Annotated in this window: 49 protein-coding genes, 1 pseudogene and 1 riboswitch (2 of these 51 cut by a window edge); of the genes and pseudogenes, 19 read left to right on the forward strand and 31 right to left on the reverse strand. The window is 36.5% G+C overall.

Annotated features, from left to right (window positions below):
• The 3 genes in view from ACZZZC_RS13105 to ACZZZC_RS13115 are tightly spaced (each overlapping or abutting the next) and all read left to right on the forward strand, a layout consistent with a single transcriptional unit that may run on beyond the window.
• Positions 1 to 1,382, forward strand: partial view of a T9SS type B sorting domain-containing protein gene (locus ACZZZC_RS13105; protein WP_463482436.1) — the 3' portion only. Its footprint begins 1,030 nt before the window's first position; only the last 1,382 of its 2,412 coding nucleotides appear in the window; its start codon lies off the left edge, out of view; its stop codon occupies positions 1,380 to 1,382.
• Positions 1,382 to 2,377: a PorP/SprF family type IX secretion system membrane protein gene (locus tag ACZZZC_RS13110; RefSeq protein WP_463487387.1), complete on the forward strand. Its 996-nt coding sequence runs from the start codon at positions 1,382 to 1,384 to the stop codon at positions 2,375 to 2,377. Before ACZZZC_RS13105 ends, ACZZZC_RS13110 begins: the two co-directional genes overlap by 1 nt.
• Positions 2,378 to 2,821: a hypothetical protein gene (locus ACZZZC_RS13115; RefSeq protein ID WP_463482438.1), complete on the forward strand. Its 444-nt coding sequence runs from the start codon at positions 2,378 to 2,380 to the stop codon at positions 2,819 to 2,821.
• Here the strand turns inward: ACZZZC_RS13115 and ACZZZC_RS13120 are convergent.
• Positions 2,818 to 4,992, reverse strand: a complete 2,175-nt coding sequence (locus tag ACZZZC_RS13120) for an FUSC family protein (protein WP_463482439.1) — start codon at positions 4,990 to 4,992, stop codon at positions 2,818 to 2,820. The two genes, ACZZZC_RS13115 and ACZZZC_RS13120, sit on opposite strands and share 4 nt — an antisense overlap.
• A 737-nt stretch (positions 4,993 to 5,729) precedes the next feature.
• On the opposite strand from ACZZZC_RS13120, the gene ACZZZC_RS13125 reads away from it, so the two are divergent.
• Positions 5,730 to 7,082, forward strand: coding sequence for a PhoH family protein (locus ACZZZC_RS13125; protein ID WP_463482440.1), 1,353 nt, complete (start codon positions 5,730 to 5,732; stop codon positions 7,080 to 7,082).
• 16 nt (positions 7,083 to 7,098) lie between these two features.
• Positions 7,099 to 7,863, forward strand: coding sequence for a hypothetical protein (locus ACZZZC_RS13130; RefSeq protein WP_463482441.1), 765 nt, complete (start codon positions 7,099 to 7,101; stop codon positions 7,861 to 7,863).
• Here ACZZZC_RS13130 and ACZZZC_RS13135 read toward each other — a convergent pair.
• Complete coding sequence (locus ACZZZC_RS13135) at positions 7,860 to 9,071, reverse strand: TCR/Tet family MFS transporter (RefSeq protein ID WP_265798845.1); 1,212 nt, start codon at positions 9,069 to 9,071, stop codon at positions 7,860 to 7,862. The two genes, ACZZZC_RS13130 and ACZZZC_RS13135, sit on opposite strands and share 4 nt — an antisense overlap.
• Before the next feature lie 310 nt (positions 9,072 to 9,381).
• Here ACZZZC_RS13135 and gyrA point away from each other — a divergent pair, with 310 nt between their 5' ends.
• The 3 genes from gyrA (at position 9,382) to ACZZZC_RS13150 (ending at position 14,340) form a co-directional block, all read left to right on the forward strand.
• Positions 9,382 to 11,973 (forward strand): DNA gyrase subunit A, encoded by a 2,592-nt coding sequence (gene gyrA / locus ACZZZC_RS13140; protein ID WP_463482442.1) that lies wholly within the window; start codon positions 9,382 to 9,384, stop codon positions 11,971 to 11,973.
• Positions 11,974 to 11,998: 25 nt separating this feature from the next.
• Positions 11,999 to 13,087, forward strand: a complete 1,089-nt coding sequence (locus ACZZZC_RS13145) for a tetratricopeptide repeat protein (protein ID WP_463482443.1) — start codon at positions 11,999 to 12,001, stop codon at positions 13,085 to 13,087.
• Positions 13,088 to 13,194: 107 nt separating this feature from the next.
• Positions 13,195 to 14,340, forward strand: coding sequence for a tetratricopeptide repeat protein (locus ACZZZC_RS13150; protein WP_463487388.1), 1,146 nt, complete (start codon positions 13,195 to 13,197; stop codon positions 14,338 to 14,340).
• A 265-nt stretch (positions 14,341 to 14,605) separates the two neighbouring features.
• On the opposite strand, the gene ACZZZC_RS13155 is transcribed toward ACZZZC_RS13150, so the two are convergent.
• The 6 genes from ACZZZC_RS13155 to ACZZZC_RS13180 all read right to left on the reverse strand — a co-directional run bounded on the left by ACZZZC_RS13155 (position 14,606) and on the right by ACZZZC_RS13180 (position 20,871).
• Positions 14,606 to 15,430, reverse strand: coding sequence for a universal stress protein (locus ACZZZC_RS13155; protein ID WP_463487389.1), 825 nt, complete (start codon positions 15,428 to 15,430; stop codon positions 14,606 to 14,608).
• A gap of 42 nt (positions 15,431 to 15,472) precedes the next feature.
• Positions 15,473 to 16,888 (reverse strand): inorganic phosphate transporter, encoded by a 1,416-nt coding sequence (locus ACZZZC_RS13160; protein ID WP_463487390.1) that lies wholly within the window; start codon positions 16,886 to 16,888, stop codon positions 15,473 to 15,475.
• A gap of 50 nt (positions 16,889 to 16,938) precedes the next feature.
• Complete coding sequence (locus ACZZZC_RS13165; RefSeq protein ID WP_463487391.1) at positions 16,939 to 18,168, reverse strand: porin; 1,230 nt, start codon at positions 18,166 to 18,168, stop codon at positions 16,939 to 16,941.
• A 142-nt stretch (positions 18,169 to 18,310) separates the two neighbouring features.
• Entirely contained in the window at positions 18,311 to 19,204 is an 894-nt protein-coding gene (gene hemF / locus ACZZZC_RS13170; protein ID WP_463482448.1) for an oxygen-dependent coproporphyrinogen oxidase, read from the reverse strand.
• A 122-nt stretch (positions 19,205 to 19,326) separates the two neighbouring features.
• Positions 19,327 to 20,556: an MFS transporter gene (locus ACZZZC_RS13175; protein WP_463482449.1), complete on the reverse strand. Its 1,230-nt coding sequence runs from the start codon at positions 20,554 to 20,556 to the stop codon at positions 19,327 to 19,329.
• 99 nt (positions 20,557 to 20,655) lie between these two features.
• Complete coding sequence (locus ACZZZC_RS13180) at positions 20,656 to 20,871, reverse strand: coproporphyrinogen III oxidase (RefSeq protein ID WP_463482450.1); 216 nt, start codon at positions 20,869 to 20,871, stop codon at positions 20,656 to 20,658.
• A 379-nt stretch (positions 20,872 to 21,250) separates the two neighbouring features.
• On the opposite strand from ACZZZC_RS13180, the gene ACZZZC_RS13185 reads away from it, so the two are divergent.
• The 3 genes from ACZZZC_RS13185 to ACZZZC_RS13195 all read left to right on the forward strand — a co-directional run bounded on the left by ACZZZC_RS13185 (position 21,251) and on the right by ACZZZC_RS13195 (position 23,864).
• Positions 21,251 to 21,736, forward strand: coding sequence for a PaaI family thioesterase (locus ACZZZC_RS13185; RefSeq protein ID WP_265798851.1), 486 nt, complete (start codon positions 21,251 to 21,253; stop codon positions 21,734 to 21,736).
• A gap of 8 nt (positions 21,737 to 21,744) precedes the next feature.
• Complete coding sequence (locus ACZZZC_RS13190; protein ID WP_463482451.1) at positions 21,745 to 22,371, forward strand: RNA-binding domain-containing protein; 627 nt, start codon at positions 21,745 to 21,747, stop codon at positions 22,369 to 22,371.
• A gap of 137 nt (positions 22,372 to 22,508) precedes the next feature.
• The gene (locus ACZZZC_RS13195) at positions 22,509 to 23,864 is read left to right on the forward strand and encodes an MATE family efflux transporter (RefSeq protein ID WP_463482452.1); all 1,356 of its coding nucleotides are present in this window, start codon (positions 22,509 to 22,511) and stop codon (positions 23,862 to 23,864) included.
• 66 nt (positions 23,865 to 23,930) lie between these two features.
• Here ACZZZC_RS13195 and ACZZZC_RS13200 read toward each other — a convergent pair whose 3' ends face one another.
• The 8 genes from ACZZZC_RS13200 to ACZZZC_RS13235 all read right to left on the reverse strand — a co-directional run bounded on the left by ACZZZC_RS13200 (position 23,931) and on the right by ACZZZC_RS13235 (position 30,175).
• Entirely contained in the window at positions 23,931 to 24,665 is a 735-nt protein-coding gene (locus ACZZZC_RS13200) for a hypothetical protein (RefSeq protein ID WP_463482453.1), read from the reverse strand.
• Between the two features lie 38 nt (positions 24,666 to 24,703).
• Entirely contained in the window at positions 24,704 to 25,387 is a 684-nt protein-coding gene (locus ACZZZC_RS13205; RefSeq protein WP_463482454.1) for a pseudouridine synthase, read from the reverse strand.
• Positions 25,388 to 25,410: 23 nt separating this feature from the next.
• On the reverse strand, positions 25,411 to 26,313 hold the full coding sequence (locus tag ACZZZC_RS13210) for a histone deacetylase family protein (RefSeq protein WP_463482455.1): 903 nt from the start codon (positions 26,311 to 26,313) through the stop codon (positions 25,411 to 25,413).
• The gene (locus ACZZZC_RS13215) at positions 26,313 to 27,173 is read right to left on the reverse strand and encodes a bestrophin family protein (RefSeq protein WP_463487392.1); all 861 of its coding nucleotides are present in this window, start codon (positions 27,171 to 27,173) and stop codon (positions 26,313 to 26,315) included. Before ACZZZC_RS13215 ends, ACZZZC_RS13210 begins: the two co-directional genes overlap by 1 nt.
• Before the next feature lie 3 nt (positions 27,174 to 27,176).
• Entirely contained in the window at positions 27,177 to 28,472 is a 1,296-nt protein-coding gene (gene kynU, locus ACZZZC_RS13220; protein WP_463482457.1) for a kynureninase, read from the reverse strand.
• Between the two features lie 65 nt (positions 28,473 to 28,537).
• Positions 28,538 to 29,026, reverse strand: coding sequence for a pyridoxamine 5'-phosphate oxidase family protein (locus tag ACZZZC_RS13225; protein WP_463482458.1), 489 nt, complete (start codon positions 29,024 to 29,026; stop codon positions 28,538 to 28,540).
• 53 nt (positions 29,027 to 29,079) lie between these two features.
• Positions 29,080 to 29,685 (reverse strand): DNA-3-methyladenine glycosylase, encoded by a 606-nt coding sequence (locus ACZZZC_RS13230; protein WP_463487393.1) that lies wholly within the window; start codon positions 29,683 to 29,685, stop codon positions 29,080 to 29,082.
• 10 nt (positions 29,686 to 29,695) lie between these two features.
• A complete protein-coding gene (locus ACZZZC_RS13235) occupies positions 29,696 to 30,175 on the reverse strand; it encodes a GAF domain-containing protein (RefSeq protein WP_463482460.1) in 480 nt (159 codons plus the stop codon).
• Positions 30,176 to 30,289: 114 nt separating this feature from the next.
• Here ACZZZC_RS13235 and ACZZZC_RS13240 point away from each other — a divergent pair, with 114 nt between their 5' ends.
• Positions 30,290 to 30,991: a DUF3291 domain-containing protein gene (locus ACZZZC_RS13240; protein WP_463487394.1), complete on the forward strand. Its 702-nt coding sequence runs from the start codon at positions 30,290 to 30,292 to the stop codon at positions 30,989 to 30,991.
• A gap of 2 nt (positions 30,992 to 30,993) precedes the next feature.
• The gene (locus ACZZZC_RS13245; protein ID WP_463482462.1) at positions 30,994 to 31,245 is read left to right on the forward strand and encodes a hypothetical protein; all 252 of its coding nucleotides are present in this window, start codon (positions 30,994 to 30,996) and stop codon (positions 31,243 to 31,245) included.
• 336 nt (positions 31,246 to 31,581) lie between these two features.
• Here the strand turns inward: ACZZZC_RS13245 and ACZZZC_RS13250 are convergent, their stop codons facing one another.
• The 7 genes from ACZZZC_RS13250 to ACZZZC_RS13280 form a co-directional block, all read right to left on the reverse strand.
• Complete coding sequence (locus ACZZZC_RS13250) at positions 31,582 to 31,920, reverse strand: Dabb family protein (protein ID WP_463482463.1); 339 nt, start codon at positions 31,918 to 31,920, stop codon at positions 31,582 to 31,584.
• Between the two features lie 87 nt (positions 31,921 to 32,007).
• Positions 32,008 to 32,505: a YMGG-like glycine zipper-containing protein gene (locus ACZZZC_RS13255; protein ID WP_463482464.1), complete on the reverse strand. Its 498-nt coding sequence runs from the start codon at positions 32,503 to 32,505 to the stop codon at positions 32,008 to 32,010.
• Positions 32,506 to 32,633: 128 nt separating this feature from the next.
• Positions 32,634 to 33,359 (reverse strand): Dph6-related ATP pyrophosphatase, encoded by a 726-nt coding sequence (locus tag ACZZZC_RS13260; RefSeq protein WP_463482465.1) that lies wholly within the window; start codon positions 33,357 to 33,359, stop codon positions 32,634 to 32,636.
• Positions 33,352 to 34,035, reverse strand: coding sequence for an SIR2 family NAD-dependent protein deacylase (locus ACZZZC_RS13265; protein WP_463482466.1), 684 nt, complete (start codon positions 34,033 to 34,035; stop codon positions 33,352 to 33,354). Before ACZZZC_RS13265 ends, ACZZZC_RS13260 begins: the two co-directional genes overlap by 8 nt.
• Before the next feature lie 94 nt (positions 34,036 to 34,129).
• Positions 34,130 to 35,074 (reverse strand): ABC transporter substrate-binding protein, encoded by a 945-nt coding sequence (locus ACZZZC_RS13270; protein ID WP_463487395.1) that lies wholly within the window; start codon positions 35,072 to 35,074, stop codon positions 34,130 to 34,132.
• A 134-nt stretch (positions 35,075 to 35,208) separates the two neighbouring features.
• Entirely contained in the window at positions 35,209 to 35,799 is a 591-nt protein-coding gene (locus tag ACZZZC_RS13275) for a DUF6580 family putative transport protein (protein WP_463482468.1), read from the reverse strand.
• Positions 35,800 to 35,894: 95 nt separating this feature from the next.
• Positions 35,895 to 37,778, reverse strand: a complete 1,884-nt coding sequence (locus ACZZZC_RS13280; protein WP_463487396.1) for a TonB-dependent receptor plug domain-containing protein — start codon at positions 37,776 to 37,778, stop codon at positions 35,895 to 35,897.
• A gap of 97 nt (positions 37,779 to 37,875) precedes the next feature.
• Positions 37,876 to 38,063: riboswitch (cobalamin riboswitch) on the reverse strand.
• 133 nt (positions 38,064 to 38,196) lie between these two features.
• Here ACZZZC_RS13280 and ACZZZC_RS13285 point away from each other — a divergent pair.
• Positions 38,197 to 39,393 carry a serine hydrolase gene (locus ACZZZC_RS13285; RefSeq protein WP_463482470.1) on the forward strand — a complete coding sequence of 399 codons (1,197 nt, stop codon included), beginning with the start codon at positions 38,197 to 38,199 and terminating at the stop codon, positions 39,391 to 39,393.
• A 108-nt stretch (positions 39,394 to 39,501) separates the two neighbouring features.
• Here ACZZZC_RS13285 and ACZZZC_RS13290 read toward each other — a convergent pair whose 3' ends face one another.
• Complete coding sequence (locus tag ACZZZC_RS13290) at positions 39,502 to 40,380, reverse strand: polyphosphate kinase 2 family protein (protein ID WP_463482471.1); 879 nt, start codon at positions 40,378 to 40,380, stop codon at positions 39,502 to 39,504.
• A gap of 219 nt (positions 40,381 to 40,599) precedes the next feature.
• On the opposite strand from ACZZZC_RS13290, the gene ACZZZC_RS13295 reads away from it, so the two are divergent.
• The 3 genes from ACZZZC_RS13295 to bla all read left to right on the forward strand — a co-directional run bounded on the left by ACZZZC_RS13295 (position 40,600) and on the right by bla (position 47,267).
• Positions 40,600 to 43,053 (forward strand): transglycosylase domain-containing protein, encoded by a 2,454-nt coding sequence (locus ACZZZC_RS13295; RefSeq protein ID WP_463482472.1) that lies wholly within the window; start codon positions 40,600 to 40,602, stop codon positions 43,051 to 43,053.
• A 139-nt stretch (positions 43,054 to 43,192) separates the two neighbouring features.
• Positions 43,193 to 46,366: a TolB family protein gene (locus ACZZZC_RS13300; protein WP_463482473.1), complete on the forward strand. Its 3,174-nt coding sequence runs from the start codon at positions 43,193 to 43,195 to the stop codon at positions 46,364 to 46,366.
• Positions 46,367 to 46,397: 31 nt separating this feature from the next.
• Positions 46,398 to 47,267: a subclass B3 metallo-beta-lactamase gene (gene bla / locus ACZZZC_RS13305; RefSeq protein ID WP_463487397.1), complete on the forward strand. Its 870-nt coding sequence runs from the start codon at positions 46,398 to 46,400 to the stop codon at positions 47,265 to 47,267.
• A 54-nt stretch (positions 47,268 to 47,321) separates the two neighbouring features.
• Here bla and ACZZZC_RS13310 read toward each other — a convergent pair whose 3' ends face one another.
• The gene (locus ACZZZC_RS13310) at positions 47,322 to 47,672 is read right to left on the reverse strand and encodes a GIY-YIG nuclease family protein (protein WP_056849298.1); all 351 of its coding nucleotides are present in this window, start codon (positions 47,670 to 47,672) and stop codon (positions 47,322 to 47,324) included.
• Between the two features lie 133 nt (positions 47,673 to 47,805).
• Between ACZZZC_RS13310 and ACZZZC_RS13315 the strand changes: the two are divergent.
• Positions 47,806 to 48,583 (forward strand): annotated as a pseudogene (locus tag ACZZZC_RS13315) (helix-turn-helix domain-containing protein).
• Between the two features lie 79 nt (positions 48,584 to 48,662).
• Positions 48,663 to 49,112 carry a hypothetical protein gene (locus ACZZZC_RS13320; RefSeq protein WP_463482475.1) on the forward strand — a complete coding sequence of 150 codons (450 nt, stop codon included), beginning with the start codon at positions 48,663 to 48,665 and terminating at the stop codon, positions 49,110 to 49,112.
• An 83-nt stretch (positions 49,113 to 49,195) separates the two neighbouring features.
• Here ACZZZC_RS13320 and ACZZZC_RS13325 read toward each other — a convergent pair whose 3' ends face one another.
• The 6 genes from ACZZZC_RS13325 to ACZZZC_RS13350 form a co-directional block, all read right to left on the reverse strand.
• Positions 49,196 to 49,888, reverse strand: a complete 693-nt coding sequence (locus tag ACZZZC_RS13325; RefSeq protein ID WP_463482476.1) for a GDSL-type esterase/lipase family protein — start codon at positions 49,886 to 49,888, stop codon at positions 49,196 to 49,198.
• A 26-nt stretch (positions 49,889 to 49,914) separates the two neighbouring features.
• Entirely contained in the window at positions 49,915 to 50,820 is a 906-nt protein-coding gene (locus ACZZZC_RS13330; protein WP_463487398.1) for a glycerophosphodiester phosphodiesterase family protein, read from the reverse strand.
• Positions 50,821 to 50,861: 41 nt separating this feature from the next.
• Positions 50,862 to 52,274, reverse strand: a complete 1,413-nt coding sequence (locus ACZZZC_RS13335) for a calcineurin-like phosphoesterase C-terminal domain-containing protein (RefSeq protein WP_463487399.1) — start codon at positions 52,272 to 52,274, stop codon at positions 50,862 to 50,864.
• Positions 52,275 to 52,416: 142 nt separating this feature from the next.
• Positions 52,417 to 53,982 carry a DUF5689 domain-containing protein gene (locus ACZZZC_RS13340; RefSeq protein ID WP_463482479.1) on the reverse strand — a complete coding sequence of 522 codons (1,566 nt, stop codon included), beginning with the start codon at positions 53,980 to 53,982 and terminating at the stop codon, positions 52,417 to 52,419.
• A gap of 24 nt (positions 53,983 to 54,006) precedes the next feature.
• The gene (locus ACZZZC_RS13345) at positions 54,007 to 55,578 is read right to left on the reverse strand and encodes a SusD/RagB family nutrient-binding outer membrane lipoprotein (RefSeq protein WP_463487400.1); all 1,572 of its coding nucleotides are present in this window, start codon (positions 55,576 to 55,578) and stop codon (positions 54,007 to 54,009) included.
• 11 nt (positions 55,579 to 55,589) lie between these two features.
• Positions 55,590 to 57,671 carry the 3' portion of a SusC/RagA family TonB-linked outer membrane protein gene (locus ACZZZC_RS13350; RefSeq protein ID WP_463487401.1) on the reverse strand. It continues 1,242 nt past the right edge of the window, so 2,082 of the gene's 3,324 nt are visible here — the last part of the coding sequence; the start codon falls outside the window, past its right edge — the gene reads right to left on this strand; its stop codon occupies positions 55,590 to 55,592.

Consider the following 57,671-nt stretch of genomic DNA (forward strand, 5'->3'; position numbering starts at 1 on the left):
TGGTTTATCAGGATAAGGATTTAACACAACAAGTTACTGGCTTGGTTAAGATAACACAAAACAGTAAATATTTCATTAAGGCCACTAATTATAAAGGCTGTGAAAGCTTTGCGACAATTGAGGTTGCTGTATTCGATATTGCAAATATCACAGTGAAAAATCCTCCGGCAGTTTGTTATAACGAAACCGTTGATATTACAAACAATCTCCTGTATTCAAAGCTAGATGGTATTTCTAGAACTTACTTTCAAGATGAAAAAGCCACTAAAGTTTTGCCAAATCCTAATGCAGTAAACGCCTCTGGCATTTATTATGTTAATTTTTCTAATAATTCCGGTTGCAACAAAATTCTCCCGATTAAAGTTGAAATCAGTCCAAAACCTATATTAAAGATTAGTAATCCCACTGCGGTATGTTTTCCAAATAAGGTTAACATATCATCTCCAAGTATTTTTGCTGGTAGCGATGATTCCTTCCAGTACAAGTTTTTCGAAGATGCAGCGCTAACAATCCCCCTTACTAATCCAGAAAACGTAGCTAAAACCGGAACTTACTACGTAACTGCTACTAATGCACAAGGTTGTTCGGTAAACAACAAAATTGATGTTATGATTAATGATCTGCCGGTTTTGGTTGTTAAAGACCCATCTGAAGTGTGTTATCCCGAAAAAATTGATTTAACTAACCCCAATCTTTTTGAAGGAAGTTCTGAGCAATTAAGTTATTCGTTCTATACAAACGAGGGGTTGACTGAGAAACTGTTGAATCCAAAAACGGTATCTAAATCGGGGATTTACTTTGTTAAGGCTACAAACCCATCTGGTTGCTTCGTTTATAGTAAACTAAAAGTAACCGTTGATCCATTGCCAACCATCGTTCTCAATAAACCAAGACCTATTTTTGATAACGATTTTATTGATCTTACTTCGGCAGAAATTATAAAGGGAAGCAAAGATTACGTCAAGGTTGGCTATTTTTATGATGCATCATTAAGTCGGCCAATTGTTGATCCTACGAGAATTAATAAAGCTGGCATTTATTATATCTCCCTTCAAAATGACAAGGGATGTTCAGTTTCGGCATCGATAGAACTTAACATTTTACCTCAGCCTAAAATTGTTGTTCCAACAGCGTTTACACCAAATAAGGATACAAATAACCGATTGTATCCATTTTTGGTAAGTATTCAAAAGTTGACAAGTTTCAAGGTTTTCAATAAATGGGGAATTCTCGTTTTTCAGACTGATTTAGCCGCAAATGGTTGGGATGGTCAATTTAAAAGCAAAATGCAACCATTAGAAACATTTTCATGGTTTGCAGAAGGGATTGACACCTTTGGCGGAAAATTTCAAACTACAGGTAAAACCATATTGATATTATAATGTACAAATCGCTTCTCCTTTCATTTTTGTGCTTGGTTACATTATGTTGTTCTGCACAGGATCCAAAGTTTTCACAATACTTTGCGGCTCCTCTGTCTCTGAACCCAGCTTTTACAGGTTTTTTTGATGGCGAGTATCGCCTTGCGGTAAACACACGCCAGCAATGGGGAAATTTAGGCGATCCTTACAATACTTATAGTGTTTCTGGCGATGTTAAGCTTGTGGAAGACGAAAATTTCACCAACAGCGTATTCAGTTTAGGTTTAAGCGGTTTATTTGATGAATCGTTTAACAAAGCGCTAAAGTCGCAGTATATCAGTGCAAGCATGTCTTATTATCAATATCTTGATGTGGATCACCGGTTCAAGTTCGGTTTGGCGCCACAAGTGTCTTATGTTTCTAGATTTTTAGATTATAACAAACTAACTTTTGCATCGCAATATACTGATGGAGGGTTCGACAATTCACTACCGAATTACCTGGATTTGAAGAACGATAAAACATCATACTTCGATGTAAATATTGGCGGTAATTTTTCAGCTACTTTTGATCATGTTAGTTTCGTTTTGGGATATTCGCATTATCACCTCTCAAAACCTCAGGAAACACTCCTGAATAACACAAACCAATATGTTCCTTCCAGGCAAACGGTAAATTTTGGGATGCTTTATTTGCTTAGTAATTATCTCGATTTAAATGTAACTGGCGTTTATAATGTTCAGCGAAATAATAAAGACACTATCTTGGGTACTGTCGTGGGATTAAAACCCAATGATGAAACTCGATTGAAATTAAACTTCGGAATGTGGTTCAAGTTTAACGAGGCCTCATTTTATCCTTACTTGGGCGTTACAATGGGCGATGTGAGCGCTGGCTTAAATTACACCGTTTACGGAAACAAATTGATGAGTGCAACGCCACGCACTTATGAATTGTCGCTCATTTACCGACATAATAATTTTAAAGGCTTCAAAGTCCCTTGTCCAAAATTTTAAATGATGAAAAAAATCTTTTTAATGTTTGCTTTTATTTTAATAGGCGAATGGGCCTATAGCCAACAAAACAAGCGTATAATAGACTATCAATATTTTCGGAACGAGAATAGTTATTACGCTTATGAATTATTTAAAAACAATGATAATTCAAACAATAGTCAACTGATGATTAATTTTTCTGTCAATGTTACTTATAAAAAAGTCGATAAAATCTACATTAAATCAAAAGAGGTTGAGTTTAAATTAAAATTTAAAGAAAGAGAAGAAACTGTCAAAACGGATAATCCAGAACAGAAATTTTTCCCAATTATTTTCAATGGAGATGATCTGGCGGCTATGAAGTTATCCTGTGAAACGCAAATCATTTTTAAACTCGACAACGGACTTCAATATACATTGCCTTTAAATACTTGTAATATCATCGAGCTTATGAAAAAGAATTAGATTTTGACTTTTAAAGTTAGTTTATAAATATCATAAGCCACTTTTTGTATCAAATCAAATTGTTCGGGAACTAGATCTTTACCTTCGTTAATCGTTACGCCGGTATCAGCCAACCTAATTAACGGAACGTTTCCTATCGCGTCATTTCCCTCAACTAAATTATTTATTGAAGTATCGAGCAAATAATTAGTGTTTTGTGCCATTGGTTTTAATGCATCGAAATTCTCAAATATAAATTCATGCTCTTTATTATACAAAGAAAGCGTAGCTACATACGAAGACAATAAATGACTTAATGCAGTAAATTGATGCACTTCTTTTATGTAAAGCTGCTTGCTCTTTGGCTCAGAAAACATTCTTTGAAATAAGGAAGCTAGATTAGCTGTGGCTACATACACTTCTTTTCTGGCCAATTTATAATCCGTTCTGTTATATACCTTTTCAAAATACAATTTTACCACTTGCTCATAGTAGGCTTTGTTAGCTTTTATGATATCAGTCATGGCTTCTTTTAATTTTTCATGTTCCCATGTGGGAAACAAAGAGTAGCTAGCCAACAATGCAATGCCTGATCCAATGAAAGTATCATAAATCCTTTCTCGAGCCAATGCAATAGAACCCATACCCAGAAAATCGAAAAGGATAAGAATATAAGGAGTCATAAAGAGCACGCTAACTACGTAATTTTTACGTTGAAAACTATAACTGCCAATCATGCAGATGAGCAAAATAGTAAATAAGGCGTTTTTATCATGAATATAACTGACGACAGCCATCCCTATAAAAGCGCCTACCGTAGTTCCGATTAAGCGTTGATAGTTACGCTCTTTAGTTAAGCTAAAACCGGGCTTTGAAATCACCAGTATGGTTAATAAAATCCAATAGCTATGGGAAAAATCAAGTATTTGCGAAACGATAAATCCTAACGTCATTACAACAGTAACCCGTAAGGAGTGCCTAAAAGTAGAAGAACTGTACGTTAAGTTTTCTTTAAATAGATCAAAATCAAATTTCTGGCGCTTAATAAACTTCTCTGTATCAACTTCCGCTCTTCTAAGATCTTTGTTGGTACGTACTTTGAAATAACTAAATATCGTTTTCACTCTTGCCAGAATATTCTCAATATTCACTTCAATGTTCTTCAAAGCGATGATGCCAATAGTACTATATTCCTGATTGACATTATTTTTTTCCAGATTGTTGATTTTAATTTTTAAACGCTCAATTTCTATTAATAACCTTTTGGAGATTACGGGCTTGCCACCACTTTTTAAGGCGAAAGCAATATCGTCAAGGGCGTAAGAAATCCGTTTAATGGCCATCTCGTAGTCTGATAGAATTCCTGCCTTGTCAAATTGATCGTGCAACTGTTGATAATTGTAATAGGTAGACATTACCTGCTCAAATAAATCAACCATATCTACAAAAACCAGTAAAAGGAAACGCCCCTCCGGACTAGAGTCCCTTACAATTTCCCTGGTTCTGAAAAGTAATTCCCTTACTGCATCTTGTTTTTCATGAACAGAAACCTGGAGCTGCAGTAAATCCGCATAAGTTTTATCATAATTATTATTCTGATGATAGAATTTAGCCTTCTCTCTTAAAAACTCCGCTACTTCTAAAATTGAATCGCTTAACGATTGCTGTACAAGCCTGAAGGGGCGAAGGCGGTACACAAAATAACTTAAGCCCGTGTACCATAAACTGCCGGCCAAAACCATTAATGCGTGAATAATCACATCCTGCCATGGGCGAACATCATCAATACTCAACACCATGATTAATAAAACCGCAGTTCCAACCGACGCCGCTCTAACGCCATAGATATAAAACATGGAGAATATGAAACTCGAAATAGCCAGTAAAAAGCCGATAAAATAGTGGCTTTTGTTTGTTAAGCCGGTAATAATGGAAAAAAGAAATATCAGTACGGTAGTAACCAACATGGCGTTTCGCCTGTGAACCATTGGCCCCGGACTATCGACTACGCTTACGCACAAAGCGCCAAGGGAAAGCGTCATGCCGTAAGTTAACAGGCCAAATTGTGCCAGAATAAGCGAGGGGAGAAGCACGCCAATGGTAATGCGTAAACCATCAGCAAAATAGGTACTCAATAAAAAGTCTTGAATATTTCTGATGGGTTGCCTAATCTGCATGTACAAAAATAACATAATACAGAGGTTTTTTGTTGCCTGTAAAATTAAGTTTTTACAAAAAAATTAATTATTAAGCAGAATTTACTTAGCCCGCTGGTTCTCAAATATTTGCCTAGTGTTGATAAACTAGATTTTTATAAATGTTCATAAATCTTCTAATCGTCGTTATTATAGGTAAAATCGCCAATTTATTTAGCTAAACATGTTGATAAACAGCTATATCACGTTGATAATTTTGTTGATAATTTATTTCAGATTTCTCTTGACAAGAATGTGTTTTCCTGCTAAATTAGATGATATCAAATACGAAGTACTTTGAATTCTGAGAAAACAATCCAAAAGAGATAAGGAACTGAAAAGGGAATTGTTTCGGATACGTTTACAGGGAAAACAATTAATTTCAGAAAGGGTTAAACTGAGTATGAATATAGAATAGCCTCCATCGAAAGATCGCTATTATGAAAATTGCACAGGCCCAAACAGAGCTTATTGAAAACTAAGAAGTTTACGGACAGAATAGTTGGAAATAAATTTTCACGAATCGTAAAAGTTGCAAAACCTAGCGAAAACGGAAAAATCAGAGTAACAAGAATTAGATGCTTTAAACACAACTACGGTTGATTTTAAGGTTAAAACGGGGAACTGAATCGAAAGAAGAAGGACCCCGTTTTTATTTGGCTTCATTTTTAAAATCATTTAAAAAGAATGATCAATCTTTCGGCTATTATTTGCTAAAACAGTAAATTTACCAAATGGCCACAAAAGGTAAATTAACTTCTGACCCCAAGAAAAAGATTTTTGTTTTAGATACATCAGTCATTTTATATGATCATGATGCAATCAATAACTTTCACGAACACGACGTGGCTATTCCTATCCAAGTTTTAGAAGAACTCGATAATTTTAAAAGTGGTAACGATACTAGAAATTTCGAAGCCCGAAGTTTTATCCGATTGATCGATCAAACATCCAAGGAAAAACTGATTAGCGATTGGGTGGCACTGAAGGCGCAAAACGCAGGCAAGTTCAAAGTAATATTAAACGAACAGCCGCTAAAAGTAAATGCCGAGGAAATTTTTGGAAAAGGTAAAACCGACCATAAAATCTTGAATGCTGCTTTAAGCTTACGCGAAGAAAATCCGGAGAAAAAAGTAGTATTGGTTTCGAAAGATATCTGCTTACGTTTAAAAGCAAAAGCTCTTGATTTATTTGCTGAGGACTACGAAACAGGTAAAATCAAGAATGTAGATGAGCTTTATGCTGGTAAAACAGAGCTTCTTAACTTCGATGAATCAATAATTGAATCCGTAAAAAAAGATAAAATCTTAGGATCAGCAAATATTGGCCTGCCAGCTAAAGAAGGAAATCATTTCTTCGTTTTAAAAAATAAAAGAAAAACCGCCAACGTTTTTTTTAACCATAATAATCAAACCATTTCTTTAGTTTCTACAGATCCGATTTTTAAAATAAAGCCCAAAAACATCGAACAGGCATTTGCCATTCACGCTTTATTAGATGAAAATATTAAGCTCGTTAGCATCCAGGGGAATGCCGGCACAGGAAAAACACTTTTAGCGCTTGCCAGTGCACTTGAACAGCGCAGAGATTTTAGACAAATTTATATTACCCGACCCATTGTATCTCTTAGTAATAAAGATATTGGCTTTTTACCTGGAGATGCAAAATCGAAAACAGACCCGTTCATGGCCCCAATTTGGGACAACCTACGCTTTATTAAAGATCAGTTTGTTGGCGATGATAAAATGTCGGCGAAAATTGATGAACTGATCACGACAGAGAAGATTGCCATAGCACCACTAGCGTTTATTAGAGGGAGAACGCTAACCAAAATCTTCTTCATTATTGATGAGGCCCAGAACTTAACGCCTCATGAAGTTAAAACCATTATTTCGAGAGCTGGCGAAAATACAAAAATCGTCTTTACAGGCGATATCTATCAAATAGACACGCCTTACCTGGACTCAGAAAGTAATGGATTATCCTACCTCATCGAGAATGCAAAAAACCATCCTCTTTATGCGCATATTACGCTACAAAAGGGCGAACGCAGTGAATTGGCAAACTTAGCAAACGTGTTACTCTAACTTAACTAAAACAACAATGTTCTCCATCTTCGTTCTCTTTTTTGGTATCCAGTGGTTAAATAGATACCTTGATAGTGATTCTAATAAACTAACTATCCCCGAAAATCCTGGAATAGAAAATAATCCAATTCAGAACTATTACCCGCTATTTTTTCACTCTGTGATTATTCTATTAATCCTAATATCCTTTTTCTCCCCAACTGTTTTAGATCAAGAGAAAGTGCATATCTTGATCTCAGATGGTATTTTCCAGTTTGTTAGTACCGTTCTAATTTTGATTATCACCATCATAAATCCCTTTGTAAATTTATCGCCTGAATTAAAAATGAAGATTGAAGATGGGGCAGAAGCCACGAAAGCACCCTGGTTATTTTGGCTCACAAAAGGAAAAAACTGGCAGCTGCTTAAGGCACTCGCCTGTATACTCATTGTTGCCTATTTTATTTATCAAGACTATTTGGTTATTCCTAATTTCAACCAAGGCACAGTTTCGGGTGTCGCTGTAATCTTGATTTTATTTTTCGTGTTCGGAAATATTTTTGAGTTGATCAAAGATCCGGTGCTTTTTAAAAAGAAGACCGTTTTCAGGTTATCAATGCTCTATCGGTCCATCAAATTATCGTTTTTCATATCAATTGTGTTAATCATTCTCGGACTAATCATTTCATCAGCCTTTAACAAAGCGCTTGAAAAAGTAGCTAACATCGAAGCTGTTGTACTGCTGATATATAACGTTGTGATGGTGGTAAACGAATTTAAAGTGATACAGGCTCGTAACTAATGATATTTCTGTAAAGACCGAAGTGCAATGAAAAATCCAATTAGGGTAAGCACTGCACTTAAAATGAATGGCGCACCAGGAAAATATACCGGAGCATTTCCTTCAATAAAATAAGCAAAAATATGGGTCATCACCCACGGAGCTATAATGGCAGCCAAACTTTGTAATCCAGTTAAAACACCTTGCATTTCTCCCTGAGCGTTTCCCGCAACCTGATTGGAAATAATTCCCTGCATTGCCGGTCCGCCAATCCCTGCCAATCCGTACGGAAGCATAAAAGCAAACATCATCCAACCTTTAGAGGCGAATGCAAAAGCCGTAAATCCGACTACGTAAAGTAACAGACCTATATAAACTGCCCGCTTTTCACCAATTTTCGGAAGGATAATTCGAATCAGGCCACCCTGAACAATACCGATGACAAGACCAACAAAGCCCAGTGAGTAGCCAACCCAGGCGGCATCCCAATTAAATTTCTCCATCGTATAAAATGTCCAGTTCGATTGAACTGAATGACTAGAAAAATACAACAGGAATAATGTAACCATCAAACCGAGTAAGGCCGGATATTTCCCAATGCTGATGAGAGACCCAACTGGGTTCGCTCTTTTCCATTCAAACGGCCTTCTTTTATCCACTGGCAACGATTCTGGTAAGATGAAATATCCATAAAGCCAATTAATGAGCGACAAACCTGCCGCAATCATGAATGGAACACGTGTTCCAAAATGACTAAAGATACCACCTAAAACAGGTCCCAGAATAAAGCCAACGCCGAAAGCTGCACCTACCAAACCAAAATTCTGAGCTCTTTTTTCAGGTGACGAGATGTCTGCAATGTAAGCTTGGGCAGTGGTAAAACTCGCACCGGTGATCCCAGCGATAATTCTTCCAACAAATAACCAAACAATTGATGGTGCAAAGGCCAGAAAAATATAGTCAATCCCTAACCCGAATAACGAACTTAATAAAATTGGCCTTCTACCAAAACGATCACTCAATGCCCCAATAATAGGAGAGGATATGAACTGTACCGAAGCATATGCGAGTGTAAGCCATCCACCATATTCTGCTGCTAGACCATAGCCACCGCCTGTAAAATCCTGGATTAATTTTGGCAGAACGGGAATAATTATTCCAAAACCCGTAAAATCAATGAGTAAGGTAATCATGATAAAACTCATTGCAGATTTTCTTTCCTTGGCCATATCGAGATTGATTTGCCACAAAAATATAATTTTGAACGCAGTATCTCCGCTTAAAATTAAGTTAAAACCTACAGGGCACGTTAAATGAATGAGCTGTTGAGATTATCTGTAGATAATACAATTGATTTAATCAAAGACAAATCAATTTAAACTACGCTTAAAAGAATTAAAAACATTTAATGACTTGATGAGCCGAACTAACGGCCAAAACTTTTCCACAATGCCTTATTTCGGCATATTTTTGCTAAATTCGCAAGGTTATAACAATAGCTTTTTTAAATATCGTTTTTGATAACGAGAATAATAATTTATGGCAGAAGATTTAGAGAATCAACAAAACGACAAAATCATCCAAATTAATATAGAGGAGCAGATGAAATCTGCCTACATTGACTATTCAATGTCGGTAATCGTATCAAGGGCTTTGCCTGATGTACGTGATGGATTAAAACCGGTTCACCGCAGGGTGCTTTACGGTATGCTCGATCTTGGTGTAACCAGTAATAAACCACATAAAAAATCTGCCCGTATTGTGGGTGAGGTTTTGGGTAAGTATCACCCACATGGTGATGCATCTGTATATTTTACTATGGTTCGTATGGCTCAAGATTGGAGCTTACGTTATCCGATGGTAGATGGACAAGGAAACTTTGGCCACATCGATGGAGATTCACCTGCGGCAATGCGTTATACGGAGGCACGTTTTTCAAAAATTGCCGAAGAAATGCTTGCTGATATCAACAAAGATACGGTAGATTTTCAGTTGAACTTTGATGATACGTTACAAGAGCCAACAGTTTTACCAGCAAAAATCCCTAACCTTTTGGTTAACGGATCTAGTGGTATTGCGGTGGGTATGGCCACTAACATGGCGCCACATAACTTAACCGAATGTATTGAAGGTATTGTAAACTATATTGATAACAGAGATATTACCATTGAGGAATTAATGAAGTTTGTAAAAGCTCCAGATTTCCCGACAGGTGGTATTATTTATGGCTACACTGGTGTTAAAGAGGCTTTTGAAACCGGTCGTGGACGTATTGTAATGCGTGCTAAAGCTGAGATTGAGAACCTTCGAGACCGAGAAGTAATTATTGTTACCGAAATTCCTTACCAGGTTAATAAGGCCCAAATGATTGAGCGGACAGCTGAATTAGTGGGTGAGAAAAAATTGGAAGGTATTTCAAACATTAAAGATGAATCTAACAAAGATGGTATCCGGATCGTTTACGAGATAAAACGCGATGCAAATGCATCGATTGTTTTGAACAATCTATATAAGTACACCGCTTTACAAACATCTTTCAGTGTAAATAATATTGCTTTGGTAAAAGGTCGTCCGCAGATGCTCAATCTGAAAGACCTGATTGTACATTTTGTAGATCACCGCCATGATGTTGTTGTTCGCCGTACGCGATATGAACTAGCGGAAGCTGAAAAACGTGCCCATATCTTAGAAGGTTATTTAATTGCTTTAGACCATTTAGATGAAGTAATTAAATTAATTCGTGCATCAGAAACTCCGGAAGAAGCCCGTGTAGGTTTAATGGAGAAATTTGGCTTAAGCGATATTCAAGCCCGTGCTATTCTGGATATGACATTGCGTCGTTTAACAGGACTAGAACGTGATAAGATTAAAGAGGAGTATGCGGAATTGATGAAAACCATCGAATATTTGCAATCTATTTTAGCTGATGAAGGTTTGCGTATGCAAATTATCAAGGATGAATTAGAAGAAGTAAAACAGAAATTTGGTGATGAACGTAAAACGACCATTGTTCACTCTGCGGAGGATATGAGCATGGAAGATTTCATCGATGATGAGGAAGTAGTGATTACAATCTCTCATGAGGGTTATGTTAAACGTACACCAGCAACCGAATTTAGAGCGCAGGGTAGAGGTGGAAAAGGATCAAAAGGCAGTACCTCTAGAAATGAAGATTTCATTGAGCACATGCTGGTCGCTACCAACCACAACTATATGTTATTCTTTACCGAAGCCGGAAGATGTTTCTGGCTGAGGGTTTACGAAATTCCTGAAGGCTCAAGAACCAGTAAAGGAAGAGCCATTCAAAACATCATCAATATTCCAAAAGATGAAAAAATTAAGGCTTACATTAAAGTTAAGAACCTTAAAGATCAGGAATACCTAGAGAATAACTTCATCATCATGTGTACTAAAAAAGGTACCATTAAGAAAACTTCTCTTGAGGCATATTCTCGTCCGCGTGTTAATGGTATTAATGCAATAAACATTAACGAAGGTGATGTTTTACTAGAAGCATGTTTAACCAACGGACAAAGCGAAATTGTTATGGCTTTACGTTCAGGAAGAGCCATTCGCTTTAACGAAAGTACTGTTCGTCCGATGGGTAGAACGGCAACCGGTGTACGCGGTGTTAGATTAGCTCACGACAAAGATGAAGTTGTTGGCATGATTGCTGTAAACAATCCAGAGGTTACGGTGTTAGTAGTATCAGAAAAAGGATACGGAAAACGGACCGATATTGAAGATTATCGTGTAACTAACCGTGGCGGTAAAGGAGTAAAAACCATTAACGTTACTGAAAAAACAGGACAATTAGTATCAATTAAAGACGTTACTGATAGCGAAGATTTAATGATTATCAACAGATCTGGAATAGTAATCAGAATTCCTGTTTCTGCATTGAGGGTGATGGGTAGAGCTACTCAAGGTGTTCGTTTAATTTCACTGAAAGGTGATGATGAAATAGCATCTGTAACAAAAATCGACCACGAAGAAGATGAGGAAGAAACAGTTGATTTAGCTGATGTAGTGGTTACTGACGGTGAAGAAATAGAGCCAGATACTACCGAAGCTGAAGAAACTGATGAAGATGAAACAGACTCAGAGGAAGAAACGGAAGAAGAAAATTAACTAAATAAAGATTAGAATAAATATTATGAAAAGAGTATTTCTAGGTATAATTTTAGCAGGAGCAGTAAGCTCTGCATTTGCTCAGAAAAGCGAAGTTAACGAAGCAAAAAAGAAGTGGGGTATTTTCCAGTTAACCTCGCAGGGAGCTAGCACGCCACTACCAAAAAAGATGGAAGCGATTAAGGCTGGTTTAGCGCATACAGATAAAGCGATAGCCGACGAAAAGTCTAAAATAATGCCGGAAGCTTGGTCTTACCGTGCCTTATTTGCTTCATCTGCAGCGATTATCGATACTGTTGATGCTGCTAACGCAGATGCTAATCTAAAGATAGCTCAAGATGCTATTGTTGAAGGTAAGAAGATCGATACTAAAGGTGCTGAGAAAGACAATTTTGCTTTGGCAGAAACCAACATCGCTAATGCAGTTAGAAATGCAGGCGTGATGGCTTATAACAAAAAAGATTATAAAACTGCATACACTAAATTTGTTCAAGCTACAGAAATCAATCCACAGGATACAGCAATGTATTTAAATGCTGGTATTGCAGCAAGAAATACTGAAAACTGGCCTGCGACAATTCAACAATTTAAGAAAGTAATTTCATTAAATTCGCCACAATCATCAGACTTGTATAACGAATTGGTTGACATTACTTTACGTAAGCAAAAAGATACCACTGCTGCTTTAGCAATAATTAAAGAAGCAGCTGCCAAATATCCTGAAAACGTAGAGCTGATTAAAACTGAAACTCAAATCTATATTGATAGGGGTGATGCAGCAAAATCTGAGCAAATGTTAAATTCTTTAGCCTCGAAAGAGCCAAATAATGCAAGCTATCAGGTTTTATTAGGAAACATTTATTTCTCGCAAGCCTTGAAACTTCAAAACGATAGAAATAAAATTGATGCTAAAAAAGTAAAAGAATTTAATGAGGTAACTGCCAAAATGAACGGTTTGTTAGATAAGTCGTTACCATATTACAAAAAAGCTTTAGAAATTGATTCCAAAAATGTTGGTGCTTTGGAAACCTTAAAAACCATCTATGGATTTAGAAACGATACCAAAAATTATGAGGATATCAAGAAACGTTTAGATGCGCTTCCGAAACAATAAAGATCTCATAATTCTAAAAAAGAGTCCCGATTTTATCGGGACTCTTTTTTTTGTTTATTTTTACAGCGTTAGCAGTTTTTAATCAATAATTATACAACAATTATCTTATGCAAAGCGGTTCAAAGTTATTATTAGTATTCTTAATTTTCACTTCAATTAATGCTTTAGCTCAGAAAAGTCAAATATTAATCGCCAGGAATTCTGTTGGAAAATTGCAGGCTTCAATTGCAAATAAAGAAGACGAAAAAAAACAACTGGCCATAATTACAGAGGGATTAAAATCAATAGAATCTGCAGAAAAAGACAATAAAACAAAAAACTGGGCAGAAACCTGGGCAATAAAATCTTATCTCACATCTTACGCATCGTTAATTGACACAGATAAAGCAAATGCTGATAAATTTTACGATGCTGCCAATAGCGCAATCAAGCAGGCTAGGGGCTTGGATAAGTATGAAGACAATTCAGGCTTAATAAAAGCATCACATCATAATATTTTAATTAAAAAACAAGAGAAAGCTAATGCATCTTTTTTTAACAATGATTTTACCGAAGCCTATACGGATTTGAAGGAAGTAAGCGATGCTTTTCCCGCTGACACCACCTTAGCGTTAAACACCGGGATTTGTGCTTTGAATATCCAGAATTATGATGAAGCTATCAACTACTTCAAAAGAGCTAAAGAAAACGGAATTCAAAATGCAGCCATGTTTCAAAAACTTGCGCAACTTTATGTAGGCAAATACGATAACGAAACTGCCATTAAAACTTTAGAAGATGGTTTAGTAAAAAATCCTTTTCAAAGAAATTTAACCAACGATTACATCAATCTTTTACTAGATACCGAAAATTACACCAGAGCTGCAGCGCTTATTGAAGGTAATTTGAAAGTTGAAAAAGGAAACAAACTTTTATACTTTCTTTACGGTTATTTGCAACAAATAGGTGGGAATAACTCTACTGCAATTTTAGCTTACGACAAAGCCCTTGATACAGATCAAAATTATTTTGATGCTTTGTATCAGATGAGTTTAGCATACATTAATAGTGCAAATGAAACATTAAGCAAGAACGAGGCAGATAAAGCTGCAAAATATAATAACTTAATTAACCGAGCACAGTTTGCTTTGCAACGTGCTAATGAAATAAATCCTAACGATAAAAAGACGGTTCAGCTTTTGGTTGATATCTATACCAAAAAGAATGCAACCGATAAAGTTCAGGAACTAAATCGTAAACTTCAAGAACTTTAATTTCCTGATCAGATGCATAGAGGAGTAGGATGTTCATTACCGTCAACTTAACATAATATTAATTATAAGACAAATATTAATCTCTTTAAATGTTCATATCTGGCAGACAATTTTTGCTGGAAAGCATTTACTTATCATATTGAATGTGCATCAATTATATTAAGGTGTTAGATTGTGTATGATCATTATAGTGATGAACAAAAAAAATACCATAAAAAAAGCAGTCAGATATATTTGACTGCTTTCTAAACATATTTTTAATAAACTATTCGTGTAAAACTAGAACAGCTTTTACACCTTTGTTAACCACTTTATTTACAGTGCTGCTGGTAAATAATCTGTAAATAATATTGTGTTGTCGTTTGACCAAGCACAAAATATCGGTCTCATTTTTTGCAACAAAATCTACAATGCCATCTGCCGCATCATCATCTTCTATATAATTAAAGAGTAAATCAGAATTAGGTAATATACCTTTTAACTTCTTCTCTCCCTTTTGGATAAAAGTTTCTTCTTCTTTTGTCTCTTCGATATATAGTATTTGAATTTTTGCAGCTTCAGATTCTTTGACGATCTTATTTAAGATTTTAACATCTTTAGATCCTAATTTAGATTGATAATCGGTTGCAAAAGTAATAATCGGTGATGGTGGAAAAACACTATCCAATGGAATAATCAGTGTAGGAATTCGCATTTTGGCAATAACCATACTGGCATTACTTCCTACAATACCTAAGATACCAGTTGAACCCGTAATACCCATAACCAACAATGCTACAGCATTATTTTTAGCATGTCTTTCTAAAACTGTTCTTAAAAAACCAACATCACAAATTGATTTTACAATAACATCATCAAAGCCACCGGATTGCACAATATTATTGGTCCAGTCTTTTAAAGCTTCTCTTTTTTTATCATAATATGTTTCAATAAAAAAAGCATTGTAGGTATTATTGTTAATCCCTTCTGTTGGGTGAATAGCGTTGATGGCAACGACTTCCTTCTTTAAAACTCTGGCTAAAGAAAGTGCATAGGTAAGCGCATTACTTGCGCTGTTGGAGAAATCGCTAGCGACTAATATTTGTTTCATATTATTTATGAATTAAAATAACGGTTTAATAAAACCTTTTGATTAGACAAAAAGATGAAAAAGTGCAAATAACAATGCTGCAATCGTGATTGATACTGGTAGTGTTAATACCCAGGCCATCCCAATGCTTTTTAGCGTACCGCTGTTTAAATTACTTTTACCACCAGAGGCCACCATAGATCCTGCAATACCGCTTGATAAAACATGAGTTGTACTTACCGGTAAACCTAAAATTGTACTAATACCAATGGTTGAAGCGGCTACAATTTCACTTGAAGCACCTTGCGCATAATTTAAGTGTTCATTTCCTATTTTCTCTCCAATGGTTACCGCTATACGTTTCCAGCCAATCATGGTACCTAAACCTAATGATATAGAAATGATTGCAATTACCCAAATCGGTGCGAAATTAATTGATTTCTCTATGTCAACAGAAGCTGATTTTAAATCTTGAATTAATTTCTGATCACTTTTTATTGCCTTATTTTCAACAACACCCTTAATTGATTTGACTAATCCTTCAATCTGTTTCCTAAACTTATAAGTTGCGGCTTTATCTTTCTCGTTTTTTATATCAACATGTGATTTTATAGCTGCAATATTGGCTCTAATAGCAGTGAATTCTACAGTATTGGCAGGGTTAGTCTTGGCAATGGCGACAATTAGATTTTCAGTGTTATTTAGTGTTGCAATAACTTTATCATTAGGAATGCTATGATCTACTGCAAACTTGGCGGGTAAAAATGCAATCAATATCAACATCAATAAACCAACACCTTTTTGTCCGTCGTTACTGCCGTGGAAAAAACTTACCAACGTACAAGTGACAATCAAAAGTATTCTAATCATCATCGGCGGACGATCATTTTCGCCTTTAGGAATTTGAAAAAGCGCCGGATATCTGACCACATATTTTAAAAAATACATCAGTAATATGGCTAAACCAAAACCAATAATGGGTGATAAAATGAGTGACAATCCGATTTCTTCGGCTTTTCCCCAATTAACTCCCTTACCGCCGTAATACCATGAAAATGCCAACCCGGCTCCGATTAGTGAGCCAATAAGTGTATGAGAACTAGAACATGGAATACCAAAATACCAAGTACCTAAATTCCATATTATTGATGATATAAGTACCGCTAAAACGAAGCATGCACCAATAGATACTGGTAGTCCCATCAGTGAATCGAGAGGAACTAATTTTAAAATTCCCATAGCAACAGCTATACCGCCAGCAAATACACCAAGAAAATTCCAAATTCCCGACCATGGTATGGCGTACATTGGTTTTAGTGCTTTGGTATAAATTACGGTTGCAACAGCATTAGCTGTATCATGAAAGCCGTTTACAAACTCGAATCCGGCAACGGCGAGTAAGCATAATACAAATACAATAATTAAGGGGACCGTTAAATCTGTATTGGCAAAAAAAGATTGAATAGAGCAAATTTGCATACTGTTTATTTTAATGTACTTTTTAGATTAATTTGTGAGAAATTGAATTATTACCAACGATATTGAAGACGCGTAGTGAGGACGTCGTCTTTTACATCATCACTAAAATCACTTAAACTGGTGATTTCGTTTTTAATGTGTTCATTGTATAGGGTTACTTTGAGCCTTGAATTAATTTGATAAGCCAGCCCGTAGCCGAGCGTGTTATATTTCACATCGCCTGCGTTGGTAAAGTTGCTGGCGATCCCTATCTGTTGATTACTAACTTTTGTATTTGGATCATAAACATCGTAAGCAATTAAGGCAGTTAAATTTCTTTTGGCAATGGTATGTGTAAACCAAATATAGTAACCGTTAAAGTTTCGTTGATATAAGTTAGTGGTGGGTTGAGTACCAAAGCTCATACTCGCACTAGGGCCTTTTTTCCCATCGCCGGCAATACCTGGCTGTAAGCCTGCTACATATTCGCCTTTTAGCGTTGTTTTGCCTAAATTACTATCATAACCTAGCTGCAAATTTGCACCAAAGTAATTTCTATCCAGATAACTACCTACATCATCATAGTTTCTAAGCTCAAAACCGCTTTTGGTATCTATATATGAAGTTTTAGTATTGTTTCTAACAGCACCAAAATAACCAGATACACCCAGGCCAATTTGGATTTTCTTGTTAGCAAGGCTGTCAATATTCAGTGAAAGGTTAGCTATTAAATCCTTTCTACCATCAAAGTCTGTTGCATTTTTTCCGCTACCATTTACTACAGCGAGTTCAAAAGCTAACGTAGTATTGCGTTTTTGAGGATAAAAACCAATCATAGCACCCAAATCTCGTTCGCGGGGCATCAAAGTTTGGAAAACTCTGGCCCGCTCGGGAAAATCGCGGTAGCCTGAAGAATAAACTATAGAGTAACCAAAAGGCCGATTAAATAAACCGGCCGTGAGTTTTAAAGTTTTAAAAGTTGGTTCACGCAATTGTATGAATGCGTCCATTAGCTGTACCCCTGTCTGGGTTGCATCAATTTGGAAAACGATACTCGAAAATTTATCAACCCTATCAATTTTTAGACGCCCTCTTCGAATCATGAAACGATTATCAGAATTGGTATCGAAATCTCCACCAGAAAAAGATGACATTCCCGGAGATTGCGCTTTTTGATATTGAGTTTGAAGATATCCGGTTATTTTAATATCATGAATTTCATAACTGGATGGTGAATTATTATTTTTTTGGCCAAAAGCGTATAAAGGAAAACACAATGCAAATAAGAGTCGTTGTTTCATATAATCTGCGGCAAAATTAAAGTCCGAAGATTAAGAAGGTATTAACCTAGTATTACCATTACAACTTTTAGGAATAATAATAAACAAGCGATATTATCTTAAAGGAAAGCTATCAAAAAAAAGTGGTGAAATAGCATTCGAATTAAATCCAGTGAATGCCCTTTTTTAGAAATTGCTGTGTTTTATATTCATCTGAATCTACCTCGGGTTGAACATTGTAACCCCAGTTAGCCTGTGGTGGCAAACTCATCAGTATCGATTCTATTCTACCATTGGTCTCTAAACCGAATTTAGTTCCCGAATCGTAAACCAGGTTAAATTCAACATAACGGCTTCGACGCTGATATTGCCAGTTTTTCTGTGCTTCTGTAAAATCCTTGTCCCGATTTCTATCAATTAATTCAGTATAGATCGGCAAAAAATTTTCACCCACATTAGCAGAGAAATCCAAAATTTCATCCCATGATAAATTTGTGTTTTCTGGCTTTAAACGATCGTAAAAAATACCACCTATACCGCGTGTTTCTTCTCGATGTTTGATAAAGAAATAATCATCAGCATGATTTTTAAATTTTGGATAAAAATCCGTGCTAAACTCGTCGCAGGCCTGTTTTAGTTTATGGTGAAAAAAACGGGCGTCATTTTCGAAAACATAATGAGGCGTTAAATCTATCCCTCCACCAAACCAACGTGTTTCTTCATTAAGCTCAAAATAGCGAATATTCATGTGAATAATCGGTACTAAAGGATGATTTGGGTGGATCACGATTGAAACCCCGGTAGCAAAAAAATCATCTTCTGTAACTTGGAAGGCTTTTTTAACTGCTTCAGGAAGTTTTCCGTAAACGGCCGAAAAATTAACACCACCTTTTTCGATAATAGCGCCATTTTGCATAATTCGGGTGCGGCCACCTCCCCCACCATTTCTTTCCCAAAGCTCTTCTGCAAATTTCCCTTTGCCATCGGCAATTTCCAAACCTCTACAAATCTCATCCTGTATTTGCTTATAACGTTCTGCTACTTCTTCTTTAAACATGGTGGAATTATTAAATACACACAAATTTAACCCTATTGAAATAGCTAAAGGGATTTATGTTTAGATAGTACATTTTCTTGACATTAACTATTAGAAGCGCTCCGATCGGCTACTTTAAAGATTTACTCTTCCAGGTAATCCAAATCTTTGCTGAAACTCTCTTTCAACTGACTTAAGCCAAAAACTGCTATAATGGTCAAGATAGCCATCACCAAATATCCAGCAGTGATTAAGCTGTATCTTTTGGCTAAAAATTCAAACAGAAAAGTGATTGGAATAAGTGCCCCACGCACAAAATTAGGTGCGGTAGTGGTTACTGTTGCTCTGATATTTGTTCCAAATTGTTCTGAAGCTATAGTTACAAAAGTAGCCCAGTATCCAACTGAAAAACCCAAAAATAAACAGATCCAAATAAATGCGCTACTGGTTAAACCAAAACTAGTTAAGTAGACTACCACGCTAATAACTGATAATAAATGAAAAATAAACACAGTCTTTTTTCGAGACTTAAGTGCCTGCGAGAGTAATCCGGTAACTACATCTCCAATGGCGATACCGAAATAAGTAAACATTATCCCCGTTCCGGCTTTTAATGGTTCTGTTGCGCCTAGAGCTTTGCCAAATTCGGGAGCCAGCGTTACCAATATGCCTACAACAAACCACAATGGAATACCGATTAGTATGCAATACAAATACTTTAAGAACCGCTTTTTGTTATTAAAGAGCATGAAGATGTTTCCTTTAGAGACATCTGTATTGGCTGCATGTTTAAACATTCCGGACTCGAAAGTGCCAACACGCAGTAGAAGGAGGATTAAACCCATGCCACCACCAACAAAATAAGAAGTTTGCCAGGTATATTTTGAAGCTACTGTTGCTGCTACGGCCGCTCCAAGTAAACCAATCGCACCAACTATCATCGTTCCATACCCACGTTTTTCCTTATCCATCGTCTCGGCTACCAGGGTAATGCCAGCGCCAAGTTCTCCAGCCAGACCTATACCTGCAATAAACCTAATGATTGCATAACTATTAACCGTGGTTACAAAGCCATTGGCTATGTTCGCTAAAGAATATAAAAGTATTGAGCCAAAAAGAACTTTAATTCTGCCTAGCTTATCTCCCAGAACCCCCCATAGTATTCCGCCAAGCAACAGCCCGAACATTTGTGAGTTAATAATCAAAAAACCGTCAGACTGCATATTTTCTGCAGAAACACCAATTTCAGTTAAACTTTGAACGCGTACAACGGAAAATAAAACAAGATCGTAGATATCTACAAAATAGCCAAGAGCAGCTACAATAACTAAAAAAACTACATTACGATTGTTGGCTTTTGATTCAGGTTTCATTTAATATTTGGTTTATCTGCTGAAAGTACAAATAAGCACAAATAAATAAAATAGTTTATAAAAATAAAAGCCGCTCTATTGGAGCGGCTTTTTATTCTCCTACATAGGAGGCATTTTTTTTGTCGTATCTGGTGGCATCGTTTTGGATGTATCCGTCGGCGTGGTTGTCGAGGTTGTATCCATTGGAGCTGTTGTTGTTGTAGAATCCATCGTAGTACTGTCTGAAGATCCAGCCATGTTTTTAGATGAATTGCATGCTGATGTGGCAATCATTATCGTACCAGCAAAAGCAAGACTTAAAATTATTTTTTTCATAGTTTTTTAATGTTATCTGTAATCTTAACAACCTTGAAATCATTTGGTTTTATTTTTTTTCTTCAGAAATGCTTAGATGTAATTTCATGTGGCTGATTTACAAGCTATTCAACCGAAAAAGTATATGACTAGGAGCATAAATCTCGTGCCAGATAGCAGTGATATCTAACTAAAACGCGGAGAAGTCGTGAAACAGCGTCTTTGTTTTAAGCTTAAGAACTTCGTTGTTATGCAGAATTAAAGAACACAACGCTATCAAACTGTTTAACCGCATCCACCCTATCAACATAAACTTGTGCTGCCTTTATTTACCTAATAATTACCAAAACATGCACAGTAAAACTTTAAAAGTTGCCAAATCTTTCTGATATTAGGAAGTATGATTATTTCTCAAAATACCTTGAAATGGGTGATGCGCTTTTATCCCCCTTTATTTTTTCAGCGCATTTGGGTTCAAAAATTTGAAAATGATTTTAGAAGCTGTACCGTTAAGTTGAGTAAAAGCTTTTTAAATAAAAACTATAATGGTTCCATCTTTGGGGGAACAATATATGCCGCAACCGATCCATTTTATGCACTTTTATTTGATCAATTAATGCAGCGTAGGGGCTTTAAAGTTAGAGTCTGGTTAAAAAGTGCATCCATTCAATATCTAAAACCCGGGCGTAGCAATCTGTATTTCACAATTCGTGTTGACGATGAAATGATTGCGGAGGCGGAACACGCTTTAAAAACCATAGGGAAGTTTGTAAAAGCCTATCCTATGGAAATTACAAACAAAAACGGAGAGCTTTGTGCTACCGTGATGAATGAAGTTTATATCAGAAACCTGCACCAAGGCGAAACGCCAAGAGTTGCTTACTAATTGTTGACATGCCGAGTATTAAAAGTTTGATTCTACAGGGTGAGGGCGTTATGCTCGATTTTAAAAAAACAATTACCAACACTGAAAAAATCGCTAAAAGCTTAGTTGCTTTTGCTAATAATAAAGGTGGAAAGTTATTGATTGGTGTGGCCGATGATGGCACCATCAAGGGTGTAAAATCAGAAGAAGAAGAGAAATATATGATTTTAACTGCTGCTCATCAATTTTGCAAACCAGCAATAGAACCTTTCTTTGAAGAGATCTACGTTGATGATAAATTAGTTTTGATTGTAAATATTCCAGAGAGTGACCTCAAACCACATTACGCCCTTGATGATCAGAACAAATGGTGGGCCTATATTCGCATAGACGATAAAACTGTTTTGGCAAGTAAAATAATTGTCGAAGTTTTAAAAAACGACCATAAAGATCAGGGTATCCTCATTTCCTATTCTGATAACGAAAAAGCCCTGTTACAGTATTTAGCCGATCATGACAGGATTACATTAAAAGAATTTAGCAAACTTTTGAGGTGCTCTTATCGAAAGGCTCAGAAAATTCTAGTGAGCCTGATACTAACGAACGTGATAAAAGCTTACACATCAGAAAAAGAAGAATATTTTGTAGCGGTATAAAAGCTATTCGGAAACTTTCAATTTGCTCCTCCAACCTTATCTCTTATTAAATTTCTCTGTTACCGCAGAGCAAATCATATAAATTAACGTCTTATAGATCTCTTTTTGAAGTTTAAAAAGCCGACCTTTGCAAACTTATGTTTTCTAAAATTTACGCCAAATACAAACCTTACTATAAGGAAAATCTCCATTTGGCCCTTCCAATTGTGGGTTCACAAGTTGGCCATACGTTGGTACACATGGCAGATAGTGTTATTGTTGGGCACTTTACTGATACTACCCAGCTTGCTGCTGTATCATTGGTAAATAGCATTTTTATTTTGATCATGGTAATTGGCTTAGGAATATCTTATGGCTTAACGCCCTTAATTGCTCAGGAAAATGGTCGCAAAAATGATGAAGAGTGTGGGAAATTATTGTCCAATAGCTTAATCATCAATATAATTGTCGGTATAATACTTTATATATTGGTTCATTTTGGCGTTTTGCTTGTCATCGATCATTTGAATCAAACTCCGGAAGTTGTTTTTTATGCCAAGCCTTACTTAGGCTGGCTTTCTATATCTATTATTCCATTACTTATTTTCCAAACGTTTAAACAATTTGCAGAGGGGTTAGGCTTTACCAAACAAGCCATGTACGTTTCTATCTGGGGTAATGCGCTCAACATCACCTTGGGTATCATTTTCGTAAAGGGAATGTTTGGCTTAAAGCCAATGGGTGTTAGCGGTGTAGGTTTAAGCACCTTTATCGATCGTTTTTTAATGGCAATAGTGATGGGTATTTACGTTTTGAGATCTCCTAATTTCAAAAAGTATTTGGTCAATTTTAAAATTACTTTTATTGATAAAATTACCGCTCTTAAAATCATAAAAATTGGTGCACCCGTGGCCATGCAATATTCGTTCGAAATTAGCGCATTTAGCGGGGCTGCAATATTAATTGGCACAATCGGCGCAACTGAACAGGCCGCTCATCAAATCGCAATTAGCCTTGCTGCAATGACTTATATGATTGCGAGTGGAATCGCATCGGCGGCGACAATTAAAACAGGTAATAATTTTGGTAAAAAGAACTTCATCGATCTTCGTAAATCTGCAATAGCCAGTTATCATGTTATTCTGTTGTTTATGAGCTTGACAGCAATAATTTTTGTGGCTGCACACCAGGTGATGCCTTTTATTTATACCAACGATTTAAAAGTTGTGGCGATAGCTGGGCAACTCCTTATTATTGCTGGCTTTTTTCAGCTATTTGATGGAACACAGGTTGTAGGGTTGGGTGTACTGCGAGGCATTGGCGATGTTAATATGCCAACACTCATCACATTTTTAGCCTATTGGGTTGTAGGCATACCTGTTGGTTATTTGCTAGGTTTTACTTTTGGCCTGGGCGTAAATGGAATATGGTATGGATTAACCTTCGGATTGCTAACTGCTTCTATCCTATTGTTTTGGAGATTTCAAAATAAAACAAAGCAATTGGCTGGTTAAAATCCTCATGTCTAAGATCATAAGATTTGATAAAATAGCTTTATCTTTTTTATTCTACCAGGACCATTATTTACCCCCAACATTTACCACTACACCGATAGTGAAAATAGAATTGCCTGCAGACATGTAATCTCTATTCTTTAAGCCGAAATTACTGCTCGTAGTATATTGTAATTGGATATTTTTGTTTAAGCCCATTCTGGTGAAAAAGATAGGTTCGAAGAAAATATTATCTTCTTTAGGCTGTACTACCCCATTCAAAAAGAATCGATCCATTTTAACGTGACTTATTCGAAGGGCCGTTCCATAATTAATCGGGAAGTCTTTACCAAATAACCTGAAGTTATTTTTCTTTTTTGAACTATAATTAACCTGAAGAAACGACTTCCTATAATCCACTTCCTGCAATTCACTGCTTACTAAAACATCGTTCTTGTAATCCCTAAAGGTGATATCGCTCCAACCCTTGCCAACACCTGCATAAATCTCGATAATTCGGTTATTATCTGGCCCGAAGGTATCGAAATAGCCGCCACCTATTTCAATCAGCTTGTGGCCGAAATCTTTTGATTTTCGTTCACTATTCATTCTTGAGCCACTGAAAAGGACTCCAATATGATTTGAAACTGCATAAGCGCCGTTAATACTAGCATTACCTTTTAGAGAAATGTGCCCGCCACCACTAAATTCACCTTGCTTACTTAACATGGGCGTATTGGGTACATTGGGCATATAAACTGAAGAACAACTGCTGGCAAAAAGTGCTAAAATTGGGAAAGCTAAACGTAGGTATTGATTCATAGATGATTTATAAACAGTTTTTCGGGATAAAAATTGTGTTAAAGTTCCATTTTCATAAAACTCATTACTCTTTTAAATTCTTCGTGTAGATCGGCCTTTAAATGGATCTTTGTTGATGTTTTAGGATGGGTAAAACTCAATTCTGATGCATGTAGTAACATGGTTGTCATGTTCCAATGTTCTAGAAAAAGCTTATTTTGCTTGTTGCATCCGTGGGTTCTGTCTCCTATTATCGGATGCAGAATATGACTGAAATGTCTTCTCAATTGGTGCATTCGCCCTGTTTTCGGAGTAGCCTCTACCAGTGAATACCTGGAAGTTAAATGTTTTCCGAGAGGAACATTAATCTCAGCATGTGATAGAGTTCTAAATGAAGTATAAGCATCTTGCATCGTTCCATTCTCTTTAGCCAAAGGATAATCAATATTCATCGCTTCTGGCGTGAAACCCCTAAGAATAGCTAAATATTTTTTTTCAGTTTCTGCATTCATAAATTGTTGATGCATAGCGATTTCAGATTCCTTATCAAACGCAAACAACAAAATACCACTTGTTTTTCTATCAAGTCGATGCACAGGACTAACGTGCTTCCCAACCTGATCTCGCAGCATTTGCAGCGCAAATTCTGTTGCATCTCTGGCAATTGAAGATTGATGCACCAACAAACCGTGAGGTTTATTAATGGCAATCAAATGTTCATCCTGATAAATAATCTCCAACATTCGGCGAAGATAAGGATATTGCTTTAACTAAATAAATCAAAAGCTAAACGATAAGTATTGCAATGCGCATCTACAATATCTTTAATGTCGGCAGAATAACCGCCACCCATACTCACCTGTAAGGGGAGGTTGTTATTTTTACAGGTCATGAGTACCATTTTATCGCGTTCTTTACAAGCAACTTTACTTAATGACAACTTTCCTAATTTATCAGTAGAAAGTACATCCACTCCAGATAAATAAAAAACAAATTCAGGTTTTGAGCGCTCGAAAGCAAACTTTAAATTCGTTTCTAGTAATGATAAATAGGTGTCGTCTTCAATATTATCATCAAGAGGTACATCTAAATCTGAAATTTCTTTGCGGAAGGGAAAATTTTTATCTCCATGCATAGAGAAAGTAAAGACATTTGAGTTATTCTGAAAAATTTCAGCGGTGCCATTACCCTGATGAACATCTAAATCGATGATTAAGATACGATTTACTACTTTTTTAGTTATCAGATAGTTAGCAGCAATAGCTTGATCATTTAACAAGCAAAAACCTTCGCCCCAATTACTACCTGCGTGATGCGTTCCACCAGCTACGTTAAAGGCAATTCCATTTTCAATTGCAAACCTGGTTCCATCAATTGTACCTTGTGTAATACGCAATTCTCGTTCAACCAATTGCGCATTTAATGGAAAACCAACCCTCCTTTGATCTTTTGCCGATAGCGTTAAATCCCGAAGCTGTTCCCAATACGATTTTTCATGTGATAGAAGAATGATCTCTTCTGCTACCTTCCCTGGATAAAATAAATTACCCTTTTCAATCGTCCCTTCATGCAACAGTTGCTCGGGGATCAATTCGTATTTAAGCATTGGAAACCGGTGACCTTCCGGTAGCGGGTGAGCATATAGCGGGTGCCAGGCTACTTTAATCATCAACTCAAAATCTCCTCAACGTGTTTCTCGATATTATTTGAGATTTGATCTACCGGTAAATCATTAGGATCATAACCAAATGGATCTTCTATTTCTTCAGCTATCAACTCCAAACTCGCTAATACATAGAGTATAAAAGGAACGATTAACACCAAATAATATCCTAAACTAAAAACCCAACCTATTGGAATGGTGAGCACGTATACAAAGATGAATTTTTTAATAAAAACACTATAAGAAAACGGAATTGGTGTGTTTTTGATACGTTCGCAACCGCCGCATATATCAGTGAATTGATTTACATCATTAGTAAGCACAATCAGCTGCTCTTGTGTAATCAAACCTTGTCGTGTTAAGTCATACAGTCGGGAGATCATACTGCTTGCTATTTGATTTGGAATATGCTTGCTTTCCTCTACCTCAATCAGGAAACTATTTTTACCAAAATATTTCTTCTCACGAAGATGTTCTTTTAATGCAAAAGCGTATTTGGGAATACCATATTCAAAAAATCTAACTTCGTCATCTGGTAGCTTTAGGGCTTTAATTTTCATTGCAAAGTTGCGACTAACGTTTGTTAACGAACCCAGGAGTCTTCTTCCTTCCCACCATCTGTCATAAGAAGTATTGGTGCGAAATACCAAAAGCATTGAAATTACAAAACCCAACAAGCTGTGCATCATTCCTATATTGCTTACATAATCACTTTTCGAAAGTTTGAATATGTTAAGTTCAAGAAATGCTACAAAAGCAGAAAAAATAGCCATGCTGATCATCAAGGGCCATAACTTTCGAAAGGTATCACCCTTATGAATGTGAAAAATAAATGTAAACCAATCTTTCGGATTATAGTGGATCATAAGTTATATAGCTTTTAACACCTTTTTGGATACTTCAATAAGTGCCTTACCTGTTAAATAAATATCTTCGTAGGAATTATACAAGGGGATCGGACTTAAGCGTATAACATTTGGTTCACGCCAGTCGCCGAGAATACCGGCCTCCACTAATCCATCAAAAACTTCCTTTCCATTATTCTTAGCAATGATGGAAAGTTGTGCACCACGATCTTCAGAATTCTTCGGCGTAATGATTTTATACTGATCTACATTTAATTCCTTATTTACCTCATTGATAACGTATTCTAAGTAATTAGTTAAATCTATACTTTTCTTTCTAAGGCTATCAATATAACCTGCCTTTTCAAATATTTGCAACGATGCATGGTATAAGGCCATAGGCATTACCTGGGTGCAACTCACTTGCCATCCATCTGCACCGTTTTCAGGGACAAAGCCTTTTTCCATTTTAAAACGCTTACTTTCCTGATAACCCCACCAGCCTGCAAACCGATCGAGCTTATCATTTGCAAAATGTTTTTCATGTACAAAAATCCCGCTAATTCCACCAGGACCTGAGTTTTGATATTTGTAAGAACACCAACAAGCAAAATCTACTCCCCAATCATGAAGTTTAACAGGAACATTACCTGCAGCATGCGCTAAATCCCAACCGACTATTGCACCAACCTTATGCCCAGTTTTAGTAATGGCTTCCATATCATACCATTGACCGGTGTAATAGTTTATTCCGCCGAAAAGCACTAAAGCTATTTCTTTTCCATTTTCTGCAATCTTAGCCAATATATCTTCAGTTCTAAGAGTATCTTCTCCCTCTCGAGGGAATACTTCGATAATTGCATCATTTGGATCGAACCCATGAAATTTCACCTGACTTTCAATTGCGTACTGATCAGAGGGAAATGCTCCACCTTCCATGATAATCTTAAACCTTTTTCCTTTGGGTTGATAAAAACTGACCATCAACAAGTGTAGATTAACAGTAAGGGTATTCATCGGACAAACCTCTGCTGGCGATGCGCCGACAATTGGTGCCATCAGCCGTTTAAGCTCCTTATGATAGAACATCCAAGGTTCTTCACCATCGAACCAACCTTCTACCGCATAATTTGCCCAATTATCCAATTGATTGTTTAAAACCTCTTTAGCAATTTTAGGTTGAAGTCCTAACGAATTGCCACACAGATAGATAAAATATTTATTTTTATATTTTGGAAAAAGAAATTGAGCTCTGAATTCTTTGAGCTGGTCTTTCTCATCTAAAGCAGTTGCAAAATCTAATGTATTTTCTAATTTCATTGCCTCAATAATACAAAAAAAGCAGGTATTGTTTCCAATCCTGCTTCCTATAGATGTACTTTAAATTAGAATTTAATGGTGTCGTGCTTACCTAAATCCGGTGTATCTCCCGTTACAGCAGCTTTCAAGATACTAAACAACACTACAATTTTTGAAGATGATGAATCCCAATACTCAGCTTCAGCTGGTGTAACTTTTATAAGAATCAATCTAGGGTCTTCCACTCCGTCTGGAAACCATGCCTTAATAAACGGTGAAAAGTATGCTTCTTTGCGCACCTGATCATCAACCAACTCTGCTTGTCCCTTTACTGTTAGATAAGTGTTTTTGGACGGATCGCTATAAGCCAGTAGCACATTATTTTCCTTTGAAATTTCTTTAGATTTTAATGAATATTCGTTCGTAAAGAACCAAATACTCCCATCATCTTCAATCTTTGCGGTTCCCATTGGTCTGCTACCAAGCTCATCGTTAGCAGAAAAAGTGGTGAACATACAAGTGCGAACACTTTCCGCCATCTCTTTTAATATCGCTATATTTTTTTCGTTTTTCATGATTTTAGATCTTTGAAAGAAAACAGCGGGAAGGATGAAATGTTTGAGTGAAGCTAGATCTTATTTGGTTTGCTCACATATTTATTGCCCTTAACGAAGAATCGTAGTGGCAGTAGAGCATGTTCTTTAGCATACGCAATGCCTACCCTGGGCGTTGTTGCAATTTCATCGTCTTGAAAAGTATTGTGATGATCTTCTATCCAAACATCATCTCCGGTTAAATATTTAGCATTGAAAGAACGGTCAATGCCGAGGGCCTTAGCAGCCGAGCCTGGACCAGAAGATATGGCGGCCTTTGTATACGGCATATTGCGGCGTTCTTCCATAATCTCCTTGTCTATTAAAGGCTCAATTGCCCTGATTAAGATTGCGTGAGGATCGTTAATGTTGGCACTTACTATGTTAAAAAGGTTATGCATGCCATAACATAAATAAACATATGCGATGCCGCCCTTGGAATACATTGTTTCTGTTCGGTTCGTTCTCCTGCCACCATAAGCATGCGAGGCTTTATCTTTGATGCCGAAGTAAGCTTCGGTTTCTACAATCATACCTCCAGAAATATCACCGTTAATATTAGTAAATAAGACTTTACCCAGTAAATCTTTTGCTAATTTAATGACATCTTCACTGAGATAATATTCTGCAGGTAGCTTCAATTTTAATAAACTATTGATTTAACAAAATGGATATAACTTGCTCTAAATAAGATTGGTCTGTTTCATCAAAATGACTTAAAAATTCACTATCAACATCCAGCACACCAATTACCTCATCACCTTGAATTAGTGGTAATACAATTTCTGATTTTGACGCCGAAGCACAAGCAATGTGCCCCGGAAAGTCATCAACGTTAGGTACTATTATGGTTTTATTTTTCTCCCATGATGAACCACATACGCCTTTACCTTTCTTGATTCTGGTGCAGGCCACAGGACCTTGAAATGGGCCTAAAACTAGTTCATCGTTCTTTACCAGGTAAAACCCTACCCAGAACCAATTAAACTGTTCCTTTAATGCAGCCGAAACATTCGCCATGTTCGCCACGAAATCTGTTTCTCCCGTGAGAAGAGCTTCGATTTGAGGAATTAACGATTGATATTGTTCAGCTTTCGTAGCGGTTTTGATGATAGTTAAGTCTTCTGCCATGACCCAAAGTTAACTAGGTTTTTGTTGATTTTTACACAATTAATTGATAATGACAAAAAATTGAATGAAGCACAATCTTAATTTTATTAGTTTTGAAGCACATAAATCTTAAGTATGATTGTTGCCTTAACCATTACCAAATTTAATAGGATTGCAATACCATTCGCATTTTTGGGAATGGCAATTTTAAGAATCCCTTTATGGTTAAACAACAAATGTAAATTTTGGAAATTAATGGGCAGCGGCAAAGATGCACAAGTCGATTTACCCCCAGACTTTAGACATTGGGCAATCTTAACAAACTGGGAAACCCGGGCCGATTGCGACGCCTTTTATAAAAAATCTTTACCGATAAAGTGGTTCCGTTTATTTGGATCAGAAGAGTTTACTATATTACTTAATCCTTTATCTTCACATGGCTTTTGGTCTGGAAAACAACCTTTTGTTGTCAATAAAAATTCGATAAAATCGACTGATAGAATTGCCGTAATTACTCGAGCAGCTATTAAATTCAGTAAGGTTAAAGATTTTAGAAGTAACATCAAAAGAGCAGCAGCGGCAATGAGAAAAGCAGACGGCTTTATCTTATCGGCCGGAGTCGGTGAAAAACCATTCTTAGACCAGGCCACGTTTTCAATTTGGACAGATGCACAGTCCATGAAAAATTATGCTTATAAATCCCACGACCATTCTGACGTAATCAAATTGACTAGAGAGCGGCAATGGTACTCAGAAGAGTTATTTGCCCGATTTGAAATTATCGAAACCATCGGAACGCTTAATGGCTTATCAATTACAACTATAAATAACGTTTAAACATGAGAGTAATCGCAGAACTTCCACATCCGGAATGTAAGATTAGCATTTTTGCCATGAATCAAAAATACATCGTAAAATTTGAACAAGGAACTTTTGAGCAAAGCTATAAAGTTGCAGAGTTAGATTTAAGTGGGGGTGGCGTTAATGATGTATTTGAAATCTTAGACGAAGAGTTTATTGAATCGGTGATAGATCGGTTTAAAGTTATGCGAACTGATTTTACTCTAGCTTATAAAAGGCATCAATTTTAACCCGTAACTACCTGGTCATTAATAGAATAATTATGAATTCAAAATTATATTCTGACTATTCTACCATTTTTAACTATTAAAAAATGCTCAATATAAATTTAGAGTTTAGATAAGTATTTATAATTAATTGGTTACTAATTAATTAAAACACTAAACAGAATAATATTTCGATTGTTTATTTTGCCAAATTAATGGGATATCAGAAATTATAATTAGTATAACTCGATATTATAATCAAAAAGCCTTTATTTGATTACGGTCGATTTAACCTTCATTATGATGCCTGGATGTAGAACTCTCAGAAGATATAAAACAATAGATCACGACTCATACAATTTATGAATTGACAACAGTATCATGAACCACTACCCTATACCAGTTTTTAGAAAATTTCTCAACTGCATCTAAGTGAGTCGCGTCTTCCTGGTAAGCGTTATGATCTTCGATACTATCAAAAGTGACTGTTAATGAATAGGTGAACGAATTGTCCGTCACTGATCTTGCGGGTGTGCTCGCCGCTAATCCATAGTGTAAGCTTTTAATCAATTTGATAGACTTTAAACTCTCGAAAAAATTAGCAAAGTCATTAATTTCTGTTGTTGTCAACTGTGGCTTCAACCAAAACAATACGAAATGTTGAACTTTTTGTTTACTGAGGCTAGTATTTTCTATCATTTGAAAGGGATGCTAAAATTTAAAATTGTATAGGCATAAAAAAAGCGGCTATGATTAGCCGCTTTAAAGTAAATATTATTTTTAAAATTATTGCACTCTACCTGATTTTTTATCTTCGCCTCTGCCGATTAAATAACCGCCACCAGCTCCAACTAAACCACCAATAATAGCACCTCTACCTTTTTTCTTATCTATTAAAGCACCACCAACTGCACCGGCTGCACCACCAATTACCGCACCTTTTGCGCCATCACTCCAGCCTTTTTTCTTAGCTGTTGGTTGTGTACCACCATAAGAACTAGAACTGCTACCACCTGAACTCGCATAAGAACTTGATGATTTAGATGATGCTGCACCAGCTCTTCTAGCTTCTGCTAATTCTGCCTGATGTTTAGCTTCTCTTTCAGCTTCTACTTTAGCTGTTTCGGCTTTTTTAAAACTATCTAAACGTAAACTATCTTTAACTGCTTTTATGGCAAGTTGTTTTTCTGCCTCTTGCTGTTTTAAAGCAGCTTCTTCTTTTGCTTTATTGTTACAAGCAAACATTACTGAACTCAATGCGATTACTACGAATATCTTTTTCATAACTTTTTGTTTATATGAATCTTGTTTTGCTACCTAACCTCACAAAACAGGTTTCATTAGGATGTGTATTTTAGTTAATTACGTGTACTAAAGAAAAAATGATGCCAAAAAGTTTTAATTAATAAAAATTAATTTAATAAATCGACGTACCAGAAGCCGATGGTCGGAGATTTTGATGCTGCATCTTCTTGATCAACATCATCTGTTTTTGGTGCATTATAGGTTCTAAACATCTTATGTCCTAGCTCGAATGGGACTTTCTTTTTAAAAATAGGGCCTTCGAAAGCAAAAGTGTGAAACTCTCCATTTTCGCCACAGGGATCAATGCCTGCTGGTAAATTAGAAATTAAAACTTTGGTAATTATTTCTCCACAAAAAGCCTCTAAATTTTCTTGTGTGCAAACAATGATGGTTTTATAGTTCAAGTTAAGAAAGTCATCAATCAGTTGAGTGGTATCTGTTTTCCATAGCGGAAAAATAGCTTTCAACCCAACTTCCGCTAGTTTTGATTCACGATAGCGGCGAAGATCTTCCAAAAAGATGTCTCCGAAAATGGAATGCGTGATACCTTCTTCCTTGAATTTTGTTAGGTGAGCATGCATCACTTGATCATAGCTTTCCATATCGGGCATTTCACCTAAACGAATTTGATATAGTGGAATGCCAATACTTTCGGCCTGAGCGATAAGCAAAGATTCTCTAACGCCATGCATCGAAATCCGGTTATATTGTTCCGTAACCGTTGTAACGAGGTATTTGATTTCTATTGAAGGATCTTCAAGTGCATAGTGAAGCGCCAAGGTACTGTCTTTCCCTCCGCTCCAATTAAAAATGCAAAGTTTTCTATCATTCATTAATTAAGATTTCCTTTAGTTGAGCAACACCCTGAACAGCATTCGCTTCAATCTTGACTACATTTCTATACCTTTTCACATTAGGTGTTACGGGATCGATAATATATTTGATAGCTTCAGCGGGAACAAAATCGATTAAACCAGCGGCGGGATAAACTGCTAATGAAGTGCCAATCAAGACGAAGATATCTGCCTGCTGACAAATATCAGCGGCAACTTCAATCATAGGCACGGCTTCGCCGAACCATACCACATGCGGACGAAGCTGAGAACCTAATTCGCATAACTGGCCCATTTTTAAGTCAGATCCGTCTATAGAATAAGTAAGATCTTCCCGTAGATCTGATTGTGATTTTGTGATGATGCCGTGAAGATGATGCACTTTACTTGAACCGGCTCGCTCATGTAAGTCATCAATATTTTGTGTAATAATTTCTATATCAAAATCTTGCTCCAGTTCAGCTAAGAGCTGATGCGCTCTGTTGGGTTTTGCTTCGATTACCTGCTTTCTTCGCTCGTTGTAAAATTGCTGCACCAATTCAGGATTACGCTCCCAGGCCTCTGGAGTTGCAACATCATGAACATTATAGCCTTCCCATAAGCCATCAGCATCCCTGAATGTTTTTAATCCACTTTCTGCACTTATTCCTGCACCTGTTAAAACAACTATCTTCATAAGCTAATATTAAAATTATTGGATTGGAATGATTTGGCCGACTGTAGATGCTTTATAACGCTTCTCCTTTGCATGGGAGAATACTCGTTTAAATTTAAAATACCGAAGATTGAAACGTCTTTGACTCGGAAAGATTGATAAATTTCGCTGTAATTGACTCGTCGGCTTTAAAGATCTCCGGGTGAAACATACAGGCCAACGCTTCTATTCCTGCAACCAATGTACCGATGCTGGGTTGGGTAAACATGTCAAAATCTGCAATGTACACCTGATTTTGTTGTACGGCTGCTAAGTCTGTCCAATTGTTTTTTGTTAGAAGTAGATCCATTTCGGCCAAAGTTCTTGTTTTATCAAAACCGCAAGGGGCAATTACCAATACTTCAGGATTGTATTTCACGACTTTATCCCATTGGGTTACAATTGAATCTCCGGCAGGATTGGAAAGCATATCTACCCCACCGGCAGCAGCAATTTGAAAAGGAATCCAATGACCACAGTTGTAGATCGGCTCAATCCATTCCATCAGCATCACTCGTTTTAAAGGCGCTCTATTTGCCCGTAGTTCATCTAAAATAAAGTCGGTTTTCTGTTGAAGATTGGCCAAGTACCTTAAAGCAACTTCTTCCTTCCCTAAAGCCTTTGCTATAGTTATGGCACATTCAAAAACATCCTGAAGGTTATTTGGCGATAAGGGGACGAGTGTCGGTTTTTTAGAAAGCTTCATTACAGCGGTTTCGGTACACACGGTATCAATATTGCAAACCTCACAAATATCTTGTGTGAAAACAACATCGGGAGCAATGCTTTCTAAAAGCTCATCATCAACCCAATACAAACTTTTACCTTGTGCTTTTGAAGCAGAGAAGATACGATCGATTTCGATGCTCGAGTAATTTTTACCTTCTAAAACACATCGCACTACTTTAGGTTGATTTGCCGCTTCTTTCGGACATTCAAAAGTTACCCCGTACAAGTATTCTTGCAAACCCATATCGTAAATCATTTTGGTGGCAGCTGGTAAAAAAGAAACGACTTTCATTGAATGTATGATGTTTTAATTGGGAATGGATGATTTTTGTTTAGCTGGAGCTTATCCAACGAGGAAAATATAAAGTTAAAAAAAATCCTCTTTTGAAACAGATCAAAAGAGGATTTAACAAAAATATTGAGAAATTAAATGCTTTGCTTCTGCATTTTAAGGACCGGATATTTTGATTTCAATATTTCAAAGGCACCAAAAATAAGAGCACCGTAAATTAAAGTTCCTTCTAAAAACCTGATTTCAAACGGTATTGCTTTAACCAGGCAGCTCCAGTATCCAGCTACAGTTTGTGGATATGATGGATTTTGAAACCATACTCCGAAATCGGTTACAATCCAATGAATAAAAACAATTGCTAAGGTAGATGAAAGTAGTGAGACTACATTTATCTTTTTTAACAATACTCTTCCCACCAAAACCATCAAGGCGAAAGCAAGATAGGTCCAATACCATCCTTCATATAAAAAACCATTACTGTATTTACTAAAAATTGTACTGGCTAAGATAAAATCGCTTAAAAACAAGCTCACTAATGGAAAAGCAAAAGCTTTTGCATGATCTTTAAAGTATGCGCCACCAAACAGCGCTACCGCTCCAATAGAAGAAAAGTTTGCAAACTGAAGCTCATCTGAGTTAAACGTTACCAGTAAACGAAACAAAGTAATTACCAAGATGATTAGTAACAGAATGAGGTTACGTGGATTAAATTTCAAATTAGACATATATTAGTATATAGTGATTAGTATAAAGTATTTAGTTAGTAAGACAAGTTGCTTGTGATGTACGAGTTTTTATCACAACACAAAGTTAAATTTTATTAGCGGATATTAAAACTTAGGCCTGTATTAAAATTGAAACCCATTGCATTGTAACCGATGATTTCATTATAGTTTTCATTTAAAATGTTTTTAGCATCGAAAAAGATTTTAAGACGTTTTTTCGCGAACGCATATTCTGCATAAGCATTTAACAACTTGTAGCTTGGCAATGTTTCTACAACATAGTCCGTAAAATTACCATCCGTACGTGAACCAAAATACCTCAAATTGGCATTAATGAATAAATTATCAGTTGCCTGAATACCTGTTGTAATGCCAAAAGCATGTTTAGGTCTTCTAAAAAGAAAATCTTCCACTTTATTATTTACACTGTTATACTCGTTTCCATCAGTAAAAGCATAATAACCATTAAGGGTAAATTTCCATATTTTAACTGCTGGCTCGATTTCAAAACCTCTTACTTTTTGACTTTCCTGATTAATGTACCCAACTGCAAAATCGTAAATGATCGCATCTGTTAAATCGCGTTTGAAAGCCGCTCCACGTAGCGAGAATTTATCATCAGCTAAACTCAGATTAAAACCAGCTTCATAGTTCTGAGACTTTTCTGGTTTCAGGTTTAAATTTGATCCATATTGCCCGAACAGCATATTAAGTGTTGGAATTTTAAAAGCTGTTGAAACTGTACCGAATAGTTTTAGTTCTTTAATTATATTAATACTCGGTGTAATGGTGTAAGTGTAGTTTTCACCATATTGCTCGTGTTTGTTATAACGACCGCCAACTTCTAAATTGAAGATACTTAAATCATGCAAAAAGAGTGAGCCGTAAGCGGCAAAAATATTACTCTCCGGTTTGTTGCCTGCCGAGGAAAGTTTCATCACCCTGTTATCAATGCCTACCAATAAATCGAGTTTATCTCCAAGCTTTTGGTTATAAAATAAATCAAGCAAACTTATTCTTCCAGCACCAACACTTTCATATGGAAAACCGTCAAAACTACTTAAGGTATTGTTCGAAGTGCTTTGGTAACTATAATTTAAATTGATCTTGCCCGTTCCAAACTCGTATTTGGAATTTACACCCCCGCTAAAATTTTTCAGCAGTGAATGGTTGGCTGCGATACCATCAGTAAAAGCAGCCTCATCAATTTTGTAATTGCCTTCAAAATATCTGATAAAAGGATTAACAGAAAAATGTTGATCCAATTTTATTCCGAAGTTTGCATTTACCCCATCTGTTTTAAAGCCGTCTTTATCAAACGCTGTGTTATTACCCACTGCGTTTGCTGCTTCAGATATCCCATCCGTTTTGTGGTGGGTGTAGTTTATATTATAGGTAAAAGCATCAAGGCTGCCATTTAAGCCAATTGTACCTTTATAAGTTTCGTAACTGCCTGCACTGGCTACACCGTATATTGTATTGCCTTTTGGGCCGCCTTTTTTGGTAATGATATTGATTACCCCAGCAATGGCATCAGAGCCGTAAATGGTAGACTGGCCGCCTCGTAGAATTTCAATGTGATCGATTTGATCGATAGCAAAAAGGCGAAGATCGAAAGCACCACCGTTTCCAGAGGGATCATTTTGAACGATTCCATCAATTAATACGACAGCGTAAGCACTTCCCGCTCCGCGAAAAAAAACTGATTTGTTAGCGCCAGGATTACTTCCTGAACCAGCTACAATAATACCGGCTTGTTCGCTAATCAATTCTGGAAGAGATTTGCCCTGACTGCGATCCAATACTTCCCTACTGATGATACTAACCACTTTACCTGTTTGTGATTGTTTTTGATCATTCTTGGTGGCAGAAATTACCACATCTTTCAGTTTCAAGGTATCCTGTGCCTTAACTGATTCACCAATTACGATTTGCCCCAAACCTAAGCCTGCGGCAATCAAAATTTTTGTTTTGTTCATTTGATTGTGAGTTTTGCCCACAGCCAGCAGATAGAAAAGGAAATGAAAATACGAAAACGCTAAGTACTTCAATCCAAGCTTCAATCCCCGAAAGCTATGAAATTATATGCTAAAGGCAGGTCTTCTGACTTACTCCCGATTTTTAGCCTTCCCATTCCATGATTAGAAAAGTGGCGTAGAATTAAAAATCATTATAGAGCTTACAGCTGCGGGACAGTTTTGGATTTACACCAAATTCCCTTTTAATTCTGTGGCAACACAAAAACCAAAAGCGGCGCAAAGCTAACAAAATTAAACAAGTTGTAAAATGGATGATGGAGAAAGCATTTCTTCAATCAAAAGTTTAACTTTAAATATCAAAGCCAAAATAATGAGAATCCTACTTTTGATCACCCTTTTAATAAACTATTCTGTCGTTATGGCTCAAAAAACTGATACTATTATGCTTAAAAAGTTAATGGAATCAAAGCCAGAATTATTTGGTTCTGTTCTTAACCATCCAGATAAAAACCAGGTTCAAATTTTATACACCCAGATTACCCGTGACATTAAAAACAAACCAAGTTTTAAAAGCTACAGTTTTAATTTAGATCCACACCATTATTTCTATCCTGCAAGCACCGTAAAACTTGCGGCTGTTATTTTTGCTTTGGAAAAAGTGAACCGATTAAAAAGCACAGGCTTAACCGTGAAAAGCATTATGATAACCGATAGCGCTTTTCGGGGACAAACTAAAGTTGAAAAAGACGGCAGTGCGAAAAATGGACTTCCGACCCTTGAGCATTATATTAAAAAGATTTTGCTTACCAGTGATAATGATGCTTTCAATAGGTTGTTTGAGTTTATCGGGCGTGCTGAAATTAATGATAAATTTAAAAAGTATGGTTTTAATGATAGCAGAATTTTGAACCGTTTAGCCATAGGCGACGCGGGAGAAACCGCTAAACATACCAACCCAATTCGTTTTTATAATGACAACCGTTTGGTATATGAGCAAGAAGCAAAATACGATCCGAAAGAATACGAATTGAACTTAACTAACCTGGTAATGGGTAAAGGTTATTTAGATAGCGCAGATAAACTGGTAAATAAACCTTTTAGTTTAGCCAATAAGAACGCATTTGCCATCAATGATCAACATCGTTTAATGCAAAAACTAATGTTTCCAGAAGCTTTACAGGCTCAAGAACGATTTAACCTAACCGCTGCAGATTATAAATTGATTTACACTTACATGAGCAAATATCCAACAGAAAGTGATTATCCAAAATATGATGAAAAGGAATTTTGGCCAACATATGCTAAAATGCTTTATTATGGTAGAGAGAAAAATGTAATTCCGGATCCAAACATCAGGATTTTCAACAAATATGGCGACAGTTACGGATATATTATCGACAACTCCTATTTTGTAGACTTTAAAAATGGAATTGAATATTTACTTACGGCTGTTATACAGAGTAATGAAGACGGGATTTATAACGATAACAAATATGAATATGATACGGTCTGTTTTCCTTTTATGAAAAATTTGGGGCGAACGATTTACGAATTGGAAACCAGTCGTAAAAAGCCTAAACCAGATTTATCTAAATTTAAGATGAATTATCAGTAATGAGATATTGCATTTCGCTGTTAGAAACGACTGTTCTTGATTTAATGGCAATCTCATTTCAGTTAATTTTATAACCAAAAAGAGATTGCCACGTTCAAGCAAGCAGAATTATTCGCTAAGTAAAGCCGTTTTAGTTTCCATCAATTTACCTTGTTCAACTTCGTCCAAAACAGGAAATTTGATATTCAGGCTTTTCAATTTGTCGGCAATTATTTCACTAATTGCTAATCTGGCAAACCATTTTTTATCTGCTGGAATAATATACCATGGCGATTCTTTCGTGCTTGTTTCGTTAATGGCGTCTTCATAAGCCTTCATATAGTCATCCCACAAAGCCCTTTCCTTAATATCACCAGAAGAAAACTTCCAATTTTTGGTAGGGTCTTCTATCCTATCCAAAAACCGTTGTTTCTGTTCATCCTTACTCACATTTAAAAAGAATTTAAGCACTACTGTTCCATTTGCAGCCAAATGCTCTTCAAAATTTTTGATGCTTTCATAACGCTTCTTCCAAAAATTTCTATTGATTTTCTTTACCTCATCAAAACCTGGGAGGCTTTCACTCAAAATATATTCCGGATGAACCTTACAAACCAAAACGTTTTCATAGTGCGAACGATTATGAATCCCAATTCTTCCCCGTTCTGGCAATGCTTTAATATGCCGCCACAAAAAATCATGTTTATATTCTTCGGATGTTGGCACTTTGAAACTAAAAACCTGGCAACCCTGCGGATTTAATCCACTCATTACATGTTCAATAGCGCTATCTTTCCCGGCAGCATCCATCGCCTGAAAAATAATGAGTATAGAATGCGTTGCTGATGCATATAATTTTTCCTGTAAATGATTGACTTCAATTTTTGAGTTTATCAATGCATCTTTGGCCGTTTCTTTATTGTATCCACCGGTAAAATCAGTTTTCGCACTTTTAATCGAAAATTTTTTATCGCCCTGTACAATTAGCTCCTTGAATTCGTTTTTCATTTTTATACCATATTTTTTTGGTGATTGATTCAGTACCTATCGTAATCTCTCAATATTTTCGATCGTGATTAGCATCTAACAATATACAGTTTCGGATTAATCCAGAACCAAAGTTTTAAATATAGTACTAAAAAATTAGTAAATTAAAAACGTTAATTTGCATACAGAGTTTTTTATATTTATCGCCACAGCATTTATCAAATTATCAGCACATTCAATATGTTCAAAGAGATAAAAAACAAGTACTTACGTTATTTTACAATCTTAATATTCTTTATCATTATTTTCTTTTCTGCCCTTCAACTCAATTTTTTGTGGTTGTTTGGCTATTCTCCAAGTTATCGGGACATTAAAACGCCTACATTGCGTGTGGGATCTGAATTATATACAAGTGATGGAAAACTGATTGGTCGATATTTTAAGGAAAACCGTACTCCGGTAAGTTTTAGTGATATTGCGCCAAGTGTAATTAATGCTTTGGTAGCTACCGAAGATGTTCGCTTTTATAAACATTGGGGAATTGATGCTCAAGCTGTTGGGCGTGCTGTTATTGGAATGGGTAAAGATGGTGGTGCCAGTACAATTACTCAACAATTAGCTAAGAATTTATACCGCACCAGGTATAATAAATCTCAAGGTTTTTTAGTGAAAATCCCCTTGGTTAGGACGCTAATTGTAAAGCTTAAAGAGTGGTTAACTGCTGTAAAAATTGAATCCAATTACTCTAAAAACGACATCATAACCATGTACCTGAACACGGTTTCTTTCGGTAATAATACTTACGGAATTAAGACCGCTGCTCGAATTTATTTTGATAAGGAAACCAAAGATCTAGCCACCACTGATGCTGCGATGCTTGTTGGTATGCTGAAAGGGACTAGCCTTTACAACCCAACTAAAAATCCAGAAAAAGCTTTGGTACGCAGAAATGTGGTATTGAGCCAAATGAATAAAAATAATAAGCTAAGCAAGGATAGCTTGGCCATACTTTCTAAAGAGCCCATTAAACTTAAAGAAGGTAAAATGGAAGACGGAAGCGATGGCGACTCCTATTTACGTGCTGCAGTGTCGAAATATCTGGAGAAGTGGTGTACCGATAATGGATACGATTTAAATGAAGATGGCTTAAAAATATATACCACCATCGATTCGAAACTGCAAAAATATGCTGAAGAAGCTGTTGCAGAGCAAATGAAAACTTTACAGCGCAGGTTTTACAGCGTTTGGGGCAATGAAGATCCCTGGTACGATTCTGAAAAGAAGAAAGTGGATTATCCGGACCGGGCAATGAAAAACCTCCCTATTTATGCTTTGCTTCAGAAAAAGTTTCCAAATCAACCAGATTCGGTTACTGCCTATTTCAACAAGAAGAAAAAAATGCAAATTTTTACCTACAAAGGTGATCGCGATACTTTGTTTTCTACCTTGGATTCTATCCGTTACTACGGCAAAATATTGAACACTGGTATGATGACGATGGAACCAGCCAGTGGAAAAATCAAGGTTTGGGTGGGTGGTATCGATCACAAATTTTTCAAATACGATCACGTTAATCAGGCTAAACGCCAGGCTGGTTCTACATTTAAACCATTTGCATATTTAACAGCATTGGAGCAAGGAATGAGTCCTTGCGATAAATTTACTGATAAGCCTGTTAAAATTGAATATAAAGATAAAGGCGAAACCAAGTATTGGGAGCCCAAAAATGCCGATTACAGTGTTACTTACCAGGAAATGAGTTTGCGTTGGGCAATGGCCAGATCTGTAAATACCATTACAGCACAAGTAACTGATAAAGTTGGATGGGATAATGTAGTAAAGTACGCTCATGAGTGTGGTATTGATAGTCATTTGGAATCTGTTCCATCGGTAAGTTTGGGTTCAAACGATGTTACTGTTTATGAAATGGTTAAAGCTTATGCTACCTTCATGAATAAGGGCATAAAAACTGACCCTATTTTGGTTGAAAAAATTACCGATTTAGATAATAACATCATCGAGGAATTTAAGCCTAAAACCAAAAGAGTATTATCTGAAGAGATTGCCTGGTTAATGACCTACATGTTTCGTGGCGGTATGGAAGAACCAAGAGGTACCTCTCAAGCTTTGTGGGAATGGCCAAATCTATTTAAAAAGAATAACCAAATTGGTGGAAAAACCGGTACTTCATCAGATTATGTTGACGCCTGGTATATGGGTTTAACCAAAGATTTGGTAACCGGTGTTTGGGTAGGTTGCGATGAAAGAACGGCCCATTTTAAAAATGGCGAACAAGGTGAAGGCTCTAGAACAGCGTTGCCAATATTCGCTAAATTTATGGATAAGGTTTACATGGATCCATCAACAGGATATACCTACGGTCCTTTCCCGAAAGCGACGGTAGAAATTACCAGAACTTATAATTGTCCTAGTCCGCAATATGTTCGCGATACTAGTTCAAATGATAGTGTCGAGGTAGATTCTACAGAGTTTAATCCTACAGAAACTCCTGAGGTAGCAGAGCCAACAGCAACGACCGAGCAAGAGGTTAAAAAAGATGAAAAGAAGCCTGATCCTGTTCAAAACCAACCTGCAACAACGGTTCCGTTAACGAAAAAAGAAGAGCGTGAACTAAGAAGAAAACAGAGACAGGAAGAGCGTGACAAGAAAAAAAATGAAAGCGGCGGTAATTGATTTTGAACGTGATTTGTACCTCATGATTTCACTGTTTAAAAACTGTTAAATTCCTGATTGTGATTTTAAGAATTGCTATTTTTATCCATTCGATAGAATCTTCGTTATTAATTATTTGAATAATCAAAAACACACATTTATGAAAATAAGCGCTACTTATTTCAAGCAATACATCCCTTTATTGCTTTTGATTATGATTTCGTTTTCTTCCAAAGCCCAATACTTTGGCCAAAATAAGGTTAGATACAAAAAGCTTGATTTTAAAGTTTTGCAGACGCCACATTTTGAGATTTATTACTATCTGAAAAATGAAAACATGCTGAAACGTTTTTCTCAGGATGCAGAAACCTGGTATAAAATGCATCAGGAAGTTTTTAGAGATACATTTTTAACTAAAAATCCTATTATTCTATATAACAATCACCCTGATTTTCAGCAAACTACGGCATTGCAGGGAGAAATAGGGATTGGAACTGGTGGTGTTACTGAAGCGCTAAAAAACAGGGTAATTATGCCTGTAATGGAATTAAACAGTCAAACACGACATGTTTTAGGGCATGAGTTGGTTCATGCTTTCCAATACCATGTTTTATTGGAGAAAGATTCCATTAGTTTAGAAAACGTAGGTAAAACGCCACTTTGGATGGTTGAAGGAATGGCCGAATATCTATCCATTGGTAAAAAGGATGCCTTTACTTCAATGTGGATGCGTGATGCGATGTTGAATAGAGATATTCCATCGTTGAAGGACCTTACCAATTCGAATAAATATTTCCCGTATCGTTATGGTCAGGCATTTTGGACCTACATCGGTTCGCAGTATGGCGATACCACAATAGTTCCGCTATTTAAAAATACAGCTAAATACGGTTACGAAAATGCGATAAGATATACATTTGGTTATGATGATAAAACGTTATCTGGTTTATGGAAAAACTCGATTGATGCGCACTACAAACCGATGTTAAAAGCAGACAGCTCGCAGATTAAAATAACAGGGACTAAAATTATCGATAATAAAAATGCAGGGAACATGAACGTTGCTCCGGCAATCAGTCCTGATGGTAAGTATGTGGCATTCATGTCTGAGAAGGATTTATTTGGCATTGATTTATTTCTGGCCGATGCCAAAACAGGAAGGATTATTCGAAAGCTTACCAGTCAAATATCCAATGGTCACATCGACGATTTTAACTTTATAGAATCTGCAGGGGCTTGGTCGCCAGATAGTAAACAGTTCGCATTCAGTATTTTTAGCCATGGCAAAAACCAGATGATGATTATCAATGTGGCGAACGGATTAACAGTTTCGCAGACAGCAATGAGTCAGGTGCAACAGTTCGGCAATTTAACCTGGTCGCCAAATGGAAAAGATATTGCATTTTCTGGGATGGTTGAAGGGCAAAGTGACATTTTTTCATACAATTTAGATACGAAAGAAATTACACAAATTACCAACGATGTTTATTCAGATTATGCGCCTAGCTATTCTCCAGATGGAAAAAAAATAGTTTTCTCATCAGATAGAGCTGCTATTCAGAATAAAAACATCAACGCGGTATTGCCAATCAATCTGGCCATTTACGACATTTCAGCCAAGGAAGTTAAGAACCTCGATGTGTTTCCAGGCGCAAATAATTTAAATGCGCAATTTTCTTCTGATAGTAAAAACGTATACTTTTTATCCAATAGAGATGGATTTCGGAATTTGTATAAATACAATTTCGATGGCAACACGGTTGATCAATTAACTGATTACTTTACAGGCATAAGCGGAATCACAGAATTTTCTCCGGCCATTTCAGTTTCTGGTACCGATGATATCGTGTATAGCTATTACCGCTACCAACGCTACACCCTTTACAATGCAAAATTAAGCAGCTTTAAAGCGAAGAGAATTGGCAACCAAGAAGAGAATTTTGATGCCGCCATTCTTCCACCGATGGAAAATTATGGGGTAAACATCATCAATTCGAATTTGAACAACTTTGATCGCTTCGAAAAAATTGTTGCCGACTCAATGAAAACCGTTGCTTACCGACCAAAATTTAAGTTGGATTATTTGGCCAATAGTGGCGTTGGAGTTTCAACTAGTCGATTTGGAACCGGAGTTTCTGGCGGAATTGTGGGCATGTTCAGTGACATCTTAGGAACCAACCAAATTATCGCCAACATTTCCGTTAACGGAGAGATTTACGATGCTGGTGGTTTGGTAGGTTACATCAATCAGAAAAGCCGAATAAATTGGGGAGCGGCAATTTCGCATATCCCTTATGTATCGGGTTTTAGTTCTTACGGGTACGAAAAACTACCTGCTGATAATAATACCACTGTAGATGCTTTAAATGAAAGAACGGATATCATCAGAACTTTTGAAGATCAGGTACAGCTTTTTGGCGCCTACCCTTTTAGCAAGATACACCGGTTTGAAGTTGGTGGAGCATTCTCAAGATATAGCTACAGAATTGACCGTTACAGCAATTACTACAATACTGCAGGTTATTACATAGGTTCGGATAGAAAACGCCTCGATAACGAGCAAGCTACATTAGATTACGGCGTTCCGTTTAATTCATTTACACTTTATCAGTTAAACGCTGGCTTTGTTGGCGATAATTCTATTTTCGGTTTAACCGGACCATTAGATGGTTTTAGATATCGCGTAAGTGGTGAAAAATATTTCGGTACTTACAATTTTGCCGGCGCAACTGCCGACTTAAGAAAATATTGGAGATTGAAACCCATTACAATTGCGGCGAGGTCTTACAATACTTTTAGAATTGGGAAAGATGCCGATCGATTATATCCAATGTATGTTGGTTATCCTTATTTAATTAGAGGTTACGAATCCAACTCGATTTACAAAACCACTTCAGCACAATCTTCAGAGTCTTTTGACATTAACCAATTAACAGGAAGCAAGATTGCCGTTTTCAACTTTGAATTAAGGTTACCTTTTACCGGGCCTAAAAAATTAGCGGCGATACCATCTGGATTATTGTTTAGTGATTTAAACTTGTTCTTTGATGCCGGGTTAGCGTGGACAAATGATACAAAAGTTAAATTCAAAAGTGAGCCGACTTACACATCTGAAGTGGTAAGAGACACAAACGGAAACCCTGTATTGGATAGTAAAGGAAATCAGGTTACTTACCAAGCAACAAATGAGCGTGTACCCGCAATGAGCGTTGGTATTTCGCTAAGGGTAAATGTATTTGGATACTTTGTTTTGGAGCCTTACTATGCAATTCCCTTCCAACGGAAGGATGTTAAGGGAGGCGTATTTGGATTAACCTTCGCTCCTGGATGGTAAATTACTTTGCTTAATATTAAAAGAGTTTGAAATGATTTCTGCTGTTAAGTATATCGTATTAATCGCTGCATTATTTTTCAGCGGATCAATCTTTGGACAAAAAGTAAACGAGCCGAAAAATAATCCTAAAGAGTGGTCTGAAAAAACAGAACCGTTTAGAATTGCGGGAAATCTATATTATGTAGGTACTTACGATCTTGCCTCCTATTTAATTGTGACCAACAAGGGTAACATTTTAATCAACACGGGTTTGGCCAATTCGCTTCCGATAATTAAGGAAAATATCAAAAAACTAGGGTTTGATTATAAAGCAACGAAAATCTTATTACTCACTCAAGCACATTTTGACCATCTGGGTGCAATGGCTGACATCAAAGGTGAAACAGGCGCTAAGCTTTATGTTGATGAAAAAGATGCTGCTGCCATTATTTCGGGAGGCAAATCAGATTACGAAATCGGTAAATATGGGGTAACTTTTAAACCCATCAAACCGGATCATCTTCTCAAGAATAATGAAAAATTAACTTTAGGCAATACTACCTTGACTATGCTGCATCATCCTGGGCATACAAAGGGTTCATGTAGTTTCATTTTCAACACAAATGATGATAAAAAAACTTACAGGGTATTAATAGCAAATCTTCCATCCATCATCATTGATAGAAAATTTTCTGAAGTAAAAGATTATCTGGGCATTCAAAACGATTATGCCAAAACTTTTGAAGCAATGAAAAACATCGATTTCGATTTATGGGTAGCCTCCCATGCCAGTCAGTTCAATCTTCATGAAAAACATAAACCTGGAGCTGCTTATAATCCAAATGCATTTGCTGATAAAGCAACCTATTTTAAAAACATCAAAGATTTGGAAAATATTTTTCTCAAAAAGATCAAACAGTAATCATCTAAAAAAATCTTAATTTTGGACATTAAACTAGTCTAAACTTGATAATTGTTAAGATAAACTAGTAAATGCTAGTTTAACCTGGTTAGTCATATTTCTGTGCAACAAAATATTTTCGAAATCTAAACCAATTGTTAAATCAATCCAATCCGGATTACAAGATCTCACCAATCTTTCTTTTTGCATGCGGGTAAAACGGCTGATCACCTTAAAACGAGCTAATGCCTGTGGCTCAGTTTTAAACTCTTCAAAATAAACTAAACGCGTTAACTGTTTTCCATTATCGAAAAATAAGTTCGGCATCTGCTTGTAAAAATCCAATGTCTTAATCAAATCAGAACTCATGCCTACGTGCATGCTTGTACGGTTTCTGTCGGTAACGATGTAAACAAACTTTTTCATTATAATAGATTTAAACATTAAAACTAAACTATTTAGTATACCTTCTTGCAATTCAAAATAATATTACTAACTTTATGAGCATAAAATTACTAACTATTTTAGTAATTCCAAATTTATTTTAAAATTTATTTTTATGTCGAATATTTCAAATAATTTAAAGTACCTCAGGAAGAAAAAAGGCCATACACAGCAAAATTTCGCAGATGTTATGGAGATTAAGCGTTCGCTTATCGGTGCATACGAGGAAGACCGAGCGGAACCAAAATACGATTTACTAAAAAAAATAGCAGAGTATTTCGATCTTACTATCGATGAATTTATCAATGAAAAGATAAGTGACAGCTGGAAACCAAAACCGAAAAGCTCTGGATCAAACTTGAGAGTGCTGAGTATTTCTGTCGATCAAAACGACAGAGAGAATATAGAACTGGTTCCTGTGAAAGCAAGCGCAGGCTACCTAAATGGATTTTCAGATCCTCAATATATTAGCGATCTTCCAAAATTTCAACTGCCGCTCCCAGCATTAAGGCAAGGTACCTTTCGTGCTTTTGAAATTATGGGCGATAGTATGTTGCCTGTTCAACCTGGTAGTGTAATCATTGGTGAGTATTTGGATAATTGGAACGAAGTTAAAACTGGAGAAACGTACATAGTGATCAGTAAGAACGAAGGCGTAGTTTACAAAAAGAGCTGGTAACCGATTCAAAGAAAACAAAGATTTAAAGTTGATTTCAGATAATAAAGTATACGACCCTTATACCATTGCGGCTGATGATATTTTGGAAATTTGGAAAGCAAAAGCCTATATTTCGACTTCATTGCCTGAACCAACTCCAGATCCAACAATGGAAACCTTAACCCAAATGATGTCGCAAATGCAAAAATCCATTTCCCAGCTTAATAAAAATTAACACTTTTTAACTTATCGCGATTAAACCGTTTGCCTTATTTCATATCTATTAGAAAACAAACACATAAAAAAACATAGACATGAAAAAAGCAATTTTAACAATAGCAATCGCAGTAATGGGTTTCACTGCTGCATTTGCTCAAGACAGTACAAAAAGAGCCAGAAGACAAATGCCGAAAATGACCGCAGAGCAGCGGGCTGAAAAGGCAACAGCTAGGTTAGAAAAAGAATTAAGCTTAACTGCTGATCAGAAAACTAAAATTTATGCCGTTGAGCTAGAGAATGCTAAAAAGGTAGAGACATGGAGATCTGCTGATCAAGGTGATATGAAAGGCAAGATGAAAGAACGCAAGGAAGCGATGCAAGCTCAGAAAGCCAAAATAGATGGCATTTTAACAGCAGAACAAAAAACCAAAATGGAAGCCATGAGATCGGAAGCGAGAGAGAAAGGTGACAGAATGAGAAAAGGAATGGGCAAAGGCAAAAGAGATAAAGCGCCAGTGGTTTCAAATCCTCCTACACAAGGTTAAGAATTAAGAAAATATTCGATAAATAGGAAAAGCGTCCAATTAATTTGGACGCTTTTTTCGTTTCCGTGAAGATCGAAATCTCATTAATTGAGGTAGCCTGTATTTTTCAAAAAGTCTGCCCATACCTTATAACCTTCTGGTATCAAATGAAGTCCATCTTTAGTCAGTTCGGCACGTAAATGTTTATCTTGATCCGTAAAATTTGAATACAAATCAATAATCGTTACATTTTTAGCGCTAAGCTTTTTAATTTCCTCATTTAACCAGAGAATGTGGTCATCTTTACCATAATGATTTTTGAATTTGGCAAAAGAGCTATTTACAGGTAGCAGTGTATTAAAATAAATTTGAGTTCTTTTCGATCCTTGTCTAATTCGCGAAATCATTGTTTTATAATTTCTTAAAATCACGCTATCTGGGATATTTCTCGAAATATCATTTATTCCAATAAGAATAAAGATTTTTGCTGGTTTACCATCTATAACATCTTGCAGCCGCTCTAACACACCGAAGGTGATGTCACCTGATATACCTCTGTTTTTTGCTTGAGGCAGATCTAACAGTTTTGCCCAATCGGTTCCAGCTGTGATGCTATTGCCCAAAAACACAAAATCTTTCTTTGATTTGCTATCTGCTTTAAACCGGTTTACAATTTCTACATATTTGCCCGGCCGATAAGTACTGTCCCATTTAACGCTTTGGGCATTGGCAACATTAAACACTTGTAGAGCGATTATAATGATGATAACTAATAATGTAAGATAGTTTTTTCTCATAGTGAATGATTTTTAAAGGCTTGAGGCTACAACTTTGTCTGCACTAAAATATCTGGATAATCAGAAATAATTCCATCAACTTTAAGAGCTTTCAACTTTTTAATATCTTCTGCTGTATTGGCTGTCCATGGCACAATTTTAACGCCATCAGCATGTGCCTTCGCAACCATTTCTTCGTTAACCATTTGCCATACCGGACTCAAGATAAACGGTTTATAACCTAAATCAGCTATATTTTCTTCGTAACTTTTTTTATTGGCTACCAGAAATGAAGTCTTCACCTTCGGATATTTTTTATTAATGATCTGAATCGTTCTTTTGTCGAAAGATTGAATCACCACATAAGGCATGATTTTCTTTTTCTCAATAACATCCATTAATAGTTTAACAAAAACCTCAGGCTCTGGATTGGTCACTCGATCTCCTTTTTCACTACATTTTGTTTCGATATTGTAGAAAAATTGCTTGCTTTTGTTTTTCTTGATTTCGGCTTGAACAGAATCGATCAAACTATTTAATAATGGAATATATTGCTTTGATTTTTGCTGCTTTGGAAACTGATCAAAATATTTGGTTCCAAGATCGAATTTTCGTAGCTCATCATAATTCATTCCGAAAACAGGATATTTTTTCGCATCTGTAACAGGAATCTCGTTCCCTTCAGGCGTAAGCATAAACGCCGGACTTAAATAATCGTCATGCGTGACCACCACCTTGCCATCTTTAGTAATGTGCGTATCCATCTCTAAAGTGGTTATTCCATCAATTTTCATGGTTTGCAACATAGCTGTAATGGTGTTTTCAGGGTAAAGGCCGCGACCTCCCCGGTGCGCTTCTGCGCTAAATACCGGAAATTTAGCTTGCTGAGAAAATCCTACTGACGCTATTAAGGTTGCGCCGCAAAAAAATGATACTGCTACTTTAAACTTCATATTAATTATTTTGAATGCTATAATTTATCTGCCTTCTAGGTTTAAGCTTTGAATTCAGCTTCGAATTTTTCGCCGAAGCGATCTGTTGCTACCACCTTTACTGCTTTTACAGCTGGTGGAAAATGAGCAAGAAATAGATGTTCGGTAGAATGAGGTTCGGGAAAAGTTCTGCCTGCAGGTAGCGTTGCACCTTTGTATAAAGTTACCGTTTGTGGATCATAACCTTTTTGGTTCTCCATCTCTCCCATTGCTTTCCCATCCAGAAAATACTCCACCTTCCATTTCGGATCCCAATTCCATACATTGGCGATCAATCTTTTTTGATTGGTCAATTCATCCACATAAATATGTACTTGCTCCTTTTTATCTAAACCTGTTGATTTATAATACCACTTTAAATTTTTTCCATCTACTTCGTAAACGCCGTAACCTCTTGGTGTTCCATCTTCGCAAACTGGCCCAGTCCACCATGCACCACAAACTGCACCATGATTGTGTTCGAAAATTCCATCGGTAATAACATTACGCATATAATGTGTATGGCCAGACATGATGTGAACATTGGTAAAACCATTTAAAACCGCATATAAATCTGTATTGTTTTTCACCGAATTATGCACTGGAATATGCAAATTGACGATAACCAGCGTATCTTTATCTACGAACTTTAAATCTTTCGCCAACCAATCTAATTGAGCTTGAGAGATATAGCCGTCATATTTGCGTTCTTCTCCTAGATAACGCACATCATCCATTACTACATAGTGTGCTTTTCCGCGATTGAAAGAGTAATAAGTTGGTCCGTAATGCTCTTGAAATGTCTTATCCGAAGTTTCATCGCCACCCAGTCTGTAGTCCATATCATGGTTACCTAAACATTGAAAAAATGGAATACCCATTTCTTTCACTGCTTGATTATAATCGACAAATAATTCATGGTTATCCCAAACAATGTCGCCAACGGTTATTCCATGTATCGGAATGTTTCCCATCGATTGAATTACCTTTTTAGTATCAGGAACCGATGTTGTCATCATTTTCTCGACATCTTTTTTATTCTTTACCTGCGGATCGGCCCAAATAATAAAATTATGGCGATTATCATCTTGTTTCATCGCCTTCAACTCAAAATTTAAATCTGTTTTGGCATCAAGCTGTTCATAATATTTTGCCAAATGGCTATCGGTGGTAAATTCATAACCAGATGGTGTGCTAATCCAAATAAACTTTGCTAAAGGATTTACCTCGATAGTATACTTGCCATTTTTGTCAGTTTGGATTACATTAAAACCATCTGATACCACCACGTTTGCAATACCTTTCCCTTTAGCGGTTACCCTGCCGCTAATTTTATTATCAATATCTAAAAGAGAAAAAGCTGAGTATGATTTTAAGCTTACAAATAAGGTTGTGGTAAGTAATCCAGTTTTTTGGATAAACGATCTTCTGTTCATTTAGGATGAATATGTATTGGTGATTTGATAATTTATGGGAGATATTTAGAATTTGAAGTTGCTTCGTTTTAAAATGTTAGGAGAAAATTTCTTTGAATTTTCTCCTAACATTTCAACTTTCATTTTAGGTTATATAAATCAGCTACCTAATCTCAGTGGCATTTGCGCCTTCTATTTCAGCTATAGTAGAAGTTTTGCTTAAAATAATTGTGGTTTGTGTACGTGCTTTTACCCACTTATTCAATTTTGTATCATAAGCACCACCCAACACGTAGAAGTAACCTGCATCTGCTGGCAATGCATAAGTTAAAGATTGAGTGTTTGTTCCTGCTCTGTAATACGGTTGAGGCACTAAGGTTTGTGGGTTGATGATATCGTAAATATCTGTGTTTCCAATTCTATAACCAGCACCATAATTTGGCGCTGCGCCAATTTGATACAAACTTCCACCACTATGAACCCATAACACATCAATAGGTGCGGTGGCTTGGGTAACTTCAATTCCTCTAAACAATGCCATACCAAATGCGTTTCCACTGTTTGCAAATAGTCCAGTGGTTGCATTACCTGTTACGGTGCTTGATGAATTGAATCTATCGCTTACCTTATTATAATCTAAAGCTCTTATCCATTTTGAAGATGCAATAGAAGTTGAATTCGCACCATTTATAAGTTTATTAATACCGCCCACATAAAAGAATTCTCCTTTAACAACTGTTCCAGATGTAAGATTAATTTTGTAAGTTCTTTGTTGCCCAGTTGCCCAACCTTGTGCCGGCACACCAGTAGGAACAGATGCACCAGCATTATTACTTACCACTAACGAGAAAGGTGTAACTGCAAAATTAATATCTTTAGTTGCCCGAAGTTGGACATATTCATTGTTACCATCGCCTCCGTTAACATCGCTGATGAAACCACTAATGATACACTCGGGCGCATCTACAGTTGAACTTAAAGGGCTTATGTCATTAGGATTGATCAAACGATGTTGTGGAACGATCTTATCATTAACCATTTTATTAATGATAATACCCCTATAATTGCCAGAATAGGGCGGTTTTACATTCGCAAATGTTGCGCTTGGATCGGTTGCTAGTGTCAAATCTGCGGTACCATCATTAATTGTCTTTTCACCTGACAGCGTTTCAGAACTTGATAAAGTAGGGTTAAAAGTACATTTGTAGATGGTAAGTAAAGTACAGTCATACCGATCAGGATAAGTGGTGATTAAGTTTCCAAATCCACGCGTATTGAACAACGTTTTTCCTGAAGCGATTTTAGTTACATCTGCACCCGATTTTCCGGTAATTTGCAATGAGCCATTTACACGCTTTAAAACACCGCCATCAATTTTAACGTGAACTGAATCTCCTGGAACATATTTAGCCGCATCGGCACCAATATTAATGGCTATTCCTCTTAAAGAATCTGCCCCTCCAACAATTCTGGTATTTTGAATAATTAGCAAACCTGCAGGTAAATTTCTAGTGGAATGATCGGAGATTACCTGACCCTTAACCATACTTGCTCCACGCATATTTTCGAGGTTTAAACTTACCTCAGCGTTAGTATATATCTTCCGCAAATCGAAGTTCGGAATAAAAGAACTTGGAGTAGAAATTACGTAATCGGAATCTCTTTTGCAACTTATTATAAAGGCCATGCAAACTAATGCATACAGCGCATTTTTTAATATCTTTTTCATAATTTTCAAATGAATTTTTTATGATTATGGCTTTTGCCACCACATTAACGTATTAATATCATCAGGTCCCTGTATGGCTATTGCATTACTATAGCTTGTTGGGTTTGTAGATTGGGTAACCAACGGATAATTTAACCTGGCTGGCATTTTTTGGTTATTTACTAAACCTGGTCCCTTAGGTAGAATCGGATGGCCAGTTCTTCTAAACTCAAACCATTGTTGCATATCTACCAAAAACAAAGCATAATATTTTTGAATGTGGATCATTTCCAGCTGGCTCGTATTGCCTAGAGTTGTATTATCTAGAGGCAATGTTGGGTCCCATTCCAAATCGGCAGCCGTGATATAATCGATAAATCTACTATCAGTTGGGGTACTGATGTAGTTTGGCAGCCAATAGTTAATGGCATCAACCATTCCTTTATAGTAATATTTTTCAGTAGGCCCGCTAATCCACCCTTTTGCAGCTGCTTCTGCTAAAATGAAATCAACTTCCGCCGTGTTCATGATAATTCCTGTAAATCGATCGGTTTGTAATGTTGGTTTATTCGAATCAGCATCTGAATTAAAATGTGATAAAACAGTAACACCAGAACCAGGTGCGTAACCACTTGGAACGCCTACAAAACCTCCATTTGGAGCTTGATCTATGCAAAAGCGATTAACATTTCCTGTTCCCAGACTTCCATTCATTCTTGGATCACCCCAACTAACTAATTTACTTAAGAAGAAATCACAGATAGGAATACCTCTAAAGTCGGCGGCACGTATATTTACCATGAATGGCGATGAATAAACTGCGGTGCTGCTATTGGTTCCATTCCATAGTATTTTAGCGGTATGCGTATTGTCTTGCATAATCGGGTATTCTGCCGGATTAGTATCTACTATCTGTTTAATCTTAGCAATTACACTTGTTGAAACCTCACTTTTAGCCGATACTCTTAATAAAAGCCGTAAGTATAAAGAATTGCAGAACCTCCTCCATTTAGAAACATCTCCCTGAAAAACAGGATCACTGGTAGCAACAATAGGAGTTCCTTCTTTTAAAAGTTGATTTGCTTGCTCCAATTGAGCAAACATCGCAGTATAAATATCTTTTTGCCTATCGAATGCAGGTTGTACGTTACCTTCTTTCCCCATATTCGCCTGGCTGAAAGGAATATCGCCATAAGTATCGGTTAGTAATTGATATACCCAAGTTTGTGCTACTAATGATATGCCTTGATATGACTTATTAAGTGATTCTGGTTTGCTCGCAATATTGTAGATATCTTTTAAATCAGTAAGATATAGGTACCAATTGTTCCAGGTATAATCTGCAAGCGTTCTGCGTACATCATACCTAAACACCCTACCTTCAGAATCATTAATCTCAACGGTAACCTGCATTAACTGGTTGTTGAAATTCCAGTTTCTGACCATATTAGTATTTAATACGCCTACCAGCGCAGGCGCAAGTAATTGGTTTGCGCTTGTTGTACTTTTGCCAATAGGATCGGTATTTACCTCCGTAAAATCTTTTGTACAAGATGATACCGCCAAACCGATAATGGCCAAAAATGTATATGTTATTTTAAGTTTATAATTTTTCATGATAAATAAAGTTAAAGTCCAACAACTAAACGGGCGCCAAAAGTACGGGTTGAAGGCAACTGCCCAGTTTCAAATCCCTGAACAATATCTGATCCGGCTAAAGTTCCAAACTCTGGATCGAATGCAGGCCAAGGCGACCAAATGAATAAGTTACGGCCATAAACACCTAAGCTTAGTTTGGTGAAGCCAAGACCTTTAAGCACTTTTTGACCAAAATTATAAGTTAAATTGGCCTCTCTGAATTTTAAATAATCGGTTCTAAAAACGCTTCCCTCCGCTTGGCCACTACCATATAGAGATTCGTAATAAGCATTCATATCAGTAGCCACTACATCATTTTTTCTATAAGTACCATCTGGATTCAAAAGAACGCCGTCGCCAACAACGCCGTTGTATCTTCCTGGTAAAGTGATAGTATGCTTACCCAATGATGCCATTCTAGAAAATGTTAATGAATGCCCAACTGCACCTAACTGTGCATCGAACAGAGCGCCCAAACTTAAATTCTTGTAGGAGATGTTTGATCCGAAACCAAATCTAAATTGTGGTAACGTATTACCCAAATACAATAAGTTTGGATTCTCAAGGGCAACACCAGTTTGCGGGTTAAAGACGATTTGACCGTCTGGAGATCTTAAATAACCTCTTCCGTACATATCGCCCATGCTTCCGCCTACATTAGCCACTACCTGGCCACCACCCAGGGCACCTGTGCGTAATACAACCGAACTATCTGCTAATTCTCTAATTTTATTTCTATTGGCCGAAAAATTTGCATTTACTTCCCATTTAAAAACTCTTGATTTCAATGGTGTTCCATTAATAGCCAACTCTATACCTTTATTATCTACTCTACCTATATTTATAACCTGCAAGTTGTAACCTGTAGATTTGTCGATAATTCTACTGAGTATTTGGTTTTTAGTATTCCCGCTGTATGCAGCAAAATCAAAATTTAATCTATTATTAAATAGTTTTACTTCCATACCCACTTCAACCGTTGTAGTAATAAGCGGTTTTAAATCAGGGTTTGGCAACACACGAGGATTGTTCATCGCACTATCCGGATAAATTCCGTCGCTGGCATACAAATAATTATAGGCGGTTCTGTAGGGAACAGTGCTTCCACTACCTACTTGTGCAATTGAAGCTCTTAACTTGGCAAAGCTTACCATCTTAGGCAGCTTCCAATAATCTGAAGCAATAAAAGCCAAACTTGCTGATGGATAGAAAAAACCAACATTATCAGTTCTGGTGATAGTAGCTAAAGTACTGTTCCAATCTTGACGGGCTGTGATATCTAAGAAAAGATAATTCTTATAACTTAAAGAGCCTAGCGCATAAAAACTGTTCAGTCTAAATTGTGCTGTATCTGGAACATATACCACTGGATTCTGATTATTTGTTAAATCATAAAGATTTGGAATAATTAATCCATCGGCTCTTTTCTCTAATTTATTATATTGGTTTCTCATTTGGCTACCGCCTACACTAGCGGTCACTTGAAAATCTTTGGAAATCTTCTTATTATATCTTAATAAAAAGTCAGCACTTATTTCATACGAACGGATGTCAGCTACACGGAAGGAACCCTGTGCAAATTTATTACCGGCAGCATCCCAAGGACGGCGGGTTTCCCGAACATCGTTATTTAAATCGCCAGATGCTCTTAACATCAGACTAAGCTCATCAGTAAATTTATAGGTAGCTTGAATATTTCCTAACCAACCATTACGTCTCTGCCCATTTAAATATTGTTCTGAAATTGCATAAGGCCCTTCAGGAAAAGTTGTGGTTAAGTTCGTAAACTGTCTAAAAACTTGACCTGGTGCCCAGTAGTCTTTATACCAATCTATATTTACGTTAGGTTGTGCAAACATAAACCAATACATTAACGATTGATTACCATACCCTGTTGCAGGCAAATTATCGCTATTGCGATTACTGTATTGTATTTTAGTATTAATATTTAATTTTTTAGTGATGTTGGTTGTTGCATTTAAGGCTACTGTTGTTCTATCTAATCCTGTATTGGGTACAATCCACTCATTATTTCCATGACTTGCTGATAAACGTAAACCAACTTTTTTAAA

The organism is Pedobacter sp. AC212 (genome assembly GCF_979258625.1).

Bases quoted from the DNA above. Each gene is read 5' to 3' on its own strand.
- ACZZZC_RS13110 (WP_463487387.1), top strand. From the start codon at position 1,382: ATGTACAAATCGCTTCTCCTTTCATTTTTGTGCTTGGTTACATTATGT.
- ACZZZC_RS13115 (WP_463482438.1), top strand. From the start codon at position 2,378: ATGATGAAAAAAATCTTTTTAATGTTTGCTTTTATTTTAATAGGCGAA.
- ACZZZC_RS13120 (WP_463482439.1), bottom strand. From the start codon at position 4,992: ATGTTATTTTTGTACATGCAGATTAGGCAACCCATCAGAAATATTCAA.
- ACZZZC_RS13125 (WP_463482440.1), top strand. From the start codon at position 5,730: ATGGCCACAAAAGGTAAATTAACTTCTGACCCCAAGAAAAAGATTTTT.
- ACZZZC_RS13130 (WP_463482441.1), top strand. From the start codon at position 7,099: ATGTTCTCCATCTTCGTTCTCTTTTTTGGTATCCAGTGGTTAAATAGA.
- ACZZZC_RS13135 (WP_265798845.1), bottom strand. From the start codon at position 9,071: ATGGCCAAGGAAAGAAAATCTGCAATGAGTTTTATCATGATTACCTTA.
- gyrA (WP_463482442.1), top strand. From the start codon at position 9,382: ATGGCAGAAGATTTAGAGAATCAACAAAACGACAAAATCATCCAAATT.
- ACZZZC_RS13145 (WP_463482443.1), top strand. From the start codon at position 11,999: ATGAAAAGAGTATTTCTAGGTATAATTTTAGCAGGAGCAGTAAGCTCT.
- ACZZZC_RS13150 (WP_463487388.1), top strand. From the start codon at position 13,195: ATGCAAAGCGGTTCAAAGTTATTATTAGTATTCTTAATTTTCACTTCA.
- ACZZZC_RS13155 (WP_463487389.1), bottom strand. From the start codon at position 15,430: ATGAAACAAATATTAGTCGCTAGCGATTTCTCCAACAGCGCAAGTAAT.
- ACZZZC_RS13160 (WP_463487390.1), bottom strand. From the start codon at position 16,888: ATGCAAATTTGCTCTATTCAATCTTTTTTTGCCAATACAGATTTAACG.
- ACZZZC_RS13165 (WP_463487391.1), bottom strand. From the start codon at position 18,168: ATGAAACAACGACTCTTATTTGCATTGTGTTTTCCTTTATACGCTTTT.
- hemF (WP_463482448.1), bottom strand. From the start codon at position 19,204: ATGTTTAAAGAAGAAGTAGCAGAACGTTATAAGCAAATACAGGATGAG.
- ACZZZC_RS13175 (WP_463482449.1), bottom strand. From the start codon at position 20,556: ATGAAACCTGAATCAAAAGCCAACAATCGTAATGTAGTTTTTTTAGTT.
- ACZZZC_RS13180 (WP_463482450.1), bottom strand. From the start codon at position 20,871: ATGAAAAAAATAATTTTAAGTCTTGCTTTTGCTGGTACGATAATGATT.
- ACZZZC_RS13185 (WP_265798851.1), top strand. From the start codon at position 21,251: ATGATTATTTCTCAAAATACCTTGAAATGGGTGATGCGCTTTTATCCC.
- ACZZZC_RS13190 (WP_463482451.1), top strand. From the start codon at position 21,745: ATGCCGAGTATTAAAAGTTTGATTCTACAGGGTGAGGGCGTTATGCTC.
- ACZZZC_RS13195 (WP_463482452.1), top strand. From the start codon at position 22,509: ATGTTTTCTAAAATTTACGCCAAATACAAACCTTACTATAAGGAAAAT.
- ACZZZC_RS13200 (WP_463482453.1), bottom strand. From the start codon at position 24,665: ATGAATCAATACCTACGTTTAGCTTTCCCAATTTTAGCACTTTTTGCC.
- ACZZZC_RS13205 (WP_463482454.1), bottom strand. From the start codon at position 25,387: ATGTTGGAGATTATTTATCAGGATGAACATTTGATTGCCATTAATAAA.
- ACZZZC_RS13210 (WP_463482455.1), bottom strand. From the start codon at position 26,313: ATGATTAAAGTAGCCTGGCACCCGCTATATGCTCACCCGCTACCGGAA.
- ACZZZC_RS13215 (WP_463487392.1), bottom strand. From the start codon at position 27,173: ATGATCCACTATAATCCGAAAGATTGGTTTACATTTATTTTTCACATT.
- kynU (WP_463482457.1), bottom strand. From the start codon at position 28,472: ATGAAATTAGAAAATACATTAGATTTTGCAACTGCTTTAGATGAGAAA.
- ACZZZC_RS13225 (WP_463482458.1), bottom strand. From the start codon at position 29,026: ATGAAAAACGAAAAAAATATAGCGATATTAAAAGAGATGGCGGAAAGT.
- ACZZZC_RS13235 (WP_463482460.1), bottom strand. From the start codon at position 30,175: ATGGCAGAAGACTTAACTATCATCAAAACCGCTACGAAAGCTGAACAA.
- ACZZZC_RS13240 (WP_463487394.1), top strand. From the start codon at position 30,290: ATGATTGTTGCCTTAACCATTACCAAATTTAATAGGATTGCAATACCA.
- ACZZZC_RS13245 (WP_463482462.1), top strand. From the start codon at position 30,994: ATGAGAGTAATCGCAGAACTTCCACATCCGGAATGTAAGATTAGCATT.
- ACZZZC_RS13250 (WP_463482463.1), bottom strand. From the start codon at position 31,920: ATGATAGAAAATACTAGCCTCAGTAAACAAAAAGTTCAACATTTCGTA.
- ACZZZC_RS13255 (WP_463482464.1), bottom strand. From the start codon at position 32,505: ATGAAAAAGATATTCGTAGTAATCGCATTGAGTTCAGTAATGTTTGCT.
- ACZZZC_RS13260 (WP_463482465.1), bottom strand. From the start codon at position 33,359: ATGAATGATAGAAAACTTTGCATTTTTAATTGGAGCGGAGGGAAAGAC.
- ACZZZC_RS13265 (WP_463482466.1), bottom strand. From the start codon at position 34,035: ATGAAGATAGTTGTTTTAACAGGTGCAGGAATAAGTGCAGAAAGTGGA.
- ACZZZC_RS13270 (WP_463487395.1), bottom strand. From the start codon at position 35,074: ATGAAAGTCGTTTCTTTTTTACCAGCTGCCACCAAAATGATTTACGAT.
- ACZZZC_RS13275 (WP_463482468.1), bottom strand. From the start codon at position 35,799: ATGTCTAATTTGAAATTTAATCCACGTAACCTCATTCTGTTACTAATC.
- ACZZZC_RS13280 (WP_463487396.1), bottom strand. From the start codon at position 37,778: ATGAACAAAACAAAAATTTTGATTGCCGCAGGCTTAGGTTTGGGGCAA.
- ACZZZC_RS13285 (WP_463482470.1), top strand. From the start codon at position 38,197: ATGGCTCAAAAAACTGATACTATTATGCTTAAAAAGTTAATGGAATCA.
- ACZZZC_RS13290 (WP_463482471.1), bottom strand. From the start codon at position 40,380: ATGAAAAACGAATTCAAGGAGCTAATTGTACAGGGCGATAAAAAATTT.
- ACZZZC_RS13295 (WP_463482472.1), top strand. From the start codon at position 40,600: ATGTTCAAAGAGATAAAAAACAAGTACTTACGTTATTTTACAATCTTA.
- ACZZZC_RS13300 (WP_463482473.1), top strand. From the start codon at position 43,193: ATGAAAATAAGCGCTACTTATTTCAAGCAATACATCCCTTTATTGCTT.
- bla (WP_463487397.1), top strand. From the start codon at position 46,398: ATGATTTCTGCTGTTAAGTATATCGTATTAATCGCTGCATTATTTTTC.
- ACZZZC_RS13310 (WP_056849298.1), bottom strand. From the start codon at position 47,672: ATGAAAAAGTTTGTTTACATCGTTACCGACAGAAACCGTACAAGCATG.
- ACZZZC_RS13320 (WP_463482475.1), top strand. From the start codon at position 48,663: ATGAAAAAAGCAATTTTAACAATAGCAATCGCAGTAATGGGTTTCACT.
- ACZZZC_RS13325 (WP_463482476.1), bottom strand. From the start codon at position 49,888: ATGAGAAAAAACTATCTTACATTATTAGTTATCATCATTATAATCGCT.
- ACZZZC_RS13330 (WP_463487398.1), bottom strand. From the start codon at position 50,820: ATGAAGTTTAAAGTAGCAGTATCATTTTTTTGCGGCGCAACCTTAATA.
- ACZZZC_RS13335 (WP_463487399.1), bottom strand. From the start codon at position 52,274: ATGAACAGAAGATCGTTTATCCAAAAAACTGGATTACTTACCACAACC.
- ACZZZC_RS13340 (WP_463482479.1), bottom strand. From the start codon at position 53,982: ATGAAAAAGATATTAAAAAATGCGCTGTATGCATTAGTTTGCATGGCC.
- ACZZZC_RS13345 (WP_463487400.1), bottom strand. From the start codon at position 55,578: ATGAAAAATTATAAACTTAAAATAACATATACATTTTTGGCCATTATC.